At 67.9% G+C, this 55,591-nt stretch carries 59 protein-coding genes (2 of these 59 only partly in view); 32 read left to right on the forward strand and 27 right to left on the reverse strand.

Features of this window, described 5'->3' with window-relative positions; genetic code table 11:
- Window positions 1–743: the 3' portion of a DEAD/DEAH box helicase gene (locus F3087_RS32445; RefSeq protein ID WP_150406049.1), read on the forward strand. Its footprint begins 943 nt before the window's first position; only the last 743 of its 1,686 coding nucleotides appear in the window; its start codon lies off the left edge, out of view; it ends in the stop codon at window positions 741–743.
- Between the two features lie 465 nt (window positions 744–1,208).
- On the opposite strand, the gene F3087_RS32450 is transcribed toward F3087_RS32445, so the two are convergent.
- Window positions 1,209–1,808, reverse strand: coding sequence for a TetR/AcrR family transcriptional regulator (locus F3087_RS32450; protein WP_150405913.1), 600 nt, complete (start codon window positions 1,806–1,808; stop codon window positions 1,209–1,211).
- Window positions 1,809–1,913: 105 nt separating this feature from the next.
- On the opposite strand from F3087_RS32450, the gene F3087_RS32455 reads away from it, so the two are divergent.
- Complete coding sequence (locus F3087_RS32455) at window positions 1,914–2,654, forward strand: SDR family NAD(P)-dependent oxidoreductase (protein ID WP_150405914.1); 741 nt, start codon at window positions 1,914–1,916, stop codon at window positions 2,652–2,654.
- Here F3087_RS32455 and F3087_RS47200 read toward each other — a convergent pair whose 3' ends face one another.
- Window positions 2,655–3,422 (reverse strand): AraC family transcriptional regulator, encoded by a 768-nt coding sequence (locus tag F3087_RS47200; RefSeq protein ID WP_263407249.1) that lies wholly within the window; start codon window positions 3,420–3,422, stop codon window positions 2,655–2,657. It abuts the gene before it with no gap.
- A gap of 55 nt (window positions 3,423–3,477) precedes the next feature.
- On the opposite strand from F3087_RS47200, the gene F3087_RS32465 reads away from it, so the two are divergent.
- A complete protein-coding gene (locus F3087_RS32465) occupies window positions 3,478–4,047 on the forward strand; it encodes a class I SAM-dependent methyltransferase (protein ID WP_150405915.1) in 570 nt (189 codons plus the stop codon).
- On the opposite strand, the gene F3087_RS32470 is transcribed toward F3087_RS32465, so the two are convergent.
- Window positions 4,048–4,605, reverse strand: coding sequence for a hypothetical protein (locus F3087_RS32470; protein WP_150405916.1), 558 nt, complete (start codon window positions 4,603–4,605; stop codon window positions 4,048–4,050). It abuts the gene before it with no gap.
- The gene (locus tag F3087_RS32475) at window positions 4,605–6,350 is read right to left on the reverse strand and encodes a DEAD/DEAH box helicase (protein ID WP_150406051.1); all 1,746 of its coding nucleotides are present in this window, start codon (window positions 6,348–6,350) and stop codon (window positions 4,605–4,607) included. Before F3087_RS32475 ends, F3087_RS32470 begins: the two co-directional genes overlap by 1 nt.
- Window positions 6,351–6,469: 119 nt before the next feature.
- On the opposite strand from F3087_RS32475, the gene F3087_RS32480 reads away from it, so the two are divergent.
- On the forward strand, window positions 6,470–7,267 hold the full coding sequence (locus F3087_RS32480) for a TetR/AcrR family transcriptional regulator C-terminal domain-containing protein (RefSeq protein ID WP_150405917.1): 798 nt from the start codon (window positions 6,470–6,472) through the stop codon (window positions 7,265–7,267).
- Between the two features lie 48 nt (window positions 7,268–7,315).
- On the opposite strand, the gene F3087_RS46840 is transcribed toward F3087_RS32480, so the two are convergent.
- Window positions 7,316–7,510 carry a DUF7455 domain-containing protein gene (locus F3087_RS46840; protein WP_150405918.1) on the reverse strand — a complete coding sequence of 65 codons (195 nt, stop codon included), beginning with the start codon at window positions 7,508–7,510 and terminating at the stop codon, window positions 7,316–7,318.
- A 272-nt stretch (window positions 7,511–7,782) separates the two neighbouring features.
- Between F3087_RS46840 and F3087_RS32490 the strand changes: the two genes are divergently transcribed.
- The gene (locus tag F3087_RS32490; protein ID WP_191094247.1) at window positions 7,783–8,142 is read left to right on the forward strand and encodes a DUF952 domain-containing protein; all 360 of its coding nucleotides are present in this window, start codon (window positions 7,783–7,785) and stop codon (window positions 8,140–8,142) included.
- Between the two features lies 1 nt (window position 8,143).
- Here F3087_RS32490 and F3087_RS32495 read toward each other — a convergent pair whose 3' ends face one another.
- Together F3087_RS32495 and F3087_RS32500 are read right to left on the reverse strand one after the other, a co-directional pair.
- Window positions 8,144–8,791: a response regulator gene (locus tag F3087_RS32495; RefSeq protein WP_150405920.1), complete on the reverse strand. Its 648-nt coding sequence runs from the start codon at window positions 8,789–8,791 to the stop codon at window positions 8,144–8,146.
- Window positions 8,788–9,981: a sensor histidine kinase gene (locus F3087_RS32500; protein WP_150405921.1), complete on the reverse strand. Its 1,194-nt coding sequence runs from the start codon at window positions 9,979–9,981 to the stop codon at window positions 8,788–8,790. Before F3087_RS32500 ends, F3087_RS32495 begins: the two co-directional genes overlap by 4 nt.
- 92 nt (window positions 9,982–10,073) lie before the next feature.
- Between F3087_RS32500 and F3087_RS32505 the strand changes: the two genes are divergently transcribed.
- The gene (locus tag F3087_RS32505; protein WP_150405922.1) at window positions 10,074–10,556 is read left to right on the forward strand and encodes a cation:proton antiporter regulatory subunit; all 483 of its coding nucleotides are present in this window, start codon (window positions 10,074–10,076) and stop codon (window positions 10,554–10,556) included.
- Window positions 10,557–10,561: 5 nt separating this feature from the next.
- Entirely contained in the window at window positions 10,562–11,746 is a 1,185-nt protein-coding gene (locus F3087_RS32510; protein WP_150405923.1) for a cation:proton antiporter, read from the forward strand.
- Here the strand turns inward: F3087_RS32510 and F3087_RS32515 are convergent.
- Entirely contained in the window at window positions 11,736–12,503 is a 768-nt protein-coding gene (locus F3087_RS32515; RefSeq protein ID WP_150405924.1) for a rhomboid-like protein, read from the reverse strand. The genes F3087_RS32510 and F3087_RS32515 overlap by 11 nt on opposite strands.
- 172 nt (window positions 12,504–12,675) lie before the next feature.
- Between F3087_RS32515 and eat the strand changes: the two genes are divergently transcribed.
- The 3 genes from eat to eutC are packed head-to-tail and all read left to right on the forward strand — an operon-like array spanning window position 12,676 to window position 16,396.
- Window positions 12,676–14,097 carry an ethanolamine permease gene (eat, locus tag F3087_RS32520; RefSeq protein ID WP_150405925.1) on the forward strand — a complete coding sequence of 474 codons (1,422 nt, stop codon included), beginning with the start codon at window positions 12,676–12,678 and terminating at the stop codon, window positions 14,095–14,097.
- Window positions 14,094–15,503, forward strand: a complete 1,410-nt coding sequence (locus F3087_RS32525; protein WP_150405926.1) for an ethanolamine ammonia-lyase subunit EutB — start codon at window positions 14,094–14,096, stop codon at window positions 15,501–15,503. Before eat ends, F3087_RS32525 begins: the two co-directional genes overlap by 4 nt.
- Window positions 15,503–16,396 (forward strand): ethanolamine ammonia-lyase subunit EutC, encoded by an 894-nt coding sequence (gene eutC, locus F3087_RS32530; RefSeq protein ID WP_150405927.1) that lies wholly within the window; start codon window positions 15,503–15,505, stop codon window positions 16,394–16,396. Before F3087_RS32525 ends, eutC begins: the two co-directional genes overlap by 1 nt.
- A 2-nt stretch (window positions 16,397–16,398) precedes the next feature.
- Here the strand turns inward: eutC and F3087_RS32535 are convergent, their stop codons facing one another.
- From F3087_RS32535 to ppgK, 3 genes are all read right to left on the reverse strand, one after another.
- Complete coding sequence (locus tag F3087_RS32535) at window positions 16,399–16,626, reverse strand: hypothetical protein (RefSeq protein ID WP_150405928.1); 228 nt, start codon at window positions 16,624–16,626, stop codon at window positions 16,399–16,401.
- 208 nt (window positions 16,627–16,834) lie between these two features.
- Window positions 16,835–18,199 carry an RNA polymerase sigma factor gene (locus F3087_RS32540; RefSeq protein WP_150405929.1) on the reverse strand — a complete coding sequence of 455 codons (1,365 nt, stop codon included), beginning with the start codon at window positions 18,197–18,199 and terminating at the stop codon, window positions 16,835–16,837.
- 286 nt (window positions 18,200–18,485) lie between these two features.
- On the reverse strand, window positions 18,486–19,244 hold the full coding sequence (ppgK, locus tag F3087_RS32545; protein ID WP_150405930.1) for a polyphosphate--glucose phosphotransferase: 759 nt from the start codon (window positions 19,242–19,244) through the stop codon (window positions 18,486–18,488).
- Between the two features lie 170 nt (window positions 19,245–19,414).
- Between ppgK and F3087_RS32550 the strand changes: the two genes are divergently transcribed.
- Entirely contained in the window at window positions 19,415–20,338 is a 924-nt protein-coding gene (locus F3087_RS32550; RefSeq protein ID WP_375903893.1) for an inositol monophosphatase family protein, read from the forward strand.
- 67 nt (window positions 20,339–20,405) lie between these two features.
- Here F3087_RS32550 and cei read toward each other — a convergent pair whose 3' ends face one another.
- Window positions 20,406–21,083 carry an envelope integrity protein Cei gene (cei, locus tag F3087_RS32555; protein WP_150405932.1) on the reverse strand — a complete coding sequence of 226 codons (678 nt, stop codon included), beginning with the start codon at window positions 21,081–21,083 and terminating at the stop codon, window positions 20,406–20,408.
- A 407-nt stretch (window positions 21,084–21,490) separates the two neighbouring features.
- Between cei and F3087_RS32560 the strand changes: the two genes are divergently transcribed.
- Entirely contained in the window at window positions 21,491–21,793 is a 303-nt protein-coding gene (locus F3087_RS32560; protein WP_107658115.1) for a DUF4193 domain-containing protein, read from the forward strand.
- Between the two features lie 15 nt (window positions 21,794–21,808).
- Here F3087_RS32560 and F3087_RS32565 read toward each other — a convergent pair whose 3' ends face one another.
- Window positions 21,809–22,294, reverse strand: coding sequence for a DUF3093 domain-containing protein (locus F3087_RS32565; RefSeq protein WP_150406052.1), 486 nt, complete (start codon window positions 22,292–22,294; stop codon window positions 21,809–21,811).
- A 130-nt stretch (window positions 22,295–22,424) separates the two neighbouring features.
- Between F3087_RS32565 and dut the strand changes: the two genes are divergently transcribed.
- Together dut and F3087_RS32575 are read left to right on the forward strand one after the other, a co-directional pair.
- Complete coding sequence (dut, locus tag F3087_RS32570; protein ID WP_375904465.1) at window positions 22,425–22,862, forward strand: dUTP diphosphatase; 438 nt, start codon at window positions 22,425–22,427, stop codon at window positions 22,860–22,862.
- The gene (locus F3087_RS32575; protein WP_150405934.1) at window positions 22,862–23,689 is read left to right on the forward strand and encodes a DUF3710 domain-containing protein; all 828 of its coding nucleotides are present in this window, start codon (window positions 22,862–22,864) and stop codon (window positions 23,687–23,689) included. Before dut ends, F3087_RS32575 begins: the two co-directional genes overlap by 1 nt.
- On the opposite strand, the gene F3087_RS32580 is transcribed toward F3087_RS32575, so the two are convergent.
- Complete coding sequence (locus F3087_RS32580; protein ID WP_223885512.1) at window positions 23,686–24,393, reverse strand: alpha/beta fold hydrolase; 708 nt, start codon at window positions 24,391–24,393, stop codon at window positions 23,686–23,688. The two genes, F3087_RS32575 and F3087_RS32580, sit on opposite strands and share 4 nt — an antisense overlap.
- A 128-nt stretch (window positions 24,394–24,521) precedes the next feature.
- Here F3087_RS32580 and F3087_RS32585 point away from each other — a divergent pair, with 128 nt between their 5' ends.
- The 3 genes from F3087_RS32585 (at window position 24,522) to F3087_RS32595 (ending at window position 26,403) form a co-directional block, all read left to right on the forward strand.
- Complete coding sequence (locus tag F3087_RS32585; RefSeq protein WP_040736821.1) at window positions 24,522–24,899, forward strand: OB-fold nucleic acid binding domain-containing protein; 378 nt, start codon at window positions 24,522–24,524, stop codon at window positions 24,897–24,899.
- Between the two features lie 3 nt (window positions 24,900–24,902).
- Window positions 24,903–25,613 carry a DUF3159 domain-containing protein gene (locus F3087_RS32590; RefSeq protein ID WP_150405936.1) on the forward strand — a complete coding sequence of 237 codons (711 nt, stop codon included), beginning with the start codon at window positions 24,903–24,905 and terminating at the stop codon, window positions 25,611–25,613.
- 166 nt (window positions 25,614–25,779) lie between these two features.
- Entirely contained in the window at window positions 25,780–26,403 is a 624-nt protein-coding gene (locus tag F3087_RS32595) for a sigma-70 family RNA polymerase sigma factor (RefSeq protein ID WP_150405937.1), read from the forward strand.
- A gap of 33 nt (window positions 26,404–26,436) precedes the next feature.
- Here the strand turns inward: F3087_RS32595 and F3087_RS32600 are convergent, their stop codons facing one another.
- Window positions 26,437–27,108 (reverse strand): potassium channel family protein, encoded by a 672-nt coding sequence (locus F3087_RS32600; protein ID WP_150405938.1) that lies wholly within the window; start codon window positions 27,106–27,108, stop codon window positions 26,437–26,439.
- Window positions 27,109–27,110: 2 nt separating this feature from the next.
- Window positions 27,111–27,776, reverse strand: a complete 666-nt coding sequence (locus F3087_RS32605) for a potassium channel family protein (RefSeq protein ID WP_150405939.1) — start codon at window positions 27,774–27,776, stop codon at window positions 27,111–27,113.
- A 160-nt stretch (window positions 27,777–27,936) separates the two neighbouring features.
- Here F3087_RS32605 and F3087_RS32610 point away from each other — a divergent pair, with 160 nt between their 5' ends.
- Together F3087_RS32610 and F3087_RS47530 are read left to right on the forward strand one after the other, a co-directional pair.
- Entirely contained in the window at window positions 27,937–29,925 is a 1,989-nt protein-coding gene (locus F3087_RS32610; protein WP_150405940.1) for an APC family permease, read from the forward strand.
- Window positions 29,926–29,971: 46 nt separating this feature from the next.
- Window positions 29,972–31,726 carry a TRAM domain-containing protein gene (locus tag F3087_RS47530; RefSeq protein ID WP_396897594.1) on the forward strand — a complete coding sequence of 585 codons (1,755 nt, stop codon included), beginning with the start codon at window positions 29,972–29,974 and terminating at the stop codon, window positions 31,724–31,726.
- A 1,482-nt stretch (window positions 31,727–33,208) separates the two neighbouring features.
- Here the strand turns inward: F3087_RS47530 and F3087_RS32625 are convergent.
- Window positions 33,209–34,012, reverse strand: coding sequence for an enoyl-CoA hydratase (locus F3087_RS32625; protein ID WP_150405941.1), 804 nt, complete (start codon window positions 34,010–34,012; stop codon window positions 33,209–33,211).
- A 101-nt stretch (window positions 34,013–34,113) separates the two neighbouring features.
- On the opposite strand from F3087_RS32625, the gene F3087_RS32630 reads away from it, so the two are divergent.
- A complete protein-coding gene (locus F3087_RS32630; RefSeq protein ID WP_150405942.1) occupies window positions 34,114–34,473 on the forward strand; it encodes a hypothetical protein in 360 nt (119 codons plus the stop codon).
- 214 nt (window positions 34,474–34,687) lie between these two features.
- Here F3087_RS32630 and F3087_RS32635 read toward each other — a convergent pair whose 3' ends face one another.
- Entirely contained in the window at window positions 34,688–35,572 is an 885-nt protein-coding gene (locus F3087_RS32635) for a CPBP family intramembrane glutamic endopeptidase (RefSeq protein WP_150405943.1), read from the reverse strand.
- 105 nt (window positions 35,573–35,677) lie between these two features.
- Between F3087_RS32635 and F3087_RS32640 the strand changes: the two genes are divergently transcribed.
- The gene (locus F3087_RS32640) at window positions 35,678–35,977 is read left to right on the forward strand and encodes a DUF1330 domain-containing protein (RefSeq protein ID WP_150405944.1); all 300 of its coding nucleotides are present in this window, start codon (window positions 35,678–35,680) and stop codon (window positions 35,975–35,977) included.
- A gap of 839 nt (window positions 35,978–36,816) precedes the next feature.
- On the opposite strand, the gene F3087_RS32645 is transcribed toward F3087_RS32640, so the two are convergent.
- Complete coding sequence (locus F3087_RS32645; RefSeq protein ID WP_150405945.1) at window positions 36,817–37,497, reverse strand: SIMPL domain-containing protein; 681 nt, start codon at window positions 37,495–37,497, stop codon at window positions 36,817–36,819.
- A gap of 131 nt (window positions 37,498–37,628) precedes the next feature.
- Window positions 37,629–39,494 carry a glutaminase A gene (gene glsA / locus F3087_RS32650; protein WP_396897595.1) on the reverse strand — a complete coding sequence of 622 codons (1,866 nt, stop codon included), beginning with the start codon at window positions 39,492–39,494 and terminating at the stop codon, window positions 37,629–37,631.
- Window positions 39,495–39,661: 167 nt separating this feature from the next.
- Between glsA and dxs the strand changes: the two genes are divergently transcribed.
- On the forward strand, window positions 39,662–41,584 hold the full coding sequence (gene dxs / locus F3087_RS32655) for a 1-deoxy-D-xylulose-5-phosphate synthase (protein ID WP_150405946.1): 1,923 nt from the start codon (window positions 39,662–39,664) through the stop codon (window positions 41,582–41,584).
- Window positions 41,585–41,611: 27 nt separating this feature from the next.
- Here the strand turns inward: dxs and F3087_RS32660 are convergent, their stop codons facing one another.
- Together F3087_RS32660 and F3087_RS32665 are read right to left on the reverse strand one after the other, a co-directional pair.
- Window positions 41,612–42,274 (reverse strand): PhzF family phenazine biosynthesis protein, encoded by a 663-nt coding sequence (locus F3087_RS32660; RefSeq protein WP_150405947.1) that lies wholly within the window; start codon window positions 42,272–42,274, stop codon window positions 41,612–41,614.
- A 107-nt stretch (window positions 42,275–42,381) separates the two neighbouring features.
- Window positions 42,382–43,116 carry a methyltransferase domain-containing protein gene (locus F3087_RS32665; RefSeq protein WP_223885513.1) on the reverse strand — a complete coding sequence of 245 codons (735 nt, stop codon included), beginning with the start codon at window positions 43,114–43,116 and terminating at the stop codon, window positions 42,382–42,384.
- Between the two features lie 28 nt (window positions 43,117–43,144).
- Between F3087_RS32665 and F3087_RS32670 the strand changes: the two genes are divergently transcribed.
- The 3 genes from F3087_RS32670 to F3087_RS47535 all read left to right on the forward strand — a co-directional run bounded on the left by F3087_RS32670 (window position 43,145) and on the right by F3087_RS47535 (window position 44,173).
- Window positions 43,145–43,540, forward strand: coding sequence for a MerR family transcriptional regulator (locus F3087_RS32670; protein ID WP_150405949.1), 396 nt, complete (start codon window positions 43,145–43,147; stop codon window positions 43,538–43,540).
- 8 nt (window positions 43,541–43,548) lie between these two features.
- Entirely contained in the window at window positions 43,549–43,929 is a 381-nt protein-coding gene (locus tag F3087_RS32675) for a DUF5655 domain-containing protein (protein WP_150405950.1), read from the forward strand.
- 76 nt (window positions 43,930–44,005) lie between these two features.
- Window positions 44,006–44,173 (forward strand): hypothetical protein, encoded by a 168-nt coding sequence (locus tag F3087_RS47535; protein WP_223885531.1) that lies wholly within the window; start codon window positions 44,006–44,008, stop codon window positions 44,171–44,173.
- Here the strand turns inward: F3087_RS47535 and F3087_RS32685 are convergent.
- The gene (locus F3087_RS32685; protein ID WP_223885514.1) at window positions 44,133–44,690 is read right to left on the reverse strand and encodes a CGNR zinc finger domain-containing protein; all 558 of its coding nucleotides are present in this window, start codon (window positions 44,688–44,690) and stop codon (window positions 44,133–44,135) included. The genes F3087_RS47535 and F3087_RS32685 overlap by 41 nt on opposite strands.
- A 107-nt stretch (window positions 44,691–44,797) precedes the next feature.
- Here F3087_RS32685 and F3087_RS32690 point away from each other — a divergent pair, with 107 nt between their 5' ends.
- Window positions 44,798–45,208, forward strand: a complete 411-nt coding sequence (locus F3087_RS32690; RefSeq protein WP_150405951.1) for an SRPBCC family protein — start codon at window positions 44,798–44,800, stop codon at window positions 45,206–45,208.
- Between the two features lies 1 nt (window position 45,209).
- On the opposite strand, the gene F3087_RS32695 is transcribed toward F3087_RS32690, so the two are convergent.
- Both F3087_RS32695 and F3087_RS32700 read right to left on the reverse strand, forming a co-directional pair.
- Entirely contained in the window at window positions 45,210–46,472 is a 1,263-nt protein-coding gene (locus F3087_RS32695) for a ribonuclease D (protein ID WP_150405952.1), read from the reverse strand.
- A gap of 149 nt (window positions 46,473–46,621) precedes the next feature.
- Window positions 46,622–47,260: a DUF3000 domain-containing protein gene (locus F3087_RS32700; RefSeq protein WP_150405953.1), complete on the reverse strand. Its 639-nt coding sequence runs from the start codon at window positions 47,258–47,260 to the stop codon at window positions 46,622–46,624.
- Window positions 47,261–47,869: 609 nt separating this feature from the next.
- Between F3087_RS32700 and hemE the strand changes: the two genes are divergently transcribed.
- The 5 genes from hemE (at window position 47,870) to F3087_RS32725 (ending at window position 52,740) form a co-directional block, all read left to right on the forward strand.
- Window positions 47,870–48,925, forward strand: a complete 1,056-nt coding sequence (gene hemE / locus F3087_RS32705) for a uroporphyrinogen decarboxylase (protein WP_150405954.1) — start codon at window positions 47,870–47,872, stop codon at window positions 48,923–48,925.
- Window positions 48,926–48,948: 23 nt separating this feature from the next.
- Window positions 48,949–49,458 carry a uridine kinase family protein gene (locus F3087_RS32710; protein WP_191094249.1) on the forward strand — a complete coding sequence of 170 codons (510 nt, stop codon included), beginning with the start codon at window positions 48,949–48,951 and terminating at the stop codon, window positions 49,456–49,458.
- A gap of 510 nt (window positions 49,459–49,968) precedes the next feature.
- Complete coding sequence (locus tag F3087_RS32715; protein ID WP_150405955.1) at window positions 49,969–51,315, forward strand: protoporphyrinogen oxidase; 1,347 nt, start codon at window positions 49,969–49,971, stop codon at window positions 51,313–51,315.
- 406 nt (window positions 51,316–51,721) lie between these two features.
- Window positions 51,722–52,417 (forward strand): hydrogen peroxide-dependent heme synthase, encoded by a 696-nt coding sequence (gene hemQ / locus F3087_RS32720; protein WP_150405956.1) that lies wholly within the window; start codon window positions 51,722–51,724, stop codon window positions 52,415–52,417.
- Window positions 52,418–52,437: 20 nt separating this feature from the next.
- Window positions 52,438–52,740: a putative quinol monooxygenase gene (locus F3087_RS32725; protein WP_150405957.1), complete on the forward strand. Its 303-nt coding sequence runs from the start codon at window positions 52,438–52,440 to the stop codon at window positions 52,738–52,740.
- Window positions 52,741–52,886: 146 nt separating this feature from the next.
- Here the strand turns inward: F3087_RS32725 and F3087_RS32730 are convergent, their stop codons facing one another.
- Entirely contained in the window at window positions 52,887–53,354 is a 468-nt protein-coding gene (locus tag F3087_RS32730; RefSeq protein WP_150405958.1) for a DUF3592 domain-containing protein, read from the reverse strand.
- A 31-nt stretch (window positions 53,355–53,385) separates the two neighbouring features.
- Window positions 53,386–54,858, reverse strand: a complete 1,473-nt coding sequence (locus tag F3087_RS32735; protein ID WP_150405959.1) for a phospholipase D-like domain-containing protein — start codon at window positions 54,856–54,858, stop codon at window positions 53,386–53,388.
- A 166-nt stretch (window positions 54,859–55,024) separates the two neighbouring features.
- On the opposite strand from F3087_RS32735, the gene F3087_RS32740 reads away from it, so the two are divergent.
- Window positions 55,025–55,591, forward strand: partial view of a DUF6585 family protein gene (locus F3087_RS32740; protein WP_150405960.1) — the 5' portion only. It continues 336 nt past the right edge of the window; the window shows 567 of its 903 coding nt (coding positions 1–567); it begins with the start codon at window positions 55,025–55,027; the stop codon falls past the right edge of the window.

Below are 55,591 nucleotides of genomic sequence, written 5' to 3' on the forward strand. Positions count from 1 at the left end.
GGATGGTCGCGGTGCGCATGGTGTCCGAGGGCGTCGACGTGCCGCGCCTCGCGGTCGGTGTCTACGCGACCAGCGCCTCGACGCCGCTGTACTTCGCGCAGGCCATCGGGCGGTTCGTGCGTGCCCGTAAGCCCGGCGAGACCGCGAGCGTGTTCCTACCTTCGGTGCCGGTGCTTTTGGATCTGGCCGCGCAGCTGGAGTTGCAGCGCGACCACGTCATCGGCAAGCCGCATCGGGAAAAGGACGGGCTCGACGACGAACTGCTGATCGACGCGAACAAGCAGCAGGACGAGCCGGGCGAGGAGGAGAAGTCCTTCGTCGCGCTGGCCGCCGATGCCGAACTCGATCAGGTGATCTACGACGGATCATCCTTCGGCACAGCGACTTTCGCGGGTAGCGACGAGGAGGCCGACTATCTCGGCATCCCGGGTCTGCTCGATGCCGACCAGATGCGGGCGTTGCTGCGGGAGCGGCAGACCAAGCAGATCGCCGACCGTGGTGAATCGGCGGCCGCCGAACCCGGTCCGCAGGTGGCGAGTTCGGCCGAACGGGTGGCTACCGCTGACCGATTGGGTGAGTTGCGCCGTGAGCTCAACAGCTTGGTCGCCATGCATCACCATCGGACCAGCAAGCCGCACGGCGTGATCCACGGTGAGCTCCGCCGCGAATGTGGCGGGCCGCCTACGGCTTTGGCGACAGCGGATCAGTTGGAGGAGCGGATCGCGGCGCTGCGCCGGATGTAATTACAGCGAGTCGCAGCCCGCAACCGGATGGAGTTGGCGAACGACTTCGCCGATCGAGAGCCGGTGTCGCCATAGTCACGCGTTGTCGACGCGCTGCCGACCGCCACGCCATCATGTCCCGCTCGGACACGTCGCCGACACCGGACGGGACACGGTTGCGGCATCGAGCGAGTGCAGGCGCTGTCATGTCCCGTTCGCCGACAACGTCGACATCCGGCGGGGCGTGGTGGTGGGATCGGTCGAGTGGCCGCACCCTGATGTCCCGCTCGGACACGTCGCTGACGCTGGACGGGGCATGGCTGCGGCATCGAGCGAGTGCAGGCGCTGTCATGTCCCGTTCGCCGACAGCGTCGACATCCGGCGGGACGTGGCTGTGGGATCGGCCGTGTGGGGGCACCTTGATGTCCCAATCGCGGGTCGGGCCGACCCGGTTCGATTGTGTGGGTGTCTTGTGGGACCGGCGGATCAGGCGGTGGTCGGCCAGGCGGCCATCGCGCAGTCGATCGATTGCGTCAGCTCCGCCAGCGAGGCGCCGTCGCGCGCTTGGATCGACAGGCCGTAGAGCACCGTGGTGTAGAAGTGGGCCAGCCCGGGGGTGTTGGTGTCCGCGGGCAGATCACCTTCGGTGACTCCGCGATCCAGCCGCTGACGGACCTCTTCGATTGTCTCCCTGCGCTTTTCGACCAGGAAATCGCGGATGCTTTCGCTGCGCGTGGTGTAGGTCGAGCCGGCCAGCACGACCATGCAGCCGTGCGGTTTGTCCTCGACGGTGTAGGCGATCGCGTTGTCCCGCAACATCGCATCGATCGCCTGCCGCGCCGTCGGTTCTTCCCGCAACGCGCGCGCGGTGTATCCGCCGTCGGTCTTCCCGTACAGGCCGATCGCCTCGCGGAACAGCGCCTCCTTGCCGCCGAACGCGGCGTACAGGCTGGGGGAGTTGATGCCCATGGCGGAGGTGAGGTCGCTCATCGACGAGCCCTCGTAGCCGTGCTCCCAGAACACCTCCATGGCGCGGCGCAACGCGTCCGTGCGGTCGAAAGCGCGCGGTCGTCCCCGATCGGCCATGGTCGGTCCTTTCTGTGTCGATCGTTAAATATACCCCTTGACGCGATCGCGGTCGATGCGCTTAGCTATTTATGTACTGATCGACACAGAATTTGAGGAGGACCGATGTCGGATCTCACGGGCAAGGTGGCACTGGTGACCGGCGGCAGCCGCGGAATCGGGGCGGCGATCGCGCGAAAGCTGGCGGCCGACGGCGCGGACGTGGCGATCACCTACCAGAACGCCGAGGTCCAGGCGAAATCCGTGGTCGCGGAGATCGAATCGCGCGGCCGCCGTGCGGTGGCGATCCGGGCGGACAGTGCCGACGCCGGTGACGTGGTGCGCGCGGTGAACCAGGCCGCGGGCGACCTGGGCCGGCTGGACATCCTGGTGAACAACGCGGGCATCTTCCCGGCCAAGCCGTTCGAGGAATTCACCCTCGACGAGATCGACCGCGCGCTGAACATCCACGCGCGCGCCGCGTTCGTCGGCGCGCAGGCCGCGGTGGCGCACATGACCGGCGGCGGCCGGATCGTCAGCATCGGCAGCAACCTGTCCGAGAACGCCTCCTTCGCCGGACTCTCGCTCTACAACCTGAGCAAGTCGGCGCTGAACGGATTCACCAAGGCGCTCGCCCGTGAACTCGGCCCGCGCGACATCACGGTGAACCTGCTCCAGCCGGGTTCCACCGTGACCGACATGAACCCGGTCGACGGCGGCCACTACGACCTGCAGGTCGGCCTGACCGCCCTCGGCCGCTTCGCCGAGCCCGAAGACATGGCCGCGACGGTCGCGTTTCTCGCCGGCGAGACCGGTCGCAACATCACCGGCTCGATCCTCACCGTAGACGGCGGCACCAACGCCTAGTCAGCCGGTGAAGTATTTGCCGGGGGAGACGCCCACCGCGCGGCGGAAGGCGGCTACGTAGGCGCTGGGGGTGGCGTAGCCGACCCGGCCGGCGATGCGGGCGATGGGGAGGCCGGCGGCCAGCAAGGGCAGCGACGCGGTGAGGCGGATCTGGGTTCGCCACTGGCCGAAGGTGATTCCGGTTTCGGCGAGGAAGAGTCGGGCCAGCGTGCGGGGGCTGGTGGCGACGGCGGTGGCGAATTCGGTGAGGGTGCGGGAGTCGGCGGGGTCGGTGGTGAGGGCGTCGGCGACCTGTCTGGCGCGCGGGTCGGTGGGGGTGTGGGCGCCGATCGGGATGACGTCGACCGGTTCGACCAGGTCGAAGACGACGGATTCGGCGCGTTCGCGGCGGTCGGACGAGGTGCCGGGGGCGCCGAGGTGGTCGAAGAGTTCGTGCAGCAGGCGGGTGACGCGGATGATCGTCGGTGCGGAGAAGGCGACGGGGCAGCGCTCGGGGTCGACGTAGATGCCGCGCATCTCGGCGCCCTCCGCGCTGCCGGTGCGGTGCGCGATGCCGCCGGGGATCCACAGGGCGCGGGTCGGCGGTAGCACCCAGCGGTTGTCGCCGACCTCGACCGCGATGACTCCTCGTGCGGCCCAGGCGATCTGGTGTTGCGGATGCTCGTGCAGGTCGAACCAGTAGCCGGCGGGCAGCACCCCGGCGCCGAGGACCATCGCGGTGGAACCGGGCGGGTCGGGCTGGACGGACGGATGGCCGTTTCGCGACACAATATGTCACCGTAGCTCGTCGCGGTCATGGCCGTCCGCTCTTAGCGTCATGGGCATGGCGATGAACATCTTCCACCGATTCTGCTGCCGCTCGGCGATGTGGGAACGCACCAGCGCGACGAAGATCGTGCCGTGGGCGTTGTCCGGCCTCGAGCTCGGCGGGTCCGCGCTCGAGATCGGTCCGGGTTACGGCGCGAACGTGCGCGCGTTGCTCGACCGGACGACCACCCTCACCGGCGTCGAGATCGACCCCGGCCTGGCCGCCCGGTTGCGCACCCGGCACGGATCGGTGATGACGGTGGTGGAGGGCGACGGCACCGACATGCCTTTCCCGGTAAAGGAATTCGACTCGGTGGTGTGCTTCACCATGCTGCATCACGTGCCCACGCCCGCGGAGCAGGACGCGTTGTTCGCCGAAGCGTTGCGCGTCCTGCGTCCCGGCGGCGTGTTCGCGGGCAGCGACGGCCTGGACAGCCGCATCTTCCGGCTGATGCATGTCGGCGACACGTGCGTCCCGGTGCCACCGGAGGACGCCGTCGCCCGCCTCACCCGCGTAGGTTTCGCCGATGTCGAAATCGAAACCGGCGCAACCAGTTTCCGCTTCCGTGCCCGTCGCCCCGACTGATCAGGCCGACGCCAGGTCGCCGAAATAATCGGCGGGATCGAAGGTGTTGATCGGCACCCACCGCGGCTCCTCCACGGGCGCGGGCGAATCATCCTGTGCCGCTTGGAAAAACCCTTGAATCTCCAACGCGAGCCGCGGATTCTCGTCCACCCGCCACGCCATGTCGTAGAACGCGGCCAGCACATGCAGGCACCGTGCCGTGCGCGCCTTGCACGAGCAGTCCGTGCCGGCCAGCACCGGTGCGATCGTGTGGCCCGCGTCGAGCACGGCCCGATGCATGTCGTCGGTGAGCACGCTGGTATCCGGAATGACCTCGCCGATCGCGGTGATCGCGGCCCGGGTCAACGGCGCGACCTCCAGATGGATCACCGACGCCTCGCTCCCGCGATGGATGGTGGCGCGCACGATCCGCCCCTCGATCGTGGCCTGCACCCCGTGGTTGCGTGCGATCGACCGCGCGCGGGGGAGCAGCGGCTCGGGCTTGGTCTGCTTCAGCGGTTCCGCGAGCCGAACCCAGTCCTTGCCCCACCTGGTATAACCGAATTCATTGTCCGGCATCAGTTCTCCCTCTGGCGGCGCAAGATCTCGACGAGCTGATCGTCATCGAGACGGGCGAGTGCGGCGATGCCCGCCGAGTCGCCGAGATCCGAGAGCGCCGACTTGCGATCGTGCATGCGGGCGATGTGCTCCTCGACGGAGGTGGTCGAGGTGAGCGTGGTGACGGTGACCGTGCGGGTCTGGCCGATCCGGTGCGCCCGGTCCGAGGCCTGCGCCTCGACCGCCGGATTCCACCAGCGGTCGAAGTGGATGACGTCCGCGGCGCGGGTCAGCGTGAGGCCGGTGCCCGCGGCGCGCAGGCTGAGGATCAGCACGGGCGGCCCGTCCTCGGCCTGGAATCCGGATACGATGGCCGCGCGCTCGGCCTGGTTCAGCCCGCCGTGGAAGAACGGCGCCGTGACCCCGAACTGCTCGGCGAGATGCCGGACCAGCAGCTCGCCGGTCTGCCGGTACTGGGTGAAAACCAGTGTCGGGGCATTCATTTCGAGGTTGTTGGCCAGGATGTCGGTGCACAGGTCCAACTTGCCGGAGCGCCCCGCGAGCTCGGTGAGCTCGCCGGTGACCAGGCCCGGGTGGTTGCAGACCTGTTTGAGCGCGGTCAGCGCCGCGAGCACCCGGCTCTGGCGGTCGATGCCGGTGCCGAACCCGTCGTCGATGGCGCGATCGAGCAGCTTGTCGTAGAGGTCTTCCTGTTCGCCGGTGAGGTCGCACAGCAGGTCGGTGTGGATCTTCGCCGGAAGGGACGCGGCGACCTGCGCCTTCTTGCGCACCAGGACAACGGGTTCGATGGCGTCTTGCAGCCGCGCCGCCGCGGCCGTCGACCCCTCCTGGATCGGCCGGACGAACCGCCGCCGGAACTGCGTCTTGTGCCCGAACAGCTTGGGCGTCACCAAGTTCAGCAGCGCCCACAGCTCTTCGAGATGGTTCTCCACCGGTGTACCGGTCAGCGCGACCCGCACCTCGGCGTCGAGCGACCGCGCGGCCTTGGACAGCTGGGTGCCCGGATTCTTGAGTGCCTGCGCCTCGTCGAAAACCGCCGTCGTCCACCGCCGTTCGTCCAGGTGCTGCCGGTGGATCCGCACCGTGGGGTACCCGGCGACGACGACCGTCCCGGCCCCGGCGTCGATTTCGCCGCCACGCCAGACGACCACGCGCAGTCCGGGCGCGAAACGATCGATCTCGTGCGCCCAGTTGCCGACCAGCGACGTCGGGCACACGACGAGCTGCGGACCGTCGCCTGCCCGCCCGAGCAGAAACCCGATGGTCTGCACCGTCTTTCCGAGGCCCATCTCGTCGGCCAGGACGGCCCCTCCGTACGCCGCGACGGTTTCCCGCAGCCAGCTGACCCCGCGCACCTGATACGGCCGCAGATCGGCTTTCAGCGTCGAGCGCAATTCCGTTGCCGCCGCCTGGGTCTCGGCCAGCACCCGGATCGTGTGTTCGGCGGACACGATCGAGGTGCCCGCCGCGTTGGGCACGGCGTGCGCCGCGATCGGCAGTTGTTCGCCTGCCGTGGCACCGGATTCCGCATGCAGCGCCGTCCGCAACAGGCGAATCGACGCTCCCGCGTCGGCGAGCTCGAGCGCCGCGAACGCCGCCGGATCGATCAACGCGCAGTCGACCGGGACGACCTCGATCGCCCCGTCGAAACCGGTGGGCACGGCAAGGGCGAGGGTCTCCCGATCGCCGAGCGTGGCGGGCGCGGGCCCGGTGTGCTCCCCGGTCCATGTCCACAGGGCGAACATGTGACGGTCGGGCAGATAGGTGGCCTGTGTGCTGGGCAGAGCGAACCCCTCCATCGGCGTAGGGTGTACGAAGTATCTTGAATAACGTACAGAGTACCGAGTTTGTTCCGAGGAGTCCCTTGCCCGACGAATCCGTCGCTGAGCAGGCAAAACAGTTGGTGAGCCTGCTGTGGCGGCACGAACTCCCGCCGCGACCGGGCGCCCGCGGACCGAAGCCGGCGGTCAGTGTGGACGCGGTGGTCGACGCGGCGGTGGCGCTCGCGGATCGCGACGGTTACGCGAAGGTGTCCATTCGCGCGGTGGCCGCCGAACTGGGCTTACGCCCGATGAGCCTGTACACCTACGTGCCCAGCAAGGACGCGCTGACCGTGCTGATGGTCGACGCGGTGGCCGACGAGGACACCCCGATCCCGGCGGATCTACCGGTGCGCGAGCGGATGGCCGCCATTGCCCGCCAGACGCGCGCTGAGCTGATCGCCCATCCGTGGCTGCTGGAAGTGTCGCTGTGGCGTCAGGTGATCGGCCCCGGTCGAATGCGGCGCTACGAACGGCAGCTCGCGGCCATCGACGGCATCGGGCTGCCGGATGTCGAGCTGGATCGGGTGATCGCCGTTTTGTCCGAATTCGCCACCGGCAACGCGCGGGTCGCGGTCGGCGCGCAGCGGGACACGCAGGCGATGACCGACCAGCAGTGGTGGGAGGTGCACGGCCCCTTGCTCACTCAGGCCATGCCGTCCAGTCTGTTTCCGCTGTCGTCCCGGGTCGGGCAGGCGGCCGGCGAGCTGTACCAGGCCCCCGCGGACCCGGACGACGCCTTCGACTACGGCCTGAACCGCCTGCTGGACGGGATCCTGGGGGACCGGAAAACCCCTGAACACACCGGCAGCGGGCGATCCGAGGATCGCCCGCTGCGGTAAACGGTTTTCTGTTGTCGGATGTTGTTATCTCAGGACGCGAGGAGTTGGTCAGATAGCGGGAGCGGATTCCGTGTCGATCACGGCTTCCAGCTCACGCAGTCGATCCATGTGTTCGTTCGCGTGGTGCTGGCAGAAGAGCAACTCGCCACCTGCGGGAAGAACGGCGCGCACTCGTGCTGCCGCTCCGCAGCGGTCGCAACGATCGACCGCGGTCAGTGGGGTGCTAGTCAGGGTTCCTGGCATGACTCCTCCGTCCTGGCTCCCGGTTCACAGACCGTTCGCCTGGTGTGGGGCCCGTGGTCACTCCGCGGGCTCGCTACCGCTACTTCCCAGCAGTGGTATGACTACTCTGTCAGACGTTCGGGACGGGGGCTTTGTTCCCGTGAGTGATTCAGTGTGTTTTCGATAACACGACCAGGGATTTCGCTACTGGCGAACATTCCAGGTCACGCTACGAACTCCGTTTGGTCACCACCTCGAACAGGCCGATCCAGTTGTCTACCGGGAGATTACCCGTGACCCACGACACTCACACGCTTGTTCACATATGCACTTTGGGCGAGTGGCTTTCCGCCCGGCAAACGGGCGAGTATCGCGCGTCGTCGCTGGACGAGGTGGGGTTCATCCACCTGTCCAGCCCGCAGCAGGCCCATCTGCCCGCCAACCGGCTCTTCTCCGGACGGCGTGACCTGGTGCTGCTCCGGCTCGATCCGGCCCGGCTGGGCGCGCCGGTGAAGTGGGAGCCGGGCGTGCCGACCGACCCGGAATCGATGCTGTTCCCGCATCTGTACGGCCCGCTGCCGACCGGCGCGGTGATCGCGGTCGAGGAGTTCCAGCCCGGTCCGGACGGCGTGTTCGCGCCGCTCGCCAAGTGAGTCAGCGGTCGCGGACCTCGCGCGCCACGATGGCGGCCTGAACCCGCGACCGCACACCGAGTTTCGTCAGCACCCGGGACACGTGCGTCTTCACCGTCGTCTCGCCGATGAACAGGCGACCGGCGATCTGCGCGTTGGACAGCCCGTCGCCGAGACAGTCGAGCACCTCGCGTTCGCGCTCGGTGAGGTCGCCGAACCCGTTCGGTTCCGGTTCGGCCGCATCGGTATTCGTCGCCGCGAACGCGGTGATCACGGCTCTGGTCACCTCCGGCGCGAGCACGCCGTCCCCGGCGGCGACCTTGCGGACGGCGTCGATCAGCGCCTGGCCCGACGACGACTTCAGCACGAACCCCGACGCCCCGGCGCGCAAGGTCCGGAAGACGTACTCGTCCAGATCGAACGTGGTCAGGATCAGCACCTTGGCCAGTTCGTCGGCGGTGATCCGCTCGGTCGCGGTGATCCCGTCGACTCCGGGCATGCGCACGTCCATCAGCACCACATGCGGCCGCAGCGCCTTGGCCTGCGCGACCGCGACGTCACCGTCGGCCGCCTCGCCGACCACCTCGAGGTCGTCCTCGGCGTCGAGGATCATCCGCAGTCCGGCGCGAATGGCGGCGTGATCGTCGGCGATCAGTACCCGGATGGTCATGCCGGACTCGCGCTGAGCGGCAGTTGGGCGAGCACTTCCCAGCGGCCGGAATCCGGTCCGGCGGTGAAGTTTCCGCCGAGCGCGGCGGCGCGCTCACGCATGTTGATCAGGCCGCGGTGCGGCTCGCCGTTCTCCGAGCGCCGCAACGCGACCGGAGCCATCGGGTTGCGCACCAGCACCCGCAGTTCCGCGTCCCGCGTGCCCACTTCGATGTCGACCTGTTGTCCCGGTGCGTGTTTCATGGCGTTGGTCAATGCCTCCTGAACGATGCGGTACGCGGCTTGATCGACCGCGCTGGGAAGTTCGGTGCCGTCGAGGGTTTCGCGCACCCGCACGCTGATCCCGGCCGCGCGGGCGGCCTCGACCAGGATGGACAGCTGCGCCAGCCGGCGCGGCGCGGCCACCTCGTCCACCCCGTCGCCGTCGCTGCGCAGCAGCCCGATCATGGTGCGCATCTCCTGCAACGCGCTGACGCTGTTGGTCCGGATGGACTGCATGATCCCGGTGACCGCCGGATCGGCGTCCTTGCGGGCCAGCACGCCCAGCGCGGCCTCGGACTGGATCGCGATGGCCGAGAGGTGCCCGGCGATCACGTCGTGCAGGTCGCGCGCCATGGTGGTGCGTTCGTCGGCGATGGCGGCGCGCCGGTCGAGCTCGGAGACCAAGGTGAGCGCCTGTGCGCGAGCGCGTTCGGCGCCCGCGATCTCCTTGTGCGTGCGCACCGAGTTGGCCCACCACAGCGGCGTCGCGATGAACGCGAACACCACGACCAGGGCGATCGAGACCGCGCGCAGGTCGCCGGTGCGGACCAGGGTCAGGATCACCACCAATCCGGAGAACACCGACCAGACCACCATCGTGATCCGTGACATCCGCCGCTCCGAATACAGCACGGCGGCGTAGATCAGGTCGCCGTAGAGGATCCACACCGGCACCGACGGGCCGAGGTGCAGATCGATGAACAGCGGCACCAGCCCGATGACCATGGCGGTCACCGGCATTCGGCGACGCAACATGGTCAACAGGCACAGCGGGGCGAACACCAGCAGCCGCGTCGACATCGGCACGTCGGTCCCGCGATCGATCAGCGCGTACAGATTCGCCGCGTAGAGCCCGGCGCCCGCGGCGAACGACAGCAGCGTGCCCAGCGCGTCGCGCGCCGTCCCGGGAAGCTCCGACCATTGCCGCACGCCTCCATCTCAGCACAGCCCTGACCAGGCGCCATCCGCCGAAGTGATGACCGCGCGGCGGAGTGAATCGGACATCGGTCTAATCTGAACGGGTGAATGTCGACGTGACAGCCCTTCCCGGGATCGGAGTCCGCAAAGACTTCGAGGTGCGCTCCGGCCGCCGGATCGGTGTGGTCGCGCATCGCGATGGCGACATCGACCTCATCGTCTCCAAGATGGACGATCCCGACGCCTGCGCCGCGCAGATCCCGCTGAGCACCGACGAGGCCGCCGTCCTGGCCAACCTGCTCGGCGCGCCGCAGCTGGTCGCGAAGCTGAACGACGAACACAGTGACCTGCCGGGCATCACCACCCGGCAGCTGCCGATCGCCGACGAATCGCCCTACGAGGGACGCACACTCGGCGAGACCGCGATGCGCACCCGCACCAAGGTGTCGATCGTCGCGGTGATGCGGGCCGGCCAGCTGCATCCCTCACCCGGGCCGGACTTCACCTTCACCTCAGGCGATGTGCTCGTCGTCGTCGGTACCCCGGACGGCTTGGACGCCGCCGCCAAGATTCTCACGCACGGCTGAAACCGATGACTGGAACCGCGCTCGCCCTAGTCGAGCTCGGAGCGATTCTGTTTGTCCTCGGCACCTTCGGGCGCGTGGCTGGTCGCTTCGGCATGTCTCCCATTCCGCTCTACCTGATCGGCGGCCTCGCGTTCGGCCAGGGCGGCATCATCTCGCTCAGCGCCGCCAACGAATTCGGCCACATCGCCGGCGAAATCGGCGTGGTGCTGCTGTTGTTGCTGCTCGGCCTGGAATACACCGCGCCGGAACTGATGACCGGCCTGCGCCGGTCGTGGGCGGCCGGCCTGGTCGACATCGTGGCCAACGCGACGCCGGGCGTGATCGTGGCGCTGATCCTCGGCTGGGGCGCGGTCGGCGCGGTCACCATGGGCGGCGTCACCTACATCTCGTCCTCGGGCATCGTCGCGAAGGTGCTCAACGACCTCGGCCGGCTCGGTAACCGCGAGACCCCGGTGATCCTGTCGATCCTGGTGTTCGAGGACCTGGCGATGGCGGTCTATCTGCCGATCCTCACCACGATCCTGGCCGGGCTGAGCTTCGCCAGCGGCGCGAAATCGCTGGCGATCGCGCTCACCGCGATCACGGTCGTGCTGGTGGTCGCGCTGCGCTACGGCCGCTACGTCTCGGCCATCGTGGACAGCTCGGATAACGAGGTGTTCCTGCTGAAGCTGCTCGGCGCGGCGCTGCTGGTGGCCGGCGTCGCCTCGGCGCTGAACGTGTCCGCGGCGGTCGGGGCGTTCCTGCTCGGCATCGCCATCTCCGGCTCGACCGCGCACGAGGCGGCGAAACTGCTGGAACCGCTGCGCGATCTGTTCGCCGCGATCTTCTTCGTCGCGTTCGGGCTCACCACCGACCCGCGCGCCATCCCGCCGGTGCTCGGCTGGGCGATCGCGCTGGCCGTGATCACCATGCTGACCAAGCTCGGCACCGGCTGGTGGGCGGCCAGCAGGCAGGGCATCCGGCCGATGGGCCGGGCCCGGGCCGGTGCGGCGCTGGTCGCGCGCGGCGAATTCTCCATCGTCATCGCGGGATTGGCGGTGACCATGGGCGGCGTCGACAAGCAGCTGGCGGCGCTGGCCTCGGCCTACGTGCTGCTGATGGCCATCCTCGGCCCGATCGCGGCGCGCGTCGTCGAGCCGGTCGTCGGAGTGGTGCAGCGCCGGGTGAAGCCCGCCCCCGTCACTCCGTGAGCGTGGCCGCGGGCTCGGGTTTGGCCGCGGTCTTCTTCTCCACCCAGCGGCCGACCACGGTCGCGAGCCCGCCGACGGCGAGGCCGATCAGGCACGCGCACAGGTGGCCGTAGTCGGTGAACGTCGGACCGATCCAGAGCGCCGCGACCAGGGTCAGGATGAGCGTGCCCGCCCACAGCAGCCGGACCAGGCCGCGGAACCGGAAGGTCAGCGCGGCGAGCACCGCCGAAAAGCCGTAGCTGGTGCCGACATCCGCGGCGACCGCCACCACCCGGGGGATGACGCCGCGGTCGATCGCGTGCGAGATGCCGGTGACGGTGAGCAGCGTCGCGCCGATGTGCCCGGTGGCGAACAGGATGATCCAGCGGGTGGTGCCCAGCCAGCGTTCCGCGTAGGCCATCACGATCAGGAAGCCGGCGATGGTGGTCCACGGGAAGCCGCCGTCGGTCCAGAACGCCGAGGCGACCAGCACCTGCACCGGGTTGTGCCGCATGTTGTAGAGGTTGGTCGACGCGGAGAAGATCAGCCGGCGTTCGACCGAGTCGCCGACCCCGCGCAGCGTCCACCAGGTGACGAACACGGTGAACGCGTAGGCGGTGCTGGCCGGCGCCGCGCCCAGGTGCTCGCGGATCGCGGGCAGCACCCGGTGCGCCAACCCGGGACGGCGCAGCCAGTCCCAGACGACGCGGGCTTCGGTGCGGAGATCGATGGTCTGCGTCCAGGGTGACCGAAACCGGACCGGGGCGGAGGCAATCACCGACCAAGTGTGCCGTGTCCGCCTGTGAGCGACCCTGCGACCCGCCTGTGTGTGCGCTGTGTCACCGGTGGCGACACCGCGTCCGTAACGTCGTTTCACACCCGGGCAACAAACACTCCCAAGAATTGGTCCACCGACCAAACGGTATGTGGACGAGGAGTGCGTAGCGCCTATGACGATCGAGGATGTGCAGGTGACCGGTGCCGCCGGGACGGACTATCTGGCCAAGCGGACGTTGCGTTCGGGCACGGCGGGCTGGGTGCTGCTGGCCGGGCTCGGGGTCAGCTATGTGATCTCCGGTGACTACGCGGGCTGGAACAGCGGCATCGCGCAGGGCGGTTTCGGCGGCCTGCTCATCGCGACCGTGCTGATCGCGGGCATGTACCTGGCGATGGTCCTCGGCATGGCGGAGCTGTCGGCGGCCTTGCCCGCGGCGGGTGGCGGTTACACCTTCGCCCGGCGCGCGCTCGGACCGTGGGGCGGATTCGCCACGGGCACAGCGGTATTGCTCGAATACGCGATCGCGCCCGCGGCCATCGCGACGTTCATCGGCGGGTACGTCGAATCGCTGAACCTGTTCGGGATCACCGACGGCTGGTGGGTGTATCTGGCGGTGTACGCGTTGTTCATCGGGGTGCATCTGACCGGGGCGGGGGAGGCGCTCAAGGCGATGTTCGTGATCACCGCGATCGCGCTGGTCGGGCTGCTGGTGTTCGCGGTGTCCGCGTGGGGTCTGTTCGAGACGGGCAACCTGACCGATATCCCGGCGGACCCGAATGCCGTTGGTAGTTCCTCGTTCCTGCCGTTCGGCGTGTTCGGGATCTGGGCCGCGGTGCCGTTCGCCATCTGGTTCTTCCTGGCCGTCGAGGGCGTGCCGCTGGCCGCCGAGGAGGCGCGGGAACCGGAGAAGAACGTGCCCAAGGGGATCATCAGCGCGATGCTGGTGCTGATCGTCACCGGCGCGGCCGTGCTCTTCCTGGCCACCGGAGCGCTTGGTGCGCAAGCCATTTCGACCTCGGGCAATCCGCTGGTCGAGGCGCTCGGCGACAGCGGGGCGGCGAAACTGGTGAACTACATCGGGCTCGCCGGGCTGGTCGCCAGCTTCTTCTCCATCGTGTACGCCTACTCCCGCCAGACTTTCGCGCTCTCGCGGGCGGGTTATCTGCCGACGAGCCTGTCGGTGACCAACGCGCGCAAGGCGCCGGTGCTCGCGCTGATCGTGCCCGGCGTCATCGGTTTCGCGCTGTCGCTGACCGGCAAGGGCGCGATGCTGTTGAACATGGCCGTGTTCGGCGCGGCACTCAGCTACGTGCTGATGATGGTGAGCCACATCGTGCTCCGGGTCCGCGAGCCGAACATGCCGCGCCCGTACCGCACGCCGGGTGGCATCGCGACCACCGCGTTCGCGCTCGTGATCGCCTGTGCCGCAGTGATTGCCACGTTCCTGGTCGATCCGGTGGCGGCGACCTGGACGCTGGTCGCGTTCTGCGCGTTCATGGCCTACTTCGGGCTCTACAGCAGGCATCGGCTGGTGGCCAACTCGCCGGATGAGGAATTCGCCATGTTGGCCAAGGCCGAGGAGGAGCTGGAATGACCTGTTACACACAGCAACTCGGCGGAGTCACCTACCGGTTCGACGGACTGGTCGAACTGCTCGCCAAGGCCACCCCGCTGCGCAGCGGCGACGAACTGGCGGGCTGCGCGGCGAGTTCGGATGCCGAGCGGGCGGCCGCCCAGTGGGCGCTGGCGGAGGTGCCGCTGACCCGGTTCCTGGACGAGCCGGTGGTGCCGTACGAGACCGACGAGGTCACCCGGCTGATCATCGACACCCACGATCGGGTTGCGTTCCAACCGATTTCGCATCTGACCGTCGGCGGACTGCGGGACTGGCTGCTGTCCGTCGCGGCCGGCGCCGGTGCCGCGGCCGTCCTGCGCGCGGTATCGCCCGGACTCACCCCGGAGATGGTGGCCGCGGTCAGCAAGATCATGCGCAACCAGGATCTGATCGCGGTCGCCCGGGCCGCCGTGGTCACCGCGGGCTTCCGCACCACCGTCGGCCTGCCCGGCACGCTGGCCACCCGGTTGCAGCCGAACCATCCCACCGACGACCCGCGCGGCATCGCCGCCGCCACCCTCGACGGGCTGCTGCTCGGCTGCGGCGACGCGGTGATCGGGATCAACCCGGCGACCGATTCGCCGCAGGCCACCGCCGACCTGCTGAGCCTGCTGGACGAGGTGCGGGTCCGCTTCGACATCCCCACTCAATCGTGTGTGCTCTCGCACGTGACCACGACCATCGGCCTGATCGAGGCGGGTGCGCCGGTCGATCTGGTGTTCCAGTCGGTCGCGGGCACCGAGGGCGCGAATGCCGGCTTCGGCGTGAATATTTCGTTGCTGCGCGAGGGCAACGAGGCCGGCCGGTCGTTGCGTCGCGGCACCGTCGGCGACAACGTGATGTATCTGGAAACGGGACAGGGTTCGGCGTTGTCGGCGGGTGCGCATTTCGGCACCGGCGGCAAGCCGGTCGATCAGCAGACCCTGGAGGCCCGGGCCTACGCGGTGGCGCGTGATCTGGACCCGCTGCTGGTCAATACGGTCGTCGGTTTCATCGGCCCGGAGTATCTCTACGACGGCAAGCAGATCATCCGCGCCGGGCTGGAAGACCACTTCTGCGGCAAGCTGCTCGGGCTGCCCATGGGTGTGGACGTGTGCTACACCAATCACGCCGAAGCCGACCAGGACGACATGGATACGTTGCTGACGCTGTTGGGTGCGGCCGGTTGCGCGTTCGTCATCGCCGTCCCCGGTGCCGACGACGTGATGCTCGGCTACCAGAGTCTGAGCTTCCACGACGCGCTGTACGCGCGGCGCGTCCTGAACCTGCGTCCCGCACCGGAATTCGAGTCCTGGCTGTCCGGGCTCGGCATGATCGACGCGGCGGGCCGGGTACTGCCGGTGGAACCGCTCGCGTCGCCGCTGCGCGCATTGGCCGGTGCCTGATGAAGCGAAGGAGCACCAAGCTGGAAGTGGTTGCGGCGCTGGATGAATCGGACACCGAGACCGATAGGGGCCGGTCGGAGCGCGCGGGCAGATCCGAAAGTGCTGCGGCACATCAGTTCTGGCAGGACCTCCGGCGCAGTACACAATCGAGGATCGGCCTCGGCCGCACCGGCGACGCGCTGCCCACCAAGCGGGTACTGGAATTCCGCGCCGCGCACGCGGCGGCGCGCGACGCAGTCCATCTCCCGTTGGACGTACCCGCACTGGGGGAGCGGATCACCGCCCTCGGCCTCGGCGAACCCGTGCACGTGCGCAGCCGGGCAACCGACCGCGCCGAGTATCTCCGCCGCCCCGACCTCGGCCGCCTGCCCGCCGAATCCCCCGATCCCGCAACCAAGTCCGATTTGTCCGATGTACCGCACCGTCCCGCCGAGATCGGATTCGTCCTGGCCGACGGACTGTCCCCGCGCGCCCTCACCGACCACGGCCCCGCGACGCTGGCCGCCCTGATCGAGGAACTCGCACCCCGCTACACACTCGCCGCCCCGGTGATCGCCACCCAGGCCAGGGTCGCCCTCGGCGACCACATCGCCGCGGCGATGGGTGTGGCCACGGTGGTCGTGCTGATCGGTGAACGCCCCGGCCTGTCGGTGGCCGACAGCCTCGGCATCTACCTGACCCATTTACCCCACCCAGGTCGCACGGACGCCGATCGGAACTGCATCTCCAACATTCACCCGCCGGAAGGCCTCGGCTACCGGCAGGCGGCGAAGGTGGTCGCGGGCTTGGTCTCCGGCGCGCGCGTCCTCGGCCGCTCGGGGGTCGACCTCAAGGACACCTCACGCGCCGACGAGCTCGGTACCGGCGAGATCATCTCGATCACCGGCGAATGAACTCACGCGCCGTGGCTACGTGAGGCTTTCATCGCGGCGTCGGCGCGTGCGGCAGCGCTCTTCGCGCGCGCGGCGGCCTGCTTGACCAGTTTCTCTTCGGAATCGGTGACCTCGACCTGGCTCACCGAGGGGGTCGGCGCGGGCGCGGCCTGCGCCCGAACGACAAAACCGACCACGGCCAGCACGGCAGTGATCGCGACGGCGACGAACAGGGAACGCAGAACACGCACTTTGTCCTCCAGGAATGATCAGGGTGGAGCCGGACCAAGCAAGAGAAACGAGACGATGTAGCACCGCCACAATAGCGGTCGCCACGCCGTCTACCTCGCCGGACCCCGCCGAAGCCGACCCCGCGTGCGTGTCGGGAAACGACAAGGCCCGCATCCGCCGGGCCGCTGAAAACAGTAGCGGCGCAACGAATGCGGGCCTCGAAACGACCTAATCCAGGTAGTCGCGCAGCACCTGCGAGCGGCTGGGGTGGCGCAGCTTGCTCATGGTCTTGGACTCGATCTGCCGGATGCGTTCGCGGGTGACCCCGTACACCTGGCCGATCTCGTCGAGCGTGCGCGGCTGGCCGTCGGTGAGGCCGAAGCGCAGCCGGACCACGCCCGCCTCGCGCTCGGACAGCGTCTCCAGCACCGACTGCAACTGATCCTGCAGCAGGGTGAAGCTCACCGCGTCCACGGCGACAACGGCTTCGGAGTCCTCGATGAAGTCACCGAGCTGGCTGTCGCCCTCGTCGCCGATGGTCTGGTCCAGCGAGATGGGCTCACGCGCGTACTGCTGGATCTCCAGCACCTTCTCCGGCGTGATGTCCATTTCCTTGGCGAGCTCCTCCGGGGTGGGCTCGCGGCCCAGGTCCTGGAGCAGTTCGCGCTGGATGCGACCGAGCTTGTTGATGACCTCGACCATGTGCACCGGGATACGGATGGTGCGGGCCTGGTCGGCCATGGCGCGGGTGATCGCCTGCCGGATCCACCAGGTGGCGTACGTGGAGAACTTGTAGCCCTTGGTGTAGTCGAACTTCTCGACGGCGCGGATCAGACCCAGGTTGCCCTCCTGGATCAGATCGAGGAACGCCATGCCGCGGCCGGTGTAGCGCTTGGCCAGCGAGACCACCAGGCGCAGGTTGGCTTCCAGCAGATGGTTCTTGGCGCGGTTGCCGTCGCGGACGATCCAGGTGTAGTCGCGGCGCATCGCGACCGGCAGCTTCTCGCCCTGCTCGGTGAACTCGCGCACCTTCTCCGCCGCGTAGAGGCCGGCCTCGATCCGCTTGGCGAGTTCGACCTCCTCTTCGGCGTTGAGCAGCGCGACCTTGCCGATCTGCTTGAGGTACGCCCGCACCGAGTCGGCGGACGCGGTGAGCTCCGCGTCCTTGCGCGCCTGCCGGAGTGCCTCGGATTCCTCTTCGTCCCAGACGAAGTCGCCGGAGGCCTTGTCGGCGGCGGTCGGTTCGACCTCCTCCTCGGCGGCTTCGGCGACCTCCTCGACGACCAGGTCCTCGGCGTCTTCGGTCAGGTCGTCCTCGGAGACCTCGAGATCGCCGAGGTCGGCGACGTCGAGCGACTCGTCGTCGCCCGCGTCATCGGGGCCTGGCTCGCCGTCGGCTCCCACCTTCTTGGTGGCAGCCTTCTTGGCGGGCGCCTTGGCACCGGCCTTCTTCGCAGGCGCCTTCTTGGCAGCGGCCTTCTTCGCCGGAGCCTTCTTCGCGGCAGCCGCCTTACGGACCGGCCGTGCTTCGGTTACATCTGCGGAATCGGCCTCGGCCGAATCGGCGGTCTGACGGGTATTCGTGGCTACCACGTACGCCCTTTCGTGACGGTCTCGTGCGGCGTCACGCCAGAGTGGTCTTCCGGCGGAGCGGTCTGTCGGGTTTCACCGGCGGAAGGCCGGTCGGGTTTCACCGGTTCAACACCGGGCACGTTCCATTGTAACGATCTAACCAGGGTACCTATGGCCACCATGCATGAGGCGGCGCTTCGCAAGCTCAGCTGGTTGCCGCATGACGAGACCGGTGAAGCGTTGATTGGCTGTATCCACCCACGTTATACCGTCTGTCGGCGTCGCGTCGGCGGGTTGCCGGACCTGATCACGGCGCGATGCCCGCGTCGATCGCCATGGCCGCGCCGACGATGCCCGCGGTGTTGCGCAGATGCGCCGGGATCACCTGGGTTCGGTTGGTGAGCAACGGGATCCACTGGTCGGCGTCGCGGCTGATGCCGCCGCCGGCGACGAACACCTTCGGCCAGAACAGATTCTCCAGGCCGATCAGCACCGTGCTCACCTCGGCGGCCCACTGCTCGAAGCTCAGCCCGTCGCGGTCCTTGATCGAGGCGGCGGCGCGATGCTCGGTCTCCATCCCGCCGACCTCGAGGTGGCCGAGTTCGCTGTTGGCCACCAGGGTGCCGTGGTAGAGCAGGGCCGAGCCGATGCCGGTGCCGAAGGTCAGCAGCAGCACCAGTCCGGCGAAATCCTTTGCCGCGCCGTAGCGATCCTCGGCCAGGCCCGCCGCGTCCGCGTCGTTGAGCACCGTCACCTCGCGCCCGTCGAGGGTGTCGGAGAACAGCTTCCTGGCGTCCGTGCCGACCCAGGCCTTGTCGATGTTGGCCGCGGTGCGCGCGACCCCGTCCAGGATGACCGACGGCAGGGTGATGCCGACCGGGCCGTCCCAATCGGCTTGTGCGACCAGCTTTGCCACCGCGTCGGCGACCGCCTGCGGGGTCGACGGCTGTGGTGTCGCGATCTTGATTCGTTCGTGGACCAGCTCACCGGTCGCCAGATCCACCGCGCCACCCTTGACGCCGCTGCCGCCGATATCGATGCCGAATGCGTGCCCCCGAGCGGACATGACTGAGCCCTCGTTCCTGTGCTGGCCGGTGTGGAGCACAACACCGATGCACAAGGCTTCACCCCGGCCGCGAGCGGCGATGCGGTGGTGTGCCCGACGACGGCGTTGTGTCGTGCACGACAAGAGTAATGCGCGATCGATGCTGCGCGTTCCCGAGGATCTGTGATGCGATGGGGAGCGTGCCGGAAACCTCATCGCCCGTGTCCGACTACACCTCCGAGATCATCGTCGCCCGCGGCGACGAGGCTGAACTGCGCAGAGTCGCGGTCGACCTCGCCGAAACCGCCGCGGCGCACGTCCGTGCCCGCCGCCCCGAGGTCTTCGGTCAGGCCAGTGGACCCGCCGAGGGCGCGGTGCAGGCCAAGGCCCATCCGACCGACCCGGTGACCATCGTGGACACCGAAACCGAGGAGCTGATCCGCGGCCTGCTCGCCGAGCAGCGCCCCGGCGACCCCATCCTCGGCGAGGAGGGCGGCGGCAGTCTGGCCGACTCCGCGGCCGACGTCGTGCACTGGGTAGTAGACCCAATCGACGGCACGGTGAATTTCCTGTATGGGATCCCCGGCTACGCGGTCTCGGTGGCCGCGATGCGCGGCGGCCGCCCGGTGGCCGGCGCGGTGGTCGACGTCGCCCGGCGGGCCACCTACAGCGCCGGGCTCGGGCTCGGCGCGATCCGGGTGGACGCCGAGGGCGCGGTCGAGCACCTGCGCTGCACGCCGGTCGAGACCGTCTCGATGTCGTTGGTGGCCACCGGTTTTGCCTACGGCAAGCATCGGCGGACCCGGCAGGCGCAGCTGATCGGCGAGATCCTGCCGCAGGTGCGTGACATTCGTCGCTTCGGCGCGGCCGCGCTCGACCTGTGCCACGTCGCGGCGGGCCGGGTGGATGCCTACTTCGAGCACGGCCTCAACGCGTGGGACTGGGGCGCGGGCGCGTTGATCGCGGCCGAGGCGGGCGCGTTGCTCACGCTGCCGCCCGCCACCGCACCGGGCGAGGCCGGCGATCTGGTGATCGCCGCGGCCCCCGGCATCGCGGAGGAACTGTTCGCGCTGCTGGATCGAGTCGGTGCGACGGAGCCGATTCCGGACCGCTAGGCGGGTCGCTGGACAAGAAAAAGCCCGATCGGTGCCATCAAGCGCCGATCGGGCTTTCCGCGTCCAGCTAACAGCGAGCTTGCCTGGCGGCCTCGAGCAGCTTGATGTCGATCGAGGTGCTGTTGCCGGGCGCCGGGTTCTTCAGCGACCGCAGCACCTCCTCGGCGTCGTTGCTCGGGCGGATGTCGCGGAACAGCGAACCGAGCACCATGTCGACCGTCTCGTCGGCCCGCTGATCCTCGATCAGCTCGGCGCACGGCACCACCAGCTGCACCGACGCGGCGGCCGGGCGGCCGTTCACGCCGAACCGGATCTGCCCGGTGCACTCCAGATCGCCGTTGACGTATACCGAATCGTTGCCGTACTGCGTTCCCGGCGCGCTGGCGAACCCGAGGTCACCGAACTGCGCCGCGACGTGCGCGGCCTGGCCGCGCTGGTTGTTCGCGTTGAGCACGCGCACCCGGCTGGCCGCGAGCGGCGCGGGTTCCACGTCCTGCAGCCGGCTCGCGCCGACCCGCTGCCCGAGCGTTGCCGCTGGTTGAGCGCCCGGCTCGGTGGCGGGGCTCGGCGAGTTGCAGGCCATCGCGCTGGTGTCGTGCTCGGTCGTCGTCAACGCCTTGACCCACACGATCGTGCAGATCAGCGTGACGATGCCGAGCATGATCAGCCAGGGCTGCGGGCGCCGTCGGAGGAAGGGCCTGCCCTGGGAATCCACGGGGCGGCCTTCGGTGATCAGTGAAACCACCAGCACACTCTACGAAAAGGTGGCGATACCCGGCGACGGCAGGCCGTCTAGGGGGCGATCAGGTCGCGGAAGGTCTCGGGGAGTTCGACGGACGGTGTCGATTACCCGTCAGTTTCGAATCGTCTGTGTTTTGATTGCGACTTTTGTGCTGGGGTCCGCTATTGTCTGGCGGCCCAGATCGAATCGCCGGTGGCGAAATTGGTGGTCGGTCGCGGGAACAAGTAGGGCATGTCCTGCGTTTACCGAGCGCTATCCGGAGTGGATCAGCCCGATCCGACCTGATGGGTGAGCGGTGTACGTGTGACGTGCACCACCGGCGGGGCGGTGCGAGTCACAGCGGTTCCAGCAGGAATCGGTGTGAGCAATCCGGTCCGGGATATATGTAGTAAGGACGAGGGGAAGACGACATGGCAACCGACTATGACGCACCTAGGCGTACCGAAACCGACGATGTGTCGGAAGATTCGCTGGAGGAGCTGAAGGCTCGTCGTAACGAGGCACAGTCCGCCGTCGTGGATATCGACGAATCCGATACCGCGGAGTCGTTCGAGCTTCCCGGCGCGGACCTGTCCGAGGAAGTGCTGAGCGTTCGGGTGATCCCGAAGCAGGCCGACGAGTTCACCTGTTCCAGCTGCTTCCTCGTGCACCACCGGAGCAGGCTGGCCAGCGAGAAGGGTGGTCAGCTGATCTGCATGGACTGCGCGGCTTGAGTTAGCTCGAGGTGATCAGCCCGCGCTGGGCAGCCCCAGCGCGGCTAGGACCCGTTCCGGGCGACGCGTACTGACCAACCAGTACGGCGTCGGATCGTCCGGGTCGTCGAGCACGAGGAGCACCATCGGACCGATCCACGGCCGATGCTGCACATAGGCGGCGGGGTCGAGCTGACGACCCAGCGCCGCACTCTTCGCCGTGCGGGCGACGACGGCCGCACGGGCGACGAAATTCACCGGCAGGTGAGCGCGGTCGGCGCGGAGCTCGGGCGTGCCCGACGCGTCCGGCATGACCTCGACGCGGTGGCGGCTCAGCCACAGCAGCACCCACACCGGTATCGGGAACAGCAGCACATACGGCAGCCAGGCCCGCAATCCCGGTGCGCCCATATGGATTTCGGCGGCCAGCAGCCCGGTGATGGCGAACGCCACCGGCCACCACCACAGCGGCACCCACAGGCGCTCGCGGTACGGCGGCAGGCTCTGCTGGTTCTCGTCCATCTTCACGGGGTTGGGCTGGTCCGACACGACTCAACACTAATTCACGGCAGGGACTGGTCAACGCGTAGGCTCGACCAACGTGACCGCCCTTTCACCGATACCTCTGCTGCGGCTGGATCCCGGCATCCCCATGCCCGCGCGCGCCCATCACGGCGACGCCGGCGTGGACCTGTGCACCACCGAAGACGTCATCCTGGAACCAGGGGAGCGGGTGCTCGTCGGCACCGGTGTCGCCGTGGCGCTACCGGTCGGCACGGTCGGGCTCATCCATCCGCGCTCGGGCCTGGCGGCCAAAACCGGGCTGTCCGTGGTGAACACCCCCGGCACGGTCGACGCCGGCTACCGCGGCGAGATCAAGGTGTGCCTGATCAACCACGACCTGCGCACGCCGATCGAGCTGCGCCGCGGCGACCGGATCGCGCAGCTGCTGGTGCAGCGGGTGGAACTGGTCGACTTCGTCGAGGTCGAGACGCTCGACGAAACCGCGCGCGGTGCGGGCGGTTACGGGTCCAGCGGTGGTCACGCGAGCCTGGCCGAGGCCGGCCAGGCTGCCGCCAAGGAGGCGTGATGGGAATTTTCGGCAAGAAGAGATCCGTCGACGACGACCAGTATCTGGACGACGACTACGACGAGGTCGACGAGTACGACGAAGACGACTACGACACCGACGAACACCCGATCGTCGCGGGCGACTACCGCGACGCCGGGGCGGGCAAGTCGGGTCCGTACGACTTCACCGAGGTGTCCGAGCTGCTCGAGCAGGTCACCGATCAGCGACTCGATCTCGGCTCGGTGATCCTGCCGGTGCCGCAGGGCGGGCAGTTGCAGGTCGAGATGACCCCCGACGGCACGCCGCAGGCGGTGCACCTGGCCACCGAGCACGGCCGGCTTACGGTCGCCGCGTACGCGGCGCCGAAGTCGGCCGGCCAATGGCGCACGGTGGCCGCGGATCTCGCCGATTCGCTGCGCAACGACGGCGCGCGGGTCGCGGTGGAAACCGGGCCCTGGGGTCGTGAGCTGCTCGCCATCACCGAGGGCGCGGACCTGCGCTTCATCGGGGTGGACGGGCCGCGCTGGATGGTCCGGCTGGTCGCGGCGGGCCCGTCGGGCGCGTCCAACGACGGCAGCCCGCTGGTCGCGGCGGCCCGGGCGATCTTGCGCGAGACCGTGATCCGGCGCGGCGACGATCCGTTGCCCGTGCGTGAGCCACTACCCGTGGTGCTGCCCCAGGAACTGGCCGAACAGCTGGCCGCGGCGCATCAGGCGCAGGCCGACGCGCAACAACAGCAGGCGGCCGCGCAGGCGGCGGCCCCGCAGGCCGCACCGCCGCGGATGCCGGAGGGACCGCGCCGCGGCGCCGATGGTTCCGCCATGCAGCAGCTCGGCCTGAACTAACCGAGCGCGGCAAATCCCGTGTGTCCGAGGATCGCCGGATCCGCGCCGAGTTCGGCGAGGGTGATCCGGCGGATCGCGGACCGCGGGATCAGCGCCGCCCATTCCTCGGCGATCGCGAACGGGTGCACCGGGTCGTCGACCGCGGTCACCACGGCCACCGGAACCTCGAGGGTGCCGAGCTGTTCGGTCCCCGGCCACTTGTAGTGCGCCGCTTCCTCCAGTGCCGCAGGCAGATTCGGCCACTGTGACCGCCACGACCGGGTGAGCGCGTCGGCGAGCCACTGCGGGCTGCTGGCCTGCATCCGCTCGAGCACCGCGTCCAACCCGTCGGCTCGCAACTGCGCCGCGGTCACCGACGCGCTCAACGCGGCGGGGCAGGCGGAGGTGTCCGGCCCGGTCCACCCGGGCAGCGCGGCGATCACGCCGATCGTCGATTCCGGACGCTCGGCCGCCCACTCGATCGCGACCGCCGCGCCCAACGAGATTCCCGCCACAACAATCGGTCCCGCCGCGGCCGCCGTGTCGAGCGCGGCCCGATAACTCGCGACCACCCCCTGCGGGTCCGGCTGCACCGCCACCACGTCCAGACGGCGCGCTCGGCAAGCGGGTTCGAACGCGCGACGAGCGAAATCCGCGTCGGATCCGGTTCCCGGCAGCGCCACGACGACGTGGGCGGCCGACACGGAGTGTGGGGAGTCGAACACCGGTCCGAGCGTAGCGGGGGTGTGCTGGTGCATCTACAGTGGCGGGTGTACGTCCACCGCCGGTCGTGCTGAGAATCCACGATGGTGTGCGATCCACACTGTCTGCTCTATGCAGGAGAGCGTGCGAAATGTCATCCGCTGCCTCAGGGTATTTTCGACGTCTGGGCCGCAGACTGACCGAGGATCTCGACCAGTTGGACGCCGAGGAGCTTGCCGAGAAATCGGAGGCTTCCGGAGCGTGCCGTGCGTCGGAGTGTCGCCGCGGCGACGAAGCCACGATGCTCGGTAAGCTGCGCAGTGTCGAAGCGTGTTCGAAGTCCGCGGGCGCTACTGTGCAAGCGGAATTCTTCGACGGAACCGATGCCATCACCCTGGTATGGATCGGCCGTCGGCGCATCCCCGGTATCGAACCGGGACGGCGTATCTTGGTTCGCGGTCGCGTCGGAGATCGAGACGGCCGCAAGGTGATCTACAACCCCTACTACGAACTGCGCGGGAACAGCTGACGTATGCCATCGAGCAACGACAACGCCCCCACGGGCGAACAGACCCCCTCGACCGAACAGCTCGAGCCCACCGAGGCTCTGGACCCTGAAGAGGTAGCGGCCGAGCAGACGTTGCTCGAGCAGTTGGGCGGTTTCAGCGGCCTGATCTATTCGACCGTTCCGGTTGTCGTCTTCGTCCCCGTGAACAGTTTCGCCGGGCTGACCGCGGCGATCTGGGCCGCGCTCGGCGTGGCCGCACTGATCCTGGTCTGGCGTCTGATCCGGCGCAGTCCCATCCAGCCGGCCATCTCCGGTTTCCTCGGCGTCGGCATCTGCGCGTTCATCGCCTACCGGATGGGGGAGGCCAAGGGCTTCTTCCTGTTCGGCATCTACACCAGCCTGGTCTACGCGGGCGTGTTCCTGATCTCGATGCTGGTGCGCTGGCCGCTGGTCGGCGTCATCTGGGGCGTGCTGAACGGGCACGGCACCGACTGGCGCAGTGATCGCCGCGTGCAGCGCCTGTACTACCTGGCCACGTCCACCTGGGTGCTCGTCTTCGGCGCCCGCTACCTGGTGCAGTCGCAGCTCTACGACACCGACCGCACCGGCTGGCTCGCGTTCACCCGCATCGCCATGGGCTGGCCGCTCACCGCGGTCGCGCTGGCGGTCACCGTGTGGGCCGTGCGGCGGGCGGGGCACATGCCCACCAAGACCGCCGTGGCCGAGGCCGCGTAGCGCGTTAACCCCGCGGGTGCTGCCCGCGAAAACCCCTTGGGGTGGTGTAACTCCCACCGCCGAGGTGGGGGGTTACCCACCCTGGGGTGCCTGGAGACAAGCCCGAGTTCATCAGACGATCGTTGCGTAGGAAAAACAGCGCACGATCGTAGGAAAGGACTCGGACGTGGCTACCGAGCACAACACCGCAGCATTGTCGAAGAACCACAATCCGGCCCTGTCGGAGAGCCGCCGGGTGGCGGCCGAACTGGACAAGTTGATCGGCCCCGCCGCCGCGGGCGACCGCAACGCCGTCACCGAGATCGTCCGCGTCGTGCATCCGCTGGTTCGCCGGTATTGCGGTGCGCGCCTTGGTAATACGGCGCACCTGCAGGTCACCGCCGACGACGTGGTGCAGGAGATCCTGATCGCCACGGTCAACGCCATCCCGCGCTACCGGGATCAGGGCAAGTCGTTCCTCGCCTTCGTCTACGGCATCGCCTCGAACAAGGTGGCCGACGCGTTCCGCCGCTCCCAGCAGCACCCCACCTACCCGATGGCGGAGATGCCGGACACCGCGTCCACCGAGGCAGGCCCGGAGGAGTGGGCGCTCGCGCTCGAACGCCGCGCGGCCACCAAGGAGCTCATGAAGATCCTCGCCCCCGCCCATCGCGAGGTGCTGGTCATGCGCATCGTGCTCGGCTGGTCGGCGGCGCAGACCGCCGAGGCGATCGGCACCAGCCCCGGCGTCGTCCGGGTGATGCAGCATCGCGCGCTGAACAAGCTGCGCGCGGAACTGAAGGTCGCCTAGGCTCGACCGCCGCGCATCAGCCCTGTCGGGGAGTCAAGGCTTGATGCCATGGTTGGCCAGTTCGACCCGGAGGTCCTCTTCGGCCTCCACCGAGGTCACGAACAGCAGTTCGTCGTCGCCCTCGAACGGATCATCCGGTTGCGGCACGATCACCCGGCCGCCGCGCAGAATCGTCACCAGGGCGGCGTCGCGCGGCAGGGTGAGGGTGCGCACCGGCTTTCCGGCCAGTCCGGTGTCGCCGGGCAGGGTGATCTCCACCAGATTGGCCTGACCCTGCCGCAGCGTCATCAGCCGCACCAGATCGCCGACCGTGACCGCCTCCTCGACGAGCGAGGCGAGCAGGCGTGGCGTGGACACCGCGACGTCCACACCCCAGGACGAGTCGAACAGCCACTCGTTGCGCGGATCGTTCACCCGCGCCACCACGCGGCGCACGCCGAACTCGGTCTTGGCGAGCAGGCTGTGCACCAGATTGGCTTTGTCGTCGCCGGTGGCCGCGATGACCACCTCGTACGTTTCCAGTCCGGCGTCCTCGAGCAGCGCCAGCTCGCAGGCGTCGGCGTGCACCCAGACCGCGTCCGGTATCGCCTCCGGCTCGATGTGATCGAGCTGGCGTTCCAGCAGCATGACGTTGTGTCCACCGCGCAGCAACTCCCTGGCGATGGATCGGCCGACGGCGCCGGCCCCGGCGATGGCCACTTTCATGTTCAGTCCTCGCTCACGGGGGGCTTGCCTGCCAATGCGATGGCCTCACCCACGGAACCGGAGGTGGCGGCGACATAGACGACGTCGTCGGCCTGCACGATGGTCTTGCTGTCCGGCAGCAGGCCCTGGCCGAAGCGGATGATGAACGCGACCCGCACGCTCACCTCGCGCTCCAGATCGCGCACGGTCCGGCCATACCAGTCCTCGTGCAGCGTCAGCTGCGTCACAGCAACCGTGCCGGTGGGGTCGCGCCAGGTGGTGGTGCTGTTGTCGCCGATCAGCGCGCGCAGGAACCGGTCGGTGGTCCAGGGCACGGTGGCGATGGTCGGGATGCCGAGCCGCTCGTAGACCGCGGCGCGCTTCGCGTCGTAGATGCGCGCGACCACCCGCTCGACGCTGAACATCTCCCGGGCCACCCGCGCGGAGATGATGTTGGAATTGTCCCCGGAGGAGACCGCGGCGAACGCGTCGGCGCGCTCGATTCCGGCGCGTACCAGCACATCTCGGTCGAAGCCGACGCCGGTCACCCGCTCGCCGGCGAAGTCCTGGCCCAGACGCAGGAAGGCGGCCGGGTCCCGGTCGATCACGGTGACCTCGTGGCCGACCCGGACCAGGGCACGAGCCAGCGCCGAGCCGACGCGCCCACAACCCATGATCACTACGTACACCCGTGCACCCTCGTTCCTGGAACCAAGCGTTCGTTCTGCTAATTGTCCGATCGAACGGTACCTGCCGAACCATTCCATCGGCCACGTTCCCCCTCCGCCGCGTGGCCAAACCTGCGAGCCACGCGCGCGACCACCCTCGCGTGCGCCTATGCTCGCTCCAGTGTCCAAGTTGACGACGGCAGCGAAACGAATGCTGCTGGGCAGGCCTTTCCGTAGTGATTCGCTTGGCCATACCCTGCTGCCGAAGCGCATCGCCCTTCCGGTGTTCGCCTCCGATGCGATGTCCTCGGTCGCCTACGCGCCGGAAGAAATCTTCCTGGTGTTGTCCGCGGCCGGCATCTCCGCCTATGTCTATGCCCCCTGGGTCGGATTAGCCGTCGCGCTGGTCATGGCCGTGGTCGTAGCAAGCTATCGGCAAAACGTGCACGCCTACCCGTCCGGCGGCGGTGACTACGAGGTCGCGACGACCAACCTCGGGCCCAACGCCGGGTTGACCGTCGGCAGCGCGTTGCTCGTCGACTACGTGCTCACGGTGGCGGTGTCGATCTCCTCGGCCGCGTCCAATATCGGCTCGGCGATTCCGTTCGTCGCGACGCACAAGGTGCTCTTCGCCGTCGTCGCCATCGCCATCCTCACCGCGATCAATCTGCGCGGCATCCGCGAGTCGGGGACCACGTTCGCCATCCCGACCTACGCGTTCATCGTCGGCATGTTCGTCATGCTCGGCTGGGGGCTGTTCCGCATCTTCATCCTCGGCGACGACCTACAGGCCGAATCGGCGGGATTCGGACTGAAGGCGGAGGACGAGCACCTGTACGGACTCGCCTTCGCCTTTTTGATCGCCCGCTCGTTCTCCTCCGGTTGCGCCGCGCTGACCGGTGTCGAGGCGATCAGCAACGGCGTGCCCGCGTTCCGGAAGCCGAAGTCGCGCAACGCCGCCACCACCCTGCTGATGCTCGGCACCATCGCCATCGTGCTGCTGATGGGCATCATCATCCTGGCCCAGAAGATCGGCGTCGTCTACGCGCACAACGACGCCGACCTGATCGGCGCGCCGCCCGGCTACCACCAGAAGACGCTGATCGCGCAGCTCGCCGAGACCGTCTTCCACGGTTTCCCGATCGGGTTCTTCTTCATCACCACGGTGACCGCGCTGATCCTCGTGCTCGCCGCGAACACCGCGTTCAACGGCTTCCCGGTGCTCGGTTCGATTCTGGCGCAGGACCGTTACCTGCCCCGGCAGCTGCACACCCGCGGCGATCGGCTCGCGTTCAGCAACGGCATCCTGTTCCTGTCCGGTGCGGCCATCGCGTTCGTCGTGCTGTTCGGCGCCGAGGTGACCAAGCTGATCCAGCTCTACATCGTCGGCGTGTTCGTCTCCTTCGTGCTCAGCCAGACCGGCATGCTGCGGCACTGGACCCGGTTGCTGCGCACCGAGACCGATCCGGCGCAGCGGTCGCGGATGAAGCGATCCCGGGTGATCAACGCCGTCGGCCTCACCGCCACCGGCACCGTGCTGATCATCGTGCTCATCACCAAGTTCTTCGCCGGTGCCTACATCGCCATCTGCACCATGGTGGCGATCTTCATCGTGATGAAAATGATTCGCCGGCACTACGATTCGGTGTCGCGCGAGCTGGAGGAGCAGGAGTGGGACGGCGTGCTGCCCAGCCGCTCGCACTCCATCGTGCTGGTCTCCAAGCTGCACCTGCCCACCCGCCGCGCCCTCGCCTACGCCCGCGCCACCCGCCCGGACACCCTGGAGGCGATCACCGTCAACGTCGACGAGGCCGACACCCGGGCACTGGTGCGCGAGTGGGAAAAGAGCGACGTCACCGTGCCGCTCAAGGTGATCGAATCCCCCTACCGCGAAATCACCAAGCCCGTCCTGGACTACGTGAAGCGAGTGCGCAAGGACTCACCCCGCGACGTAGTCACCGTCTTCATCCCCGAGTACGTAGTCGGCCACTGGTGGGAACAAGTGCTACACAACCAAAGTGCGCTACGACTCAAAGGCCGCCTGCTCTTCGAACCCGGCGTAATGGTGACCAGCGTTCCGTGGCAGTTGAGTTCGTCCACCCGAGCCCGCACACCGGGCATGGTCAACGCGCCGGGTGCGGTGCGCCGCGGTTATGACGACCGCTCATGAGGCCGCGAACTGCATTCCGTTTGCCGAGTGTCTGCGAGGGGCGGGCATGACCGATTGGCGCGATACGACTTTCGAGGTGCGGTTGGGTCCGCCCGGGCATGGTGGGTTCTGTGTGGGCAGGCATGAGGGGCGCGTGGTGTTCGTTCGGCACGGGTTGCCGGGTGAGCTGGTTCGGGTGCGGGTTACCGAGGATCGTGGTGGGTCGTTCTGTCGCGCCGACGCGATCGAGATCCTGGAGCCGTCGCCGGACCGCGTTCCCGCGACCTGTCCGGTCTCCGGCCCTGGCGGCGCGGGGTGCTGCGACTTCTCTTATGCCACTCCGAAAGCCCAACGGGCGCTGAAGGCTTCGGTCGTCGCCGAACAACTGCGTCGCGTCGCCGGCATCGACCGCGAGGTTGTTGTCGAACCGATCACCGGTGCAGGCGACACCACCACCGGCTGGCGCACCCGCATCCGATTGGCCGTCGACGCCGAAGGCCGCGCGGGCGTTCACGGTTACCGCAGCACCGAGGTCATCACCGATCTCCGCTGCCCCCAACCGGTTCCAGGCGCTCTCGACGGTGTCGCGGACCGATTGTGGACGCCCGGTGCCGATTTGGTGATCGCCGTCGACGGCGACGGCGTCCGCCACATCATCGAACTGGCCCCAGCGGTTGACGGCGACCGCCGAAAGTCCCGTGGCGACCGCGAATGGCAACGAGCCGAACCCGCCGACCGCCGCACCGGCCGTGACCGCCGTGGCCGCGCCGATCGGACCGACCGTCGCCCCGGTGCACACCGCGACGACCGCGGCCGATCTGACCGACCCCGCCCCGGCACCGACCCCGCCCGCGACGGCAACCATGGCCGCGAGCCTCGCACCGAAGACCAGGGAGTGCGCGGACGAGACGACCGCACCGGCGCCACCCGCGGCAGCGATCCGCGCAGCGGAACCGACCGCGACAACCGCCGCCGCCCGAGCGGCAAACCCGGCACCGACGACGCACCCGGCGTCACCGACCGCGCCCACCGTCGCCGCCCCGGCGAGATCGGTGGCGTCTGGCGTGGCGGCACCGCCCGCGGCGGTCCAGAACAGGGCGATGGCCGCAGTCCGGATGAGCGCGCGGAGCCACGGTACGACGACAATGGTCGGCTGGAGGCACCGCAGGCCGGGGAGCGGCGCAATGCTTCGGCTCGCCGAGCGGCGACGCATGCGGCACGCGACGAATGGGTGATCTCCGGAACCGGCCGCGCAGTCGAGTACGTCGCGGGCCGCCGCTGGGAGGTCTCCGCAACCGGCTTCTGGCAGGCCCATCACGGTGCCGCACAATGTTATTCGGACCTGATCGCCGAATGGTCCTGCCTGCACCCCGGCGCTCTGGCCTGGGACTTGTACAGCGGCGCAGGCGTTTTCGCCGCCCGCCTCGCCGACCAGGTCGGCCAGACCGGCGCGATCCTGGCCGTAGAGTCCGCCCGCCCAGCAGTAGCCGACGGCACCGCCGCCCTCCGCGACCTCCCGTGGCTCGACCTGCACGCCCAACGAGTAGAACGCTGGGTAACCGAACGCGTAGGCGGCGCAGCCCCCGACACCATCGTCCTCGACCCCCCACGAGCCGGCGCAGGCAAAGAAGTAATAGCCGCAATCACCACAACCGGCCCCCTCCGCATAATCCACATAGGCTGCGACCCAGCCGCTTTCGCCCGAGACCTAGGCCTCTACCACTCCGCCGGCTACCACCTGACCACCCTCCGAGCCTTCGACGCCTTCCCCGGCACCCACCACGTCGAATGCATAGCCCTACTCGAACGCCCAACTCCCTAACCCACCGACCGGGACGTGGCGGAGCCGAAACCCGAGTAGCCCCTCGCCAACGTCCCGTCCGGCAACGCGCTGTTCGCCGAACGGGACATGGCAGCGCCGAAGTGCGAGTGAGCCCACGGTGATGTCCCGTTCGATGCCGTGTTGTTCAGCGAGTGGGACGTGGTGGTGCCGAAGCGCGAGTAGGCCCTCGGTGGCGTCCCGTTCGACGCCGAGTGTTCGCCGAGCGAGACATGGCGGGAGGCGACTGCGAGTGAGCGCACCGAGATGTCCCGTTCGGCAACGACGAGCACGACCGACGTCTGCTGAGCGAGTTCCGGCGGGTGAAATGTGTCGGCAGGGCGTCGTCTTCGACCCATTCGAGCTGCACGTCCGTCGGCTCGACATCGTTCGCCGAATGGGACATGGTGGTGCCGAAGTGCGAGTGAGCTCTCGGTGGCGTCCCGCTCGACAACTGTCGTGGCGGCCGAGGTCTGCTGGGCACGGTACAGCGGATGGAATCTGTTGGTAGGGCATCGCTTCGACTGATTCGCGCTGTCTCGCCCCTTCCGCGCAACATCGTTCGCCGAGCGGGGCGTGGCCGTGTCGAAGTGCGGGTAGGCGCTCAATGCTGTCCCGTTCGACGCTCTGGGTTGTTCGCCGAACGGAACACGGTGACGGCAGAGCACGAGTGCAGCTGCCGTGATGTCCCGTTTGGCCACTGCGACGGTGATCGAGGTTGCTGGGCGCGGTTCGGCGGATGGAGTCTGGCGATGGGTCGGCGCTTCGACTGATTCGCGCTTCATGACTTTCCAGCGCGACGCTGTTTTGCCGAGCGGGACACGGGTGAGGACGGACCACGTGCAAGCCCTCGGTGGCGTCCCGTTCGGCGACGCGTAGTTCGCTTGGTGGGACGTGGTGGAGCCGAAGTGCGAGTGAGCCCTCGGTGCTGTCCCGATCGGCAGCGCGTTGTTCGTTTAGTGGGATGTCAGTGTGGTGGAACGCGAGTGGGTGTTCCGTGAATTCCCGTCTGGCGAGGAGGAGTACTCGAGGGCTGCGGGGGTGCTGCTGTCCCTGGGTGGACCGGGTCAATGGGCCAGCAGCTGCACACTATTTGATTTCCCGCATACCGAATTACATGCGAATCGGTATGCGGGAAATAACGGCGTGTGCGGCTGTTGCGCTTCGCGTGGTCGACTGGCGCGCGGGGTGCTGGGAGGGCTGTTGTCGCAGGCCTTTTGAGTTGGTGCGCCTGGATTTACATGCGATTCCTGGTCAGGGAAACGCGGTGGGTGCGGCGGGTGTTGGATCGACGGCACGGGGTTCGACGCCAGTGGTACGGCGGTCGGTATGGCCGTACGAGTCCTGAGTTGGCGCACTTGGTTTCGTATGCGATTCCGGGTGCAGGAAAGGCCGTGGCTCCGGAGTCGATGTGTCAGGCCATGACTTAGCGGAGCGACGTGGCGCGTGCTGCGGTGCGGGGATTGGCCGGGTGCGGGCGGCCGGTCAGTCTTCGTAGGTTGGGGGGCGGCGGTCTCGGCGGGCGCGGATGGCTTCGTCGAAGTTTTCGGTGGTCAGGCGGACGTAGAGTTGGGCGGTTCCTTCGTGTTGCATGTGGGATTCGAAGCCGCCGGCTTCCATGCCGCTCCAGAGCATGCGTTTGGTGAGTTCGGTGCCGACGCGGCTGAAGCTGATGATGCGGTCGGCGATGTCGTAGCAGGTGTCGAGGAGTTTGGCGGCGGGGACGGTGCGGGAGACGAGGCCGATGCGTTCGGCTTCGAGTGCGTCGACGTCGCGGCCGGAGAGCATGATCTCGAAGGCGCGGGAGGAGCCGATGGCGCGGGGGAGCAGGTAGCTGATGCCGAGTTCGGTGGAGGTGAGGCCGTTGTTGATGCCGGCCGCGCGAAAGTAGGCCTCCTCGGCCGCGATTCGCATGTCGGTGACCATGCTGAGGCAGAAGCCGCCGCCGATCGCGGCGCCGTTGATCGCGCCGATCACCGGCTGGTTCATCCGCCGCAGCGCCAGCATCACGTCGTTCAGCAGGTCCATCGAGCGACGCGCGATGCTGGTGGTGGTGAGCCCCTCGACATTCGGCACCTTGCCCGCGTTCTGTAGGTCGGCGCCGGAGCAGAACCCCTGCCCCGCACCGGTCAGCACCACGACCCGAATGTCGTTGTCGGCGCTCACTTCTTCGAGCGCCTCGCGCAACGGGATCATCACATCGAAGGCCATGGCGTTCATGCGCTCGGGCCGATTGAGCGTGACCAGCGCGATGTGTGGTCGCGGCGTGTCGACAAGCACGAACGACATACGAAACCCCTAACCGGCGACTGCGCTGCCACCGACATCTCAATATAAGTGCTGCGCGGACCACACTTGCCGGATCGCGATTCAGTACTGCTCGTGTGACGGTGGTCGGATCGCGAGACCCCGCCGGGTTCGCGGGCACTCCGCCGCTGGACATGTTCTTCTCTGTGGTGGGTGGCGCGGTGAAGAACGGCGTGGACTGGTTGCTGAAGAACGGCCTCGGTGTCGCGCAGTGGCCGGTGCTCGCGGCCAGCGAGATCATGAACGCCTATCAGCCGGCGGGCGTGGCCGCGGGCCAGAACCCAGACGGTAAAATCGGACGTTATCGGTCGCGCTCGATTCCTCGGCATCGCGCCACCACGAATCCTCGGCGTCAGATTGCCTTGGCCGCAGAGGTTTTCAGCCGACACACGTCGAGGTTTCCGACGGCCGGATGTCGCACCGCACGGATCGATCGGAGATAGCGGCCTGGTCGGGCCAGCGCGTTGCGACGACTCGCTGGTGCATCGAGCGTTTCCGGCCGGTAGGCCATCAGTGGCAGTGCCGGCAGCGGCCGATTCTGACCGCGAAGCGGGGAGCGAAGGTCGGTCAACTGACTGATAGATCGGGCTCTCGTCAATGGCATCGGCATCGGGCCATCGACGCGAGATTGCGCCTGTCGCAACAGCTTGCGGCGGGTTAGCCGAACGATGGCCACGAGTGTGCCGGTGGCACAAATGCTTCCGTCTTGGCTCGAACCTGGCGGACCGGGAACCAGGTGAAGAGCAATGCCGCGATTGCGGTGAGGACACCCCAGCCGACGAACCCGTATCCGGCGTACAGCGGATTCACCTCGTGCTCAGCGGAGTTGAACAACCCGAACAGCATCGCGCTTCCATTGAACGCGGCATGCGCGATGGCACACGGCCAGATACTTCCGGTGTACATCCGCAACCATCCGAGGATCGCTCCGAACGGCACGCAGAACCCGATGAACGCCACGGCGGCCCAGGCCCCGAGGTTCGGATAGTTGTACCCGAGCAACGTCAGCGGCGCATGCCACAACGCCCAGATCACCCCGGTGGCAACGATTCCGCCGGTGATCCCGAGCCGGTTGTTGAGCTGCGGCAGCAACCACCCGCGCCACCCGAGTTCCTCACCGAGTGCGAACGGCAAGGTGCCGAGGGTGGCAACAGTGACAGCGTCGACAATGACCGCCGCCACGGTCTCGCCACTCTGGAACTCGAAGACATACACGCCGAACACCACACTCAACCCGAACGCCAGCCACAGGAACAACGGCGTCCCCACCCAGGCGACCACCATGAGCCACACCGTCAACCGAGGCCGAGCACCGAGCCGTAACCCGTTCTGCGTCAACAGCGCAGGCCAAGATAGTCGCCGATACCGCCACACCGCCAGCACCCCGAGGGCGGGGGAGAACATCATCAGCGCAGCCCCCGTATGCAGCCACAGAGCGGACTGCAACCCCTCCCCATCGATCCACGGCCCGGACGCCAGCACCCAGCCCGCAGCGACCGCGACGAACAGGAACAGAACGAAATCGTTGCGACGAGCGATCATCCGACATCCTTAGGACGGCGTGCTGCCTTACCTATTCGGACGCAGGGCAGGCCGACCCGGTTCCATCGATGCCGAAAGTTCTTGCTCGAGTTTTGGAGTCGCCCCATGACCGTCTATGTGATCGCCCAGCTGAAGTTCACCGATCGCGCCGCCTACGACCGCTACCAGGCCCGCTTCCTCGACGTATTCACCCGCCACGCAGGCACATTGCTCGCCGCCGACGAGTCACCGCAGCTCATCGAGGGCACCAGCGACCGGCAGAAAGTGGTTCTCCTGTCGTTCCCCGACGAGACCGCGTTCCGCGCGTGGGCGGAATCACTGGAGTACCTGGAGATTTCGAAAGACCGGCAAGCAGGCGCCGACTCCGTGATCCACCTGGTCGAAGGCCTCGGCCACCGCGCGTGACAATGCAGCCGCCGACCCGCCCGGCAACGCGGCTTCCGGCCGACATCGCGCAGAGCACTGGTCGATGCCGGCGTGCTCAGACAGGAATCAATTCCGCTGAGAGGTCGCCGCGTCGAGCGTGTGGGTTCGTGTCGAGCGCGCGGGGCCGCGCCGAGCGTGTGGGACTGCGCCGAGCATGCAGGACCCGCATCGAACATGCTGTGCGAATCGAACACTGCCGGGCCGCGCCGAGCATGCAGGGTCGGCGCGAGCGTGCAGGGCCTGCACCGAACATGCTGGGCGATTCGAGCTTTTGCGGCCGGGCCGAGCATGTGGGGTCGTGTTGAACATGCTGGCCTGCGCTGAGAATGCAGGGCCGCACCGAGCATGTAGGACTGCGCCGAGCATGCAGGACCCGCATCGAACATGCGGGGCCGCGCTGAACATGCAGGGCCGGGTCGAGCGTGCAGGGCCTGCATCGAGCATGCTGGGCGATTCGAGCTTTGCGGGGCCGGGCCGAGCATGTGGGGTCGTGTCGAACATGCTGGCCCGCGCCGAGAATGCAGGGCCGCACCGAGCGTGTGGGGCTGCGCCGAGAATGCAGGACCCACATCGAACATGGTGGCCTCGCATCGAACATGCAGGGCGCATCGGACATGCGGGGGCGGGTCGAACATGCGGGGGAAGGCCGGACATGCAGGGCCGCGCTGAACATGCAGGGCCGGGTCGAGCGTGCAGAGTGCGCATCGAACATGGTGATCCGCGTCGAACATGCTGGGCGGATCGAACGTGTGGAGCCGAGCCGAGCATGTTGGATCGTGCCCAACATGCTGAGCCGCACCGAGTTTCGCTACCTACACCTAATCCATCTGCCAAGTAACCCGAATGTCCGCCGAGATCTCACTCTCACCCAACTCGACTGGAACCGGCGCGGCCCCATACGCATCCATCGCGATCGACATCGCCTTCACCCGTGGAAAGGAAGGCGGTGCGCTGGAGGTGCTTTCGGTGATCTCCAACACCGCGCCGAGCGTCCGCCCGGCCCGCGCCGCGAACTGTTCCGCCTTGGCGACGGCGTTTTCCCACGCCGCATCCCGAGCCTCGACGAGCAGCGACTCCTGGTCGGCGAACGTGAGATTCAGCCCACCGAGCCGGACATCATCACCGCCCGCGTCGACCGCGTGCGCGATGATCGTCGCGGGCCCCGGATCGGCATCGTCGGCGAGGTTCCGCATCGCGATCGTCAACGACGTGCTCGCGAGATACCCGGTGATGCGATTGCCCTGACCTTCGGTCCACACAGTCTCGGTGTGCACGGACAACCCGCTGGTGGCGATATCTTTCCCCTCGACCCCATCGGACCGCAGCGAGCGAGTGACAGCGGCAACCCGCTCGCCGGCCTTGCTGTAGGCCAGCGCGACCTTGCCCGCCCGGCACTCGACCGAAATCGTGACGCGCATCAAATCCGGCGTCGCCCGCGCGGTACCGCTGCCGAAAATGGTGACGGTGCCCGCGGCAGCGGACTCGGACTTCTCGTTCACGGCATGCTCCTCTGATCTGTCGACGGTGAGTCTCGCTTCATGTGGTCAACGGCGGACAGCGGTCAATCGTCCCCGCGGAGAGAAGTTCGTTACCTTGCCCTCCCGTAGTGGCGGGACGGCGCGCAAACCGCTCAGTAATCACCTCCACGCACCGCGATCGCGCGCACCGCCGCGTCCATCTGCGCATACGCCCCCGCCGCCAATCGCTCGAGCAACGCCAGCTTCAATTGCGGCGCCCGCGACGTCAGCTGATCGAAACGCGCAGGTTTCAACACCGCCACCCGCACCCCCGACTCCGCCCGCGCCTCGTTCACGAACGGCGTCCCCACCAGCATCGGAATCTCCCCGAACGACATCCCCGAGGACAAACTCACCAGCCGATGCGTCCGACTGTCGCTGCCCTCGAAGGTGATTCGCACCCGCCCTTCGAGGATCAGATACAGCCCCGATCGCGCACTCCCGCGCCGCGCGATCACCTCACCGCGCGCGAACGTGCGCACTTCGAACTCCTTGGCCAACTGCAGCCGATCACCGTCCTCGAGCGCGGCGAGCGCGGGATGATCCTCGATCGCGATCGACGTGCACACCGGTTCGTCGCCGGGCCGATGCTGGTCGAGCACGATGTCCTCGCACCATTCGGTCGCGGTGTCGCGATCGATGAACACCCGCCCGCGCGGATCGTCCGGATCCAGGCTGGACACCACGTGCCCGAGTTTGGCATCGGGATCGACCAGCGCGACCCGCACACCGATCGCCGCGAGCTCGGTCTGCAAGTCATCGATCATCCGCACCGCGATCGCGCTCACCTCACCGACCCGGCGCAGATCGACCACGAGCGCTTCCAGCTCGCCTGCCTGCGCCTCGATGGTCCGCACCGCGCTCTCCGCGCCGGCGAACAGCAGGTCTCCGTGCAGTTCGTAGACCCGCGCCCGATGCCCGTGCTCGGCCAGCACCGCGATCTCGTCGATGGTCCGGCGCAGCCGTGACGGCACCTCGGCCACCGAGTACCCGGCCCGGATTGCCGTTCGCGCCGCCCGCGTGACGTGCAGAAAGTGCAGTTCCAGCCGCTGCGACAGCTCACGGCAGGCCGCGACGCCGCGCACGCTGTTGCCGTGCGCGTCCAGCCGCGGGGAGTAGACCGCGATGCCGATCTGGCCGGGCAGCACCGCGACGATGCCGCCGCCCACCCCGCTCTTCGCCGGCAGCCCGACGCTGGTCACCCAGTCGCCGGCCGCGTTGTACATGCCGCAGGTGGTCATCACGCTGAGCACCCGCTCGGTCAGCGCCGTGGACAGCGCACGTTCCCTGGTCACCGGGTTGCGGCCGTTGTTGGCCAGGGTCGCCGCCATCAGCGCGAGGTCGCGGCAGGTCACGTCGAGCGAGCACTGCCGGAAGTAGCGGTCGACCGCCTCGTCCGGGTCGGAGTCGATGATGCCGAACGAGCGCAGCATGTACCCGATCGCGCGATTGCGGAACCCGGTGCGCGCCTCGGACGCGTACACCGCCTCGTTCATGCTCAGTTCGCGCCCGGCGAAGCGTGAATAGCAGCGCCGGATGCGCTCGAAGCGCTCGACCGGATCGCTCCCGGTGATCAGCGACGCCGCCGTGATCGCGCCCGCGTTGATCATCGGGTTGCGCGGGCGCTCGGTCACCGGATCCAGGCTGATCTCGTTGAACGCCTCCCCGGACGGCTCCACATCGATGCGCGCGTCCACGAACTCGGTGCCGCGATCGGCGAGCGCGAGCGCGTAGGTGAACGGCTTGGAGATCGACTGGATGGTGAACGAGACGTCCAGGTCGCCGGTGCCGTAGATCCGCCCGTCCGCGGTCGCCAGACACAAGGCGAACGAATCCGGCTGCGCCGCAGCGAGTTCCGGAATGTAGTCGGCCAGCGTACCGGAATCGTCCGGTCGGCACAGCTGATAGACGTCGTTGACGATCCTGGACACGACGCCCGATTCGATTGTCCGCGCGATCGCCTCTCCGGCCTGGGCCACACGATCACTCTAGGCCGAGTACGGTATGCCGAGGCTCACATTTCGGCCTGATGTCGGCTGGTGGTGGTCGTTGCCAGGTGCGGCAGTTCGGTTCTCGTTCGTAGGCACTGACCGCCGCTCCGTAGACTGATCGGATCAGATGCGCTATCCGGAGGGAGCGAGTTCAGGTGGGAGTGCTTTCCCGGGTCGACACGCCCGAAGATCTTCGACCGCTCACCGCGCAGCAACTGCGTGAGCTGGCGGACGAAATCCGTGAATTCCTCGTGCAGAAGGTCGCCGTGACCGGCGGGCACCTCGGCCCGAATCTGGGTGTGGTCGAGCTGACCATCGCCCTGCACCGGATCTTCGATTCGCCGGCCGACCCGTTGATCTTCGACACCGGCCACCAGGCCTACGTGCACAAGATCCTGACCGGCCGCAAGGACGAGTTCGACACGCTACGCAGGCAGGGCGGCCTGTCCGGCTACCCGAGCCGCAGCGAGAGCGCGCACGACTGGGTGGAGTCCTCGCACGCCTCCGCGTCGCTGTCCTACGCCGACGGCCTGGCCAAGGCGTTCGCGCTGACCGGCCAGGACCGGCACGTGGTCGCGGTGGTCGGCGACGGCGCGCTCACCGGCGGCATGTGCTGGGAGGCGCTCAACAACATCGCGGGCGCGCCGGACCGGCCGGTGGTGATCGTGGTCAACGACAACGGCCGCTCCTACGCGCCGACCATCGGCGGCCTGGCCGACCGGTTGACCGCGCTGCGCACCCAGCCCGCCTACGAGCACGCGCTCGACGCCGGGAAGCGGATCCTGAAGAGCATCCCGCGGGTCGGCGAGTCGGCGTACTCGATGATGCACGCGGTGAAGGCCGGGATAAAGGACGCGGTCAGCCCGCAGGAGCTGTTCAGCGACCTCGGGATGAAGTACGTCGGCCCGGTCGACGGGCACGACATCGTCGCGCTGGAATCGGCGCTGCGCCGGGCCAAGGACTTCGGCGGGCCGGTCGTGGTGCACGCGGTGACGCAAAAGGGTCACGGGTACGCGCCGGCCGAGAACCACATCGCCGATCAGATGCATGCGTGCGATCCGATCGATCCGCTCACCGGTGTTCCGGTCGGCGGGCCGAAGGCGCTCGGCTGGACGTCGGTGTTCTCCCAGGAGCTCATCGCGCAGGCCGAGAAGCGCGACGACATCGTCGCGATCACCGCGGCCATGCCCGGGCCGACCGGGCTCGCGGCGTTCGGCGAGCGGTTCCCGGAGCGGATGTTCGACGTCGGGATCGCCGAGCAGCATGCGATGACGTCGGCGGCCGGGCTCGCGCTCGGCGGGATGCATCCGGTGGTGGCGATCTACTCGACGTTCCTCAATCGGGCGTTCGATCAGTTGCTGATGGATGTCGCGTTGCTGAAGCAGCCGGTGACCGTGGTGCTGGATCGTTCCGGCATCACCGGGCCGGACGGCGCCAGCCACAACGGCATGTGGGATCTGTCCGTGCTCGGGATCATCCCCGGGATCCGGGTGGCGGCGCCGCGCGATGCGGCGACGTTGCGGGAGGAACTGGCGGAGGCGCTGGCCGTCAACGACGGGCCGACCGCGATCAGGTTCCCCAAAGGCAGTGTCGCCGACGATATTTCGGCGGTCGAGCGGCTCGACGGGGTCGATGTGCTGCGGCTCGCCGCCAACGCCGGTGAGGAACTGGCGCTGGAGGGTGGCGGTTCGGTGCAGGCGGTGCGCGGTGACGTGCTGCTGGTTGCCGTCGGCTCGTTCGCCGAGGTTGCCTTGCAGGCCGCGGATCTGCTGGAGACCGAAGGGGTTTCGGTCACCGTGATCGATCCGCGCTGGGTGCTTCCGGTGTCCGACACCCTGGTCAAGCTGGCCGAAAACTACCGGCTCGTAGTGACTTTGGAAGATGGTGGACTGCACGGCGGTATCGGCTCGACCGTGTCCGCGCGGTTGCGCAACTCCGGGCTCGACATCCCGACCCGCGATCTCGGTGTGCCACAGCAGTTCCTGGATCACGCGTCGCGCGGTGCGGTGCACACGGAACTCGGGTTGACCGCGCCGGATATCGCCCGGCGGATCGGTGGTTGGCTCGCGGCACGGTGAGTTGCAGGACGCCGTGGTGGATTCGGGTCACTGGGTGAATTGGTGCTCGGGCACGCGTTGAACCCGTCCGCCGACCTCGATCAGTCCGCCCGCCTGTGGACTCGTCACGATCTGTGAGCCGCGGCCCTGCGAAATGTGCAGCGGGCGGCTGAGATCGGCGGTGAGGAGCAGCGCGGCCGCTCCGGTCGCCTCATCCTCATCGATGCCGTCGCCGCGCCCCGGGAATGCGCGGGCCCTGACCTGACCGGCGGACTCGTTCTGCCAGGCCCAGGCATAGATCCATTCGCCTGCTTCCGGAACTGCCAGCGCGTCAACCTCTTCCGCGGAGTCGTACTGGCGCAGCGTGCGCCCGGGTGCCCACTCGGCCCGTGCCGCAATCCAGGTGAACTCACCATCGCTGCGAGTCGTGACGACACCAGCCTGTGTAACCAGACCGGGCACGTCGAGCAGCCATGCCGACCCGACACACGGATGCCCGGCGAACGGCAGTCGAACCGTCGGCGTGTAGATATCGATGACACCCCGCTCAGCATCATCAACAAACACAGTCTCGCTGAACCCCAACTCCCCAGCGAACGCCTGCCGCTCAGCCTCCTCTGGAACAGCACCCCCATCCCGGACCACCCCGAGCTCATTGCCATACCGACCATCAGCCCCACAGAAAACCCGCAACACCTCGTACTCGATCACCCCCGCAGTCAACCACTTCGGCGCTGGACGCCAGATCGGGCACACCAACGGGACAGCGTTGAGCCAAATGCGAGACCGGCCTCCGTCATGCCCCGTTCGCCGCCACCTCATGGTCTCGACGCGGCGGCGATGAACAGCGGTACCGCCACGAGGAGTCGGTTCGATTGGGCTCTGGTGGTCTGCTCTGCGATCCAGATGTCGCCGCGTTCCTGGGGGAGCTTCTCAGTGGCGACTGCTGCGTCGGCGAGACCCTTCAGCATCGGGAGCATTAGGTCGCCGGTGAAGATCGGAGTGCGCGCTTCGATGGTGACATCGTGGAAATCGCTGGATAGCAGCAGGTTTCGGTAGGTGCGGGCGGAGCGGGGGTTGGTGATGGTGGCGGCGCGGGCGTGGAGGACGGTGCGGGTGGTTTCCGGGTCGTCGGAGTCGATGATGAGGGCGTCCCAGTCCTGGCCGAGGAGGACGATTCGGCCGCCTGGGGTGAGGACTCGGCGGGCTTCGGCCAATGCTGCTGCGGGGTCGGCGATTTCGTGGAAGACCTTGTCGGCTCGGTAGGCGGTGACTGATTCATCGGGTAGGGGAAGGTTTTTCGCGGTGCCGAGGCGGAAGTCCATTGCGGGCCAGCGTGTTCGGGCGGCAGTGATCATCTGGTCGCTCGGATCGATGCCTATCGGGACCGCGCCCTGGTCAGCCAGTTCGGCGACTGCGCGGCCGGAACCGCAGCCGATATCGATCACGGAGGCTCCACGGCTCAAGTGCAGCAGGTCGTAGGAATGGGCGCGGAGTTCGGCGGCTCCGGGCGCGGCGTCGACGGCGTCGAGGCGCTGGATCAGTGTGGACATGCCGGCCATCGTCCGACTTAATGTTGACATGAAGTCAAGCGACGCGGTGACCGGCATCGGCGCGGCGGCCGCCCGATTCGGCCTGGCCACGCACGTGCTGCGGCACTGGGAATCCGTGGGACTGCTGACCCCGCAACGAGATTCGGCCGGGCGTCGGCGCTATCGCGAGGACGACATCTTCCGCGTCGCGGTGATCCAGCGCGCCAAGGAGGCTGGGTTCACCCTCGACGACATCCACACGATGCTCACCACACCTGACCGCTCGGCCGTGCTCACCCGGCAGCGGGACGAATTGCAGGCGCGGATCGCCACCGCGCAGGCTTCGCTCGACCTGATCGAGCACGCCCTCGCCTGCGACCACGCCGACTTCACCACCTGCCCGCACTTCCAAGCGGCGGTGTCCGAGCGCCTGTTTCGGCAATAATGGCAAGGATGGACGAGCACACGGTCGAAAATCTGTTCGCCGAACGCCCGGACGCGCTGCGCCTGTTCCGCCGGCTCGCACCGCACATCGAGGCCCTCGGCGCGATCACCACCGCGGTCACCAAAAGCCAGGTCTCCTTCGGCGCGGACCGAAAGTTCGCGTGGTTATGGCCGATTCCGCGGGCGAAGAAGGTCCCGGAAGATGCCCTCATGCTCACCCTCGACCTGCGCAAACCGGTGGCGGACCCGCTGATCCTCGGCGTGCAGGAAACGTATCCGGGCAAGTGGACGCACCAGATCCGCGTCCTGGACGAGTCGGTCATCGAGCACGTGGTGAACGAGGGCTGGCTCGAAGCGGCCTACGACTTCGGTATCAAAGACTCGAAGTAAGTCTCTGCTGCCGAACGAGTTTCAGCGGGCAGTCTCAACTCGCTCATGGAGATGGCCGGAGGCACCTGCGTCCGGTCTGCTCGATGTCGATGTCGATGTCGATGTCGATGTCGATGTCGATGTCGATGTCGATGTCGATGTCGATGTCGATGTCGATGGCTTGTCGGCCGCTGGCGGAAGTGCCTTCCGCCGAGCATCTTCCCTTATCGCGTGGTCCGTCTCCGTTGCGAGGCACGGACTTTGACACGGTTCCCGCACACATTCATCGAGCACCAGGTGCGACCGTGGTTGCGTGACTGATCATAAAAAGCCCAGCGGCAGCTCGGTTCTCGGCACGCTTTGAGCCGCGGCCAGGTGCCTGCGGAGACGGCGGTCGCGACGTCGGCGAGCAAGATGGTGAGCGCGTGATCGATCGGCTCGCTTGATTGCGGGACCAGGCGCGGCGGAATGCTGCTCACGTCGAGGCGCAGTGGCAGCGCGGCGGTGAGCGTCACGAGTTGTGTTCGCGCAGTGGGATCGAGACCGTCCGGCCGTGGGCTGGTGACGGGTTCGGCATTGTTCTCGGCAAGGAGTGCGCGCAGACCTTCCCGCAACCAAACGGCGCGCTCGCGATCGTCGGCATCGGCCTGCGCGGATTCGGGGAGCAGGTCGTGCATCCGTAGCCAGCTCGTCAACTGTTCGGGCGTGCCGAGCTCATCGCCGTCCGCGCGCCGCGTGTTGACGAAATCCACGATGCGCTGCAAATCGATATCACTGGGCACGACACCATCATAACTACCTATTGACTATGGATAGTTAGCTAACTATCGTTCAGCTCACACTAGTTAGCCAGATACGGCTGAACCCCATTCGCACAAGGAGTCTCCTGATGGCAACGGTCAAGAAAGAGCTCATCGTCCAGGTCCCCGCCGAGCGCATCTGGGCGATCATCCGCGATTTCGAGGCCGGCCCGGTCCGCATGGCGCCCGGTTACGCCGTCGAGAGCAAACTCGTCGCCTCGGACACCCGCGTGGTCGAGTTCGCCAACGGGACGACGCTGCGCGAACGACTCATCACGATCGACGACGACGAGCGCCGCTTCGTCTACTCGATCATCGGCGGCAGCGTGACCCCCGAGCACAACAACGCCACCATGCAGGTCCACCCGCACGGCGACGGGCACAGTCGTTTCGTCTGGATCCACGACGTGCTGCCCGCGGAACTCGCGGACGCGTTCGGCGCCGGCATGGACGAGGGCCTGCGCACCTTCAAGCAGACGCAGGAAAACCTGGCGGCCTGAACTATTCGGCGGGCTTCGGCGTCAGCGCCACGGTCAGGTGCGGCACGGCCAGTTCACGCTGCCAGGGCCTGGCCCCGCCCGACTTCAGGAAGCCGTCGATAGCGGCGGCCAAGTCGTCGGGGGAGTCGGGGACGCGGTCGTAATCCGGCAGTCCGTCCCAGCACAGGCGGCGGACCAGGTCGGGGGAGAGCAGGTTCTCGACGGGGATCGAATGCTCGGTGGACAGCTCGCCCATCGCGGTCCGCGCGCGGGTCAACCGGGCGGCGGCGGCCGGGTCGCGGCGTTCCCAGCGGTTCACCGGGGGCGGTCCGTCGAACGGCTGGGTCAGCGGGGGTAGGTCACTGTCCGGCAGGGTCCGGCCGCGGTCGACGGCGGCCAGCCACTCCCGCGAATAGCGGCGCTGACGCGGTCCACCGAACACCGGCAGCGCGCGCAACTGCGCGATGGTCTTCGGATCAGCGGTCACGGCCGCGATGATCGCGGCGTCCGGCAGAATCCGCGCGGGCGCGACATCGCGAGCGCGGGCGAGGGAATCGCGGGTGGTCCATAGCTCGCGGACCACGGCCAGCTGCCTGGTCCGGCGTAGATTGTGGATGCCGGAGGTGCGCCGCCACCGGTCCGCTTTCGGCGCGGGCGGCTCGGCGGTCCGGACGTGCTCGAATTCCTGTGCCGCCCAATCGGTTTTGCCCTGCGCCTTGAGGTCGGCGGCGACCGCGTCGCGCAATTCCAGCAGCAGTTCGACGTCCAGCGCCGCGTAATTCAGCCATTCGTCGGGCAACGGGCGGGTCGACCAGTCGGCCGCGCCGTGCCCTTTGCGTAGCGCGTGCCCCAGCAGATTCTCGACCATCGCGGCCAGGCCGACGCGTTCGAAACCGGCCAGCCGACCGCCCAATTCGGTATCGAAGAGCCGCTTCGGCCGCAGCCCGACTTCGGCCAGACCCGGTAGATCCTGGTCCGCCGAATGCAACACCCACTCGAGGTCGTTGATCGCCTCGGCCAGTGGTTCGAGCGCGTCCGCGACCGGAATCGGATCGATCAGGAACGTGCCCGCCCCGTTGCGGCGCAGCTGAATCAGATAGGCGCGCGCCGAATACCGGAAACCCGAGGCGCGTTCGGCATCGACGGCCAGCGGGCCGGTGCCCGCGGCGAGACGAGCAGCAGCCGCGGCGATTTCAGCGGCGGTGTCCAGTACCGGAGGCACGCCATCCACGGGCGCGAGCAGGGGTGGCGCGCCGGGGGGTTCGGATTCGTCGGGTACGGACATGTTGTTGAACTTTACGTGCAGTGCCGGGGCGGTCGTCGTCCTATCGGGCTTCCGTGTGTCGGGCGGGAGAACCACAGCGGAATCGACGGATGCTTTCGCTGAATGGAACGCCGGGTCGCCCGCTGGTCTTCCCGCGCTCGCCGATCCGGCTACCGCTGATCGTTCGACAGGTCCGGGCGCATCTGCAATTCGGTGATACCGGCCGGTGGGAGACCCGCCGCGTAGGCGAGGACTTCGCAGAAACCTTCCACGTGCGGGCGCATGTCGTTGGTGATCGCGGTCCAGGACGCGCGTAGTTCGAGCTGGTGGGCGCGCGGCGGGCCGGCGATGTCGCCGTAGCGCACCGAACTGGTCGAGGTCACAGTGCCGCCGAGCGCGGTGAACGGTTCCGACCGCGACTCCAGCGCGTCGACCAGCCAGCTCCACGCCACCTCCGGTAGCAGCGGGTCGGTGGCCAGCGCGGCATCGATGTCGGCCTGGATGTAGGCGACCAGCCGCAGGGTGCCATGCCAGGCGTCGTCACCGTCCGGGTCGTGCAGCAGGATCAGTCTGCCGAACGCGTCGCCGTCCGAATCGACCGGCACGACACCGGTTTCCGGATGTTTTACCTCGGCACCGAGTGCGTAAGAGTAGGGCGCCAGACGTTGCGGCGGCCGGATCGGCGCGAGCTCGATCCGAGGGTGCACGGTTGCGGTGCCCATCGCCTCGACCGCGGCGCGAAATTGAGCTGGCTCGCCATGTGGTCCCTCGGTCGCTGCGGCGCCGTCGCGGAAGTCGAGCGGTGTCACGAAGGGGACGGTAGACCTTGTGCACCCGGCACAGTCGGAGGCGCGCCGCTGTATTGCGGCCGCGTCCGCGGGCCTTCGCAAGATTGCGCGCGCCGCGCACATCGGCGTGTCGCGTTCTTCGGAGCTCGATGAGAGGGCGGCGAATGGAGACTGTTCGCAGGCCCACGCGCTGCGGGCAGGTGTGCGTCGTCTGGCTGAGCCCTCGCCCGGCAGAGTGAACGGGTCGCGAGTCGGACTTTGCGCAACGCGCCCCACCCATCCAGAGGCTTGACACAGTCCAAGCGACAGTCGAACACGGAGCGGGGCCGTATGAAGTCGGTGTCGAAGCGATACGCAGCCGAGTGGAGTGCGCGGTGTCTGTTGTCGGCAGTGCGACTGGCGGGGTGGTGCGGGCGAGCAAGGGATCGACAAATCGAGTGCTCGTGGACGGGATTCATTCAGGCCAGCGACCCAACGATTGGATGGGCGGCAGTCGGCCGTCGGCGTTGCCGGGGCGGGTGTTTCCGTTCGGTGGGTTCGCCGACAGAAGTGGGCCAGGATGGTGTCGTCCTTCCCGCCCGCGCCCGGCCTGGCGATCGCTGGATGGCGGCCCCTTTACGATGGGCAGCGATGAGCACTAATACTCGCCGCCGCCTGACCGATGTCCCGTTCTTGGCCGCCGCCACCGGCGCGACGCCGAGCCGGCGCCCGGTGTGGTTCATGCGGCAAGCCGGACGGTCGTTGCCCGAGTACCGCGAGCTGCGCAAGGGCGTGGGCATGCTGGAGTCGTGCTTCGATCCGGAGCTGGTGTGCGAGATCACGTTGCAACCGATCCGCAGGCACGGGGTGGATGCGGCGATCCTGTTCTCCGACATCGTCGTTCCGTTGAAGGCCGCGGGGATCGACCTCGACATCGTGCCCGGCGTCGGGCCGGTCATCGCGTCGCCGGTGCGCACGGTCGACGATGTGCGCGCGCTGCCGCGGCTGCGGCCGGAGGAAGTGGGCGCGGTCACCGACGGGGTGCGGCTGCTGGTCGACGCGCTCGGTGAGACGCCGCTGATCGGGTTCGCGGGTGCGCCGTTCACCCTGGCGTCGTACCTGGTCGAGGGCGGACCGAGCAAGAACCACGAACGCACCAAGGCGATGATGTACGCCGACCCGCAGACGTGGCACGCGCTGCTCGGCGCGCTCACCGACATCACCATCGTCTTCCTCCAGGCGCAGCTCGACGCCGGCGTCGACGCCGTGCAGCTGTTCGACTCGTGGGCCGGCGCGCTCTCCCTCGCCGACTACCGGCGGTTCGTACTGCCGCACTCCGAACGGGTCTTCGCCGAGGTCGCCGCCGCGGGCGTGCCGCGCATCCACTTCGGCGTCGGCACCGGCGAACTGCTCGGCGCGATGGGCGAGGCCGGCGCCGACGTGGTCGGCGTGGACTGGCGCGTGCCGCTCACCGACGCCGTGCGCCGGGTCGGCCCCGGAAAAGCGTTGCAGGGCAACCTCGACCCCGCCGTGCTCTTCGCCGGCTCGGCCGCGGTCGAAGCCGAAGCTCGGCGGATCGCGGCCGAGGCGGACGAAGCAATCACGTTGGGCGCCAAGGGACACATCTTCAACCTGGGCCACGGCGTCCTTCCGGATACCGACCCGGGTGTGCTGACCGCACTGGTCGAATTGGTGCACGAACTGTAGTGCTCGCGGAGATCGTCGCTCGGGTGCGGGCGAGTGAACCGCAGCTCGGTTCGACCAAGCTGGTCGCGATCGATGGGCCCGGCGGTGCCGGAAAGTCAACGCTCGCCGCACAACTCGCGCGCGAGTTCGACGCGCCCGTCGTGCCGACCGACAGCTTCGCCTCGTGGGACAACACCTTGAACTGGTGGCCGCGATTGGAAACCGAGGTGCTTGAACCCCTCGGTCGCGATGCGCTCGCTCGATACCAGCGCTACGACTGGGATCAGCGAGGTCTGGCCGAATGGCACGAGATTGCGCCAGGCGGAGTGGTGGTCCTGGAGGGCGTCTCCTCTTCCCGCGCCGCCGTCCGCCCGCGCCTGTCACTCTCCATCTGGGTCGACACCCCGCGCTCGCTCCGCTTGACCCGCGGCCTCGAACGCGACGGCACCTCCGCCCTACCGCTATGGGAACAGTGGATGGCCGACGAAGACACCCACTTCGCCGCCGACAACACCCGAGCCCACGCAGACCTCATCATCAGCGGCACAACCTGACCCCGCGTGCGCACTTCGTCGAGGAGGCGGTCATCGTATCGGCACGCACGGTCGCATCCATCCGGTACAGCAGCGGGCCGGGGATGGTGTTCGTGATCCGCGCATGTCGGCAACCGAATACCTACGAGCGACACCCGGCCGCGAGTCGCCGTAACGCGAAATAGTCGAAATCCGCACCCCCTCTCGGGATTTGCACTCGGAATTGGGCGCTAAAGCCGGTGCGGATCCAGAGAGGGAGTGCGGACCTTTGATGGTGGGGCGTTCGTGGTCGGCGGCAGCCTCCGGCGGCGCGAGGCCGACTCGCCTGCGGCTGCGAGTCGTGCGCGGACGAGAGTCATCGCGTGCCGACAACTGGACGAATGATCACCGGGAATTGGTGCAGTTTGCTTCTCGACCGATACCTGCACCAATTCCCTCTGATCTTGGTTACTCCGTTCGTGTCGAGTTCGGCGCGCCCAGGGGAGTGGACCGGTCGCGGGGCGGGTGGGGGTGGGGGATACCGTCGACGGCATGCGGATCGCGGTGGTCGGTGGTGGGATAAGCGGGCTGGTTGCTGCGTATCGGTTGCGGGTGTTGCTGGGGTCCGAGGCCGACATTCTGGTGTTGGATCGGGCCGACCGGGTGGGTGGGATTCTCTATACCGGTGAAGTGGCCGGGGAGCCTTTGGATCTCGGGGCGGAGGCGTTTGTCGGGCGGCGGCCCGAGGTGCCGGAATTGCTGCGGGAGATGGGGCTCGAGACGCAGTTGGTGACGCCGGCGGGGCTACGGCCGGTGGTGTGGTCGGGTGGGGTCGCGCATGCGATGCCCGAGCGGACGTTGATGGGGATTCCGGCGGATGCCGAGTCGATGCGCGGGCTGGTCGACGCGGAGACGGTCGAGCGGATCGCGGGGGAGTCGCGGCGGCCGCTGGCCTGGGAACCTGGCGCGGATGTCGACGTGTATCGGCTGATCGCGGACCGGTTCGGGGCGCAGGTCGCCGAGCGGAGTGTGGATCCGTTGCTCGGTGGGGTGTACGCGGGTAGTTCGCGCTCGATCGGGGTGCGCGCGGCGCTGCCGACGTTGGCCGCCGCGTTGGACGATGGTGCGCCCAGCCTCACGCACGCGGTGTCCGTCGCGCTGCCGCCGCCGTCGAGCGCACCGGTATTCGGTGGGCTCCGGGACGGATATCAGGTGCTGCTGGAGGCGTTGGCGGCGCGCTCCGGTGCGAAGTTCGTCACCGCGACCCCGGCCACTCGCCTCGCCCGTGGGTTGCGTGGCTGGGTCGTCGATCCGATCGGCGCGGTCGACGCGGTAGTGCTCGCCACGCCCGCACCGGTGACCGCCCGACTGCTCGGCACGGTCGCCCCGGACGCCGCCGCGGCACTGGCCGGAATCGAGTTGTCCTCGTCCGTCGTTGTCGCACTTGCTCTTCCGCGCGACACCGCGCTTCCGCAGAACTCGGGCGTCCTGGTCGCTACCGGAGAGCCCTTGCGCGCCAAGGCGTTCACCCTGTCCAGTCGCAAGTGGACCCACCTGGCCGAGCGCGAAACGGCTTTGGTCCGTGCCTCATTCGGCAAGTTCGGCGACGACTCCACCCTCTCCTGGTCCGACGCCGACCTGATCACCGCCGCCGCCGAAGATTTGTCCACCGTTACCGGCGTCCCCATCGACCCGATCTCCGCCGTCGTCCAACGCTGGCGCGGCGGTCTGGCCCAATACGCGCCCGGCCATACCAACCGCATCGCCGCTATCGAACAAGCGGTCGCCGCCATCGACGGCCTGGCCCTCGCCGGCGCCTACCTGCACGGCGTCGGCGTCCCCGCCTGCGTAGCTTCCGCCAACACCGCCGCCCGCCACATCGCCACAACCGCAACCTGATTCGCCCGCACCGCGTCTCCGAACGGCATTGGATCACCGCTCATTTCGCGTCGGGTGATGCCCCCGGCCGCAAGCCGGCTCGCTCTTGCAGTGTCAACTCTGCGATCGCGACGTGGTCGCGCGCGCCGTATGGCGAACGGACGCCTGCCACATTTGCCACTGTCACAAGCTAATTCGAAGTCGATCGTGCGCACAGTCGGCAGGTGCGAGTCGCCGGGCTCGGTTTGCCGCGCGGTGGAGTGTGCCGAACGGGCTGATCCGCCACCGTGAGTGCGACCCGATCGTATGCGCTGTGCTCGCATCGGCTGCTGCCTTCGCGATAGGCGACGACCGCGATCATCCGAGGAGACGCGCACCACCCCCACCGCGAAACCTTCACCTCCCCCCGAGTGGCACGATAGGACGCATGGCGCGACTCGATTATCAGGAACTCAACTCGACCATTCGCTACCTGATGTTCTCGGTGTTCCAGGTGCAGCCGGGGGTGCTGGGGGAGGACCGGGCGGCGGCGATCAAGGAGGCGCGGGCGTTCTTCGAGGGGCTCGCGGATCGTGACGTGGTGGTTCGCGGCGTGTACGACGTCGCGGGGATGCGCGCCGACGCCGACTTCATGATCTGGACGCACGCCGAACGGGTCGAGGACTTGCAGGCCGCCTACGCGGACTTCCGCCGCACCACCGAGCTGGGCCGCGCGAGCGCTCCCGTGTGGAGCAACGTGGCGCTGCATCGTCCCGCGGAGTTCAACAAGAGTCACGTGCCTGCCTTCCTGGCGGGCGAGGACCCGGGCAACTACATCTGCGTGTACCCGTTCGTCCGCTCCTACGAGTGGTACCTGCTGCCCGACGAGGAGCGCCGCAAGATGCTCGCCGATCACGGCAAGGCCGCCCGCGGCTACCCGGACGTGCGCGCGAACACGGTCAGCTCGTTCGCCCTCGGCGACTACGAGTGGATCCTCGCCTTCGAGGCTCCCGAACTGCACCGCATCGTCGACCTCATGCGCGACCTGCGCGCCACCGAGGCCCGCCTGCACGTCCGCGAAGAGGTCCCCTTCTTCACCGGCCCCCGCGTCGAGCTGGACAAGCTCATCAACGCCCTGCCCTGAGCGATACCGAAAGCAGATCGATGACCAACCTTGTCGTTGTCGCGCGCGTATCGGCGACCCCTGCGGACGCCGACGAACTGGAGCGCCGCCTGCGCCTGCTCTCCGACGCCAGCAAAACCGAACCGGGCTGCCTCGAATACGAGGTGTTCCGTTCGTCGGAGCACCCGGAGCGGTTCGTCAGCATCGAAAAGTACACCGACGCCGATGCTTTCGCCGCCCACCGCGAGACCGAACACTTCCACAGCATCGGTCTCGCCCAGGTGATCCCGATGCTCGCGACCCGCGACATCCAGGTCTACCCCGCCGACTCCCGACTCGGCTAGCAACTAACCGGCAAGCCCCGGCTTTTCGGGGCGTGCGGGTAGGTGCGGGGAAACGTACCCTTCGGTCCAGTGCCGACGGCGGATTCCTCCCTGCGCTGTCCGAGGGGTGCGAGCGCAGGGAGAACGAGCCCGGCAACCGGAGGATCTCAGGATTCGTTGCCGGTTCGCCGGATCGTGGCGGGCAGCGTGGTCCAAGCGACAGCCAGCAGCACAGCTATGCCTAGGGCGGCGACGGCCAAGGGCAGGTAGGTGAGCCGGACGAAGAGGAAGGCCTCATCGACCATCGCATGGTCGGGGTCGTCAGGGTCGTAGCGGACCTGGACCTGATCGCCGACAGCGGCATACCGCGAGGCCGAGCCGCCGTCGAACCGGACCGTTTTCCCGGCCGCGGTGGTGAACTCGATGACCGCGGCGGTGCCGTCGGGACGACTGCCCTTGGTGTTGTCGCTGAGTTCCTGTCCGCGTTCGACCGCGGTGCCGGTCGCGAGTCGTGAGTTCGCCAGGAACAGCGCGTTGTATCCGATCGGCGCTGCGGCGAACAGGATTGCGACCAGTGCCATCAGCGCGATCGCGACCCGGTTGGCGTTGACCTGGGCGGCGAGGGAACGTTGCACGACATTCCTTTCGGCACGGTTCAGCGGACCGTCACCGTGCGGCCTTCAGCCTGCGAATGCCCCGGCTCAGCAATGGGTAGTCCCACAGGCTCGGTGGGGTGCGTTCGGGGTCCATCAGTTCGTTCTCGGCCAACGGGCTGTCCTCGTCCTCGACGGTGGCCGGCTCGAACCGCACCAGGGTTCGGCCGTCGCCGCGCAAGGCTTCGACGGTGCGCAGCAGCGAGGAGGTCTCGGTGAGGGTGGCGTCGAACTTCGCGGGGTCGGCGTCGAGGTGCTCACAGATGAGGCGGCGCCGGATGCCGAGGATGGTTTCCCGCAGCAGGTCACCGTCCGCGGTGGCGGGAGTGACCTCGACGGCCAGATCGCATTCGGTGTCGAAGCCCATCGAGCGATTGTTGAGGTTCGAGGATCCGACCCGCAGCAGGCGATCGTCCATCACCAGCACCTTGGCGTGCACGTAGATCGGCGCGCCGGCGTCGGTCACGGGGTAATAGACGCCGAGCCGGTTCTGGGTGTCGGCCTTCCACAACAGATGTAACAGGCGGCGGCGAGCTCCGTCCATCGCCTGCTGCTCGAGCCAGCCGTCGGCATGCCGCGGCAGCACGAGCACGATCTCCGGTCCGTCCGGTTCGCCCAGCCGGGCCGCGATCGCCTCGGCGAGGGTGCGCGAGGCCAGGTACTGGCTTTCGATGTACAGCGACTTCGTGGCGCCCGCGATCGCCGCCAGATACAGCGCCTCGATCTCCCGGACCTCGGCGCGATCGGCGAGCTCGGGGAACGTTCGCGCGATACCGACATCGACGGACCGCATCGTCGGCTCCAGACCTTCGGGCCACGGTGTGTCCCCGGCGATCTCGTCGACCGCGGCCAGCTGCTCTCCGGTCGCCGCCTTCCAGCGGGCCCTGGCCAATTCGCCGATCGCCTTCGCCGCGTCGCCGTCGACCGCGGTGGTCGCGTCGTGCCACGGCCCGTACCGGTTGCCGTTGGGCTCGGTGCGGTAGTGGTTGTCGTCCTGGTGGTCGCTGGTGTCCCAGCGGTCGACGGTCATGTCGATGCCGCCGCAGAACGCGAGCGCGTCATCGATCACCACGATCTTCTGATGGTGCGCGGAACCGAGCGGGTGCGCCCCGTCCATCTCGAAGTGCAACCGCCGGTCGGTCATCCAATTGACCACGAAGATCGGGGTCATCCCGCGGCTGATCGCGGCGAACGCGCCGACATTCCACTTCAGCAGATAGATGTCGAGATCCGGTCGCTGCTTCGGCAGCCAGGACAGGAACTTGCCCAGCCGATTCGGCCCGTCGAGGGTCTTTTCCTGCGGTTCGAACTTGATCCGGGTATCGAAATCCCAGCCGATCAGCACGATCCGCTTGCGCGCCTGCAACATCGCGGACTTGGCGTGGCGGAAATAGTCCGCCGCATCGATGATGCACGCCAGTCGATCCGCCTGGGCGATCTGCCAGCAGGTTTCGCCAGGAGTGAGGATGTGTTGCTCGTCGCTCATGTCCAGTCAGTTCTCTCGTCCGGCCGACGTGCTCGCCGGTGAACGATCCACATTACTGAAGGTGCCGCCGCGGACCGACCTCCGGTGCTTCGGCCGGGTCGGTCGATCCGCTGTATCGCGCGACGGGCGACGGTAGCGTCGAGTGGCACGACATGGAGGAGGAGTCGTGCCCGATTCGAACGATCCGCCTGCTGTGCAGGCCGAACTCGAAACAGTCGCTGCCGGAGCGGATCTCGGGGAACCGGTCGCGACGTATCCGTGGCGGATGCCACCGGTTCCCTGGCGTGGTTACGTGCTGGTGAGCACCATCACGGTCATCGTTTGCGGAGTATGGGTGTATTTGATCGGCATAGCTGCGGTTGTGCTGTCAGCGCCGCTATTGCTCCTTGTTCTGGGTTTGCCGCCGCTGCTTCGCTACCGGTCTCGGTCTGTCGACCCGAATGCGCAGTTGACGCTGTATGCGCATGGCCTTGTGGCAGTGGAGGCGGATGGCACAATCCGGGCCGCACGCTATGGCACCACCCTCGCCTATATGTACGCCTTGGCGCATCCGGCCAAGGTCTACCGTGGCAAGTCCAACCGGCCCGTGGTTTACCACTGCGCCCTCACCGACATTGCGGGACAGCGCTTTCCGCTCGCCGGATACGTCGAGACCGAATTCTGGCATCACGGAGGGTATCTGGACCCACAGAGGTGGGCACCAGCAATCCAGGATCACATTGTCAAGGCATGC

Origin of the sequence: Nocardia colli (assembly GCF_008704205.1) — a bacterium.
Classification (GTDB): Bacteria; Actinomycetota; Actinomycetes; order Mycobacteriales; family Mycobacteriaceae; genus Nocardia; species Nocardia colli.

Bases quoted from the DNA above. Each gene is read 5' to 3' on its own strand.
- F3087_RS32450 (WP_150405913.1), bottom strand. From the start codon at position 1,808: ATGGCCGATCGGGGACGACCGCGCGCTTTCGACCGCACGGACGCGTTG.
- F3087_RS32455 (WP_150405914.1), top strand. From the start codon at position 1,914: ATGTCGGATCTCACGGGCAAGGTGGCACTGGTGACCGGCGGCAGCCGC.
- F3087_RS32465 (WP_150405915.1), top strand. From the start codon at position 3,478: ATGGCGATGAACATCTTCCACCGATTCTGCTGCCGCTCGGCGATGTGG.
- F3087_RS32470 (WP_150405916.1), bottom strand. From the start codon at position 4,605: ATGCCGGACAATGAATTCGGTTATACCAGGTGGGGCAAGGACTGGGTT.
- F3087_RS32475 (WP_150406051.1), bottom strand. From the start codon at position 6,350: ATGTTCGCCCTGTGGACATGGACCGGGGAGCACACCGGGCCCGCGCCC.
- F3087_RS46840 (WP_150405918.1), bottom strand. From the start codon at position 7,510: ATGCCAGGAACCCTGACTAGCACCCCACTGACCGCGGTCGATCGTTGC.
- F3087_RS32495 (WP_150405920.1), bottom strand. From the start codon at position 8,791: ATGACCATCCGGGTACTGATCGCCGACGATCACGCCGCCATTCGCGCC.
- F3087_RS32510 (WP_150405923.1), top strand. From the start codon at position 10,562: ATGACTGGAACCGCGCTCGCCCTAGTCGAGCTCGGAGCGATTCTGTTT.
- eat (WP_150405925.1), top strand. From the start codon at position 12,676: ATGACGATCGAGGATGTGCAGGTGACCGGTGCCGCCGGGACGGACTAT.
- F3087_RS32525 (WP_150405926.1), top strand. From the start codon at position 14,094: ATGACCTGTTACACACAGCAACTCGGCGGAGTCACCTACCGGTTCGAC.
- eutC (WP_150405927.1), top strand. From the start codon at position 15,503: ATGAAGCGAAGGAGCACCAAGCTGGAAGTGGTTGCGGCGCTGGATGAA.
- ppgK (WP_150405930.1), bottom strand. From the start codon at position 19,244: ATGTCCGCTCGGGGGCACGCATTCGGCATCGATATCGGCGGCAGCGGC.
- F3087_RS32550 (WP_375903893.1), top strand. From the start codon at position 19,415: ATGGGGAGCGTGCCGGAAACCTCATCGCCCGTGTCCGACTACACCTCC.
- F3087_RS32560 (WP_107658115.1), top strand. From the start codon at position 21,491: ATGGCAACCGACTATGACGCACCTAGGCGTACCGAAACCGACGATGTG.
- F3087_RS32565 (WP_150406052.1), bottom strand. From the start codon at position 22,294: ATGGACGAGAACCAGCAGAGCCTGCCGCCGTACCGCGAGCGCCTGTGG.
- dut (WP_375904465.1), top strand. From the start codon at position 22,425: ATGCCCGCGCGCGCCCATCACGGCGACGCCGGCGTGGACCTGTGCACC.
- F3087_RS32575 (WP_150405934.1), top strand. From the start codon at position 22,862: ATGGGAATTTTCGGCAAGAAGAGATCCGTCGACGACGACCAGTATCTG.
- F3087_RS32585 (WP_040736821.1), top strand. From the start codon at position 24,522: ATGTCATCCGCTGCCTCAGGGTATTTTCGACGTCTGGGCCGCAGACTG.
- F3087_RS32590 (WP_150405936.1), top strand. From the start codon at position 24,903: ATGCCATCGAGCAACGACAACGCCCCCACGGGCGAACAGACCCCCTCG.
- F3087_RS32600 (WP_150405938.1), bottom strand. From the start codon at position 27,108: ATGAAAGTGGCCATCGCCGGGGCCGGCGCCGTCGGCCGATCCATCGCC.
- F3087_RS47530 (WP_396897594.1), top strand. From the start codon at position 29,972: ATGACCGATTGGCGCGATACGACTTTCGAGGTGCGGTTGGGTCCGCCC.
- F3087_RS32625 (WP_150405941.1), bottom strand. From the start codon at position 34,012: ATGTCGTTCGTGCTTGTCGACACGCCGCGACCACACATCGCGCTGGTC.
- F3087_RS32635 (WP_150405943.1), bottom strand. From the start codon at position 35,572: ATGATCGCTCGTCGCAACGATTTCGTTCTGTTCCTGTTCGTCGCGGTC.
- F3087_RS32640 (WP_150405944.1), top strand. From the start codon at position 35,678: ATGACCGTCTATGTGATCGCCCAGCTGAAGTTCACCGATCGCGCCGCC.
- F3087_RS32665 (WP_223885513.1), bottom strand. From the start codon at position 43,116: ATGTCCACACTGATCCAGCGCCTCGACGCCGTCGACGCCGCGCCCGGA.
- F3087_RS32670 (WP_150405949.1), top strand. From the start codon at position 43,145: ATGAAGTCAAGCGACGCGGTGACCGGCATCGGCGCGGCGGCCGCCCGA.
- F3087_RS32675 (WP_150405950.1), top strand. From the start codon at position 43,549: ATGGACGAGCACACGGTCGAAAATCTGTTCGCCGAACGCCCGGACGCG.
- F3087_RS32690 (WP_150405951.1), top strand. From the start codon at position 44,798: ATGGCAACGGTCAAGAAAGAGCTCATCGTCCAGGTCCCCGCCGAGCGC.
- F3087_RS32695 (WP_150405952.1), bottom strand. From the start codon at position 46,472: ATGTCCGTACCCGACGAATCCGAACCCCCCGGCGCGCCACCCCTGCTC.
- hemE (WP_150405954.1), top strand. From the start codon at position 47,870: ATGAGCACTAATACTCGCCGCCGCCTGACCGATGTCCCGTTCTTGGCC.
- F3087_RS32715 (WP_150405955.1), top strand. From the start codon at position 49,969: ATGCGGATCGCGGTGGTCGGTGGTGGGATAAGCGGGCTGGTTGCTGCG.
- hemQ (WP_150405956.1), top strand. From the start codon at position 51,722: ATGGCGCGACTCGATTATCAGGAACTCAACTCGACCATTCGCTACCTG.
- F3087_RS32725 (WP_150405957.1), top strand. From the start codon at position 52,438: ATGACCAACCTTGTCGTTGTCGCGCGCGTATCGGCGACCCCTGCGGAC.
- F3087_RS32735 (WP_150405959.1), bottom strand. From the start codon at position 54,858: ATGAGCGACGAGCAACACATCCTCACTCCTGGCGAAACCTGCTGGCAG.